We start from the raw sequence: 55,091 nt of genomic DNA, 5'->3' as shown, positions 1-55,091 counted from the left end.
CCTTCAAAACCTCTGCGCTGTACGCGCAGAACCAGATCACGCTGGCGCCGCAATGGAAGGCGCTGGTCGGCGGGCGCTACGACGTGTTCGACCAGGAGACCTCGTTCGAGCGCAGTCTCCCGCCCCTGACGCGCACCGACAAGAAGTTCAGCCCGCGCGCCGGCCTGGTGTGGCAGCCCGGCGAGGCGCAGTCCTACTACCTGTCGTACAGCCGCTCCTTCCAGCCCTCGGCGGAAACCTTCGCGCTCTCGGCCAGCAACGCGGACAACGCACCCGAGATCACGGTCAACAAGGAGATCGGCGCCAAGCTGGACTTCCTGGACGGTGCGCTCAGCTTCACGGCCGCGGCCTTCAACCTGGAGCGCTCGGGCATCAAGAACAGCGATCCGGCCAATCCGGCGCGGCAGATCAACGTGGGCACGCAGCGCACCAACGGACTGGAACTCACGCTCGCCGGCAAGCTGCCGGGGCGCTGGGACGTGAGCGCGGGCTATGCCTACCTGGACGGGCGGATGGTCAAGTCGGTGGCCACCGTCAGTTCACTGCAACTGCCGGTCGGTGCACCCATCCCGGTCCAGGGCAAGGTCGCACCGCTCACGCCGCGGCACTCGGCCTTCGTCTGGCTCATGAAGGACCTGGGCCATGGCTTCAGCGCGGGCGGCGGCCTGAACTACGTGGCCGCGCGCTACGCCTCCCTGACCAACCTGGTGACCCTGCCAGGCTACATGACGGCCGACCTGGCGGGCAGCTACAAGACGGATCGCTACGAGTTGGCGCTGAACCTGAAGAACATCTTCGACAAGAAGCACTACATCTCGGCCCACGGCAGCGTCGACAACCTGATCATTCCGGGTCCGCCGCGCGAACTGCAGCTGACCCTGCGCGCCAAGTTCTGATCGGGGCGGATCAGTCCTCGAGCAGCGAACGCAGCATCCAGGCCGTCTGGTCGTGCACCGTGCAGCGCGCGGTGAGCATGTCGGCGGTCGGGTCGTCGCCGGCCTCCTCGGCCACCGGGATGAACTCGCGCGCGATGCGCGAAACGGTCTCGTGGCCCTTGACCAGGATGCGCACCATCTCCATCGCCTTCGGCGGATCTTTCGGCACGTCGGGCACGGTCGCGATCTTGCTGAACTCGGCATACGAGCCCGGCGCGTAATGACCCAGGGCGCGGATGCGCTCGGCAATGACGTCGGTCGAACCCCAGAGCTCCGTGTACTGCGCCATGAACATCGCATGCAGCGAGTTGAAGTGCGGGCCGGTCACGTTCCAGTGGAAATTGTGCGTGGTGAGGTAGAGCGTGTAGGTGTCGGCCAGCACGCGGCTCAGGCCTTCGGCGATGGCGGCGCGGTCCTGACGCTCGATGCCGATGTTGATGATCGGCGCATTGCGGCTGCCCGACTCCAGGGCCACCACGGCGCCGCCCTTCTTGGGCACTTTGCCAGTGGAGGCCGAGGGTGCAGCGGAGATCGGGGACTTGGATTTCTTCACGACTTTGGCCATTGCGCGAGTTCTTTCTTCAAGGTTGGATTGGCGGTCAGAAACTTTAGAAGCCAAGGGCGGGCTTCACAACAGCCAAACTCTATCGCAGCGATTGCCCTCGGCCGGGGTCGAACGCGCAGGCCGATGACAGCAAGTCCTACGAGAGTCGTTTGACGCCCGGCAGCTCGCAGGCGTAGATCGCGTTGCGCAGCGCCGCGATGGCCTCGTAGCGCGTGAAGCTGCGGCGCCAGGCCAGCACCACGCGGCGCGTCGGCTCGCCGCCCTGCTCGTCGCGCACGGGGAGGTAACGCACGATCTGCTCGGGCTCCTTGCCGCGGCCTTTGGCCTTGGACTTGAGCGCACCGTTCGGCACCGACAGGCGCGGCACCAGCGTCACGCCCATGCCGGCCGCCACCATGTGCTTGATGGTTTCGAGCGACGAGCCCTCGAAGCTCTTGCGGATGCCCTCGGCATTGCTTGAGAAGCGCGCGAACTCGGGGCAGACCTCGAGCACGTGGTCGCGAAAACAGTGGCCGGTGCCGAGCAGCAGCATGGTCTCCTTCTTGAGCTCGTCGGAGCTCACGGATTCGCGCTCCGCCAGCGGATGATGGACGGGCACGGCCGCCATGAAGGGCTCGTCGTAGAGCGCTGCCATCGCCAGGCCGGTGTCGGGAAAGGGCTCGGCCATGATCGCGCAGTCGATCTCGCCGGCGCGCAGCATCTCGAGCAGCTTGACGGTGAAGTTCTCCTGCAGCACCAGCGGCATCTGGGGGGTGCGCGCGATGTTCTGGCGCACCAGGTCGGGCAGCAGGTACGGGCCGATGGTGTAGATCACGCCCAGGTTGAGCGGCCCCGACAGCGGGTCCTTGCCGCGCTTGGCAATCTCCTTGATGCTCGCGGCCTGGTCGAGCACGCTCTGGGCCTGCTGCACGATCTGCTCGCCCAGCGGCGTGACCGTGACCTCGCCCGCGCTGCGCTCGAAAAGCTTGACCTCGAGTTCGTCTTCCAGCTTCTTGATCGCGACCGACAAGGTGGGCTGCGACACGTAGCAGGCCTCGGCCGCCTTGCCGAAATGCCGCTCACGCGCGACTGCAACGATGTATTTGAGTTCGGTGAGAGTCATAGCCTGCGTCAATTATGCGCAGACGCTGCGACCTCTGCCGAATTCAGGCTTTGAGGTACTCCGCCTTGCTGCCGAGCCAGCGGTCGACGTGCTTGATTGCGAGTTCCGGATGGCGGTCGAGCATGCGCGGCGCCAGCGCCCGCGCCCAATCGAGCAGCAACACATCGGTGCTCAGGTCGGCAAAGCGCAGGAGCGGCGCGCCCGACTGCCGCGCGCCGAGGAATTCGCCGGGCCCGCGGATCTCGAGGTCGCGCCGTGCGATCTCGAAGCCGTCGCTGGTTTCGGCCATCGCCTTGAGCCGCGCGCGCGCCGCCTCGCCGACCCGGCCGCCTTCGTTCGGCGCATAGAGCAGCACGCAGGCCGAAGCGGCCGCGCCACGTCCGACACGCCCGCGCAGCTGATGCAGCTGCGAAAGCCCGAAGCGCTCGGCATGCTCGATCACCATCAGCGAGGCATTGGGTACGTCGACGCCGACCTCGATCACCGTGGTGCTGACCAGCACCTGGAGCCGGTTGGCCGTGAAGCTCTCCATCACCGCCTGCTTCTCGGCTGTCGGCATGCGCGAGTGCAGCAGCCCCACGCTGACCCGCGCGCCGAGTGCGGCGGCCAGCTCGTCACGCGTTTCAGTCGCGTTGCGCAAATCGACCGCCTCGCTTTCTTCGATCAGCGGGCAGACCCAGTAGACCTGCCGCCCTTGCGCAAGCTGGGCGCGGATGCGATCGATGACCTCGTCGCGGCGGTGATCGGCCACCAGCTTGGTCACGATCGGCGTGCGGCCCGGCGGCAGCTCGTCGAGCGTGGAGACGTCGAGGTCGGCGTAGTAGCTCATCGCGAGCGTGCGCGGGATTGGGGTGGCACTCATCATCAGCAGGTGTGGTTCGAGGTCGCCGACGGCCTTGCCGCGCAGGGCCAGGCGCTGCGCAACGCCGAAGCGGTGCTGCTCGTCGATGATCGCCAGCGCGAGCTTGTCGAAGCGCACCTTCTCCGAGATCACCGCATGCGTGCCGATCACGAGCGCGGCCTCGCCGTTCTCGACCGCGGCCGACATCGCGTCGCGCTCCTTCTTCTTCTGGCTGCCGGTGAGCCAGGCGACACGCAGGCCGCGCTCGGCCAGCAAGGGGTCGAGCCAGCCGACCAGCTTGCCGAAGTGCTGCGCCGCGAGGATCTCGGTGGGCGCCATCAGTGCGCACTGGTAGCCGGCATCGATGCAGCGCGCGGCGGCCAGCGCCGCCACCACGGTCTTGCCGGAGCCCACGTCGCCCTGCAGCAGGCGGTGCATCGGGACGTCGCGAGCGAGGTCGTGCGTGATCTCCTCGCCGACCCGATGCTGTGCGCCGGTCAATGCAAAGGGCAGCGTGGCCAGCAGTTCCTTGTACAGCGAGTCACCGGAAGCCGCCGCCGAAAGCACCGGCGCGCGCTGCGCCGCGCGGGCCCGGCGCGCCTGCAGTTGCGAGAGCTGCTGCGCCAGCAGTTCGTCGGCCTTGAGCCGCTGCCAGGCGGGGTGGCTGTGGTCTTCCAGCGTGGCCATCGCCACGTCGGGCGCCGGGTAGTGGAGAAAGCTCAACGCCCGGCGCAGTTCCCATGCGCCCGACGGCGCGAGCGCCGGCGGAACGGTCTCGTCGAGCACTGCCCGCGCCAAGCCGGAGCGCACTTCGCGCCGCAGCACCGGCTGGGCCAGCCCCGCAATCGTCGAGTACACCGGCGTCAACGCCTGCGGCAGCTCCGTGCCCGCGGCCTTGACCGTCGGATGCATCATCTGCCGCCCGACGAAACCGCCGCGCACCTCACCGCGCACCCGCACCCGCGCGCCGACCGCGAGCTGCTTCTGCTGCGAGGGATAGAAGTTGAAGAAGCGCAGCTGGCAGGTGTCGCTGCCGTCGTCCACCGTCACGATCAGCTGACGGCGCGGCCTGAACACGACTTCGCAATCCTTCACCACGGCCTCGATCTGGGCCGTGTCGCCGTCGCGCGTGTCGGCCAGCCGCACGATGCGCGTCTCGTCCTCGTAGCGCATCGGCAGGTACAGCGCGAAATCGATGTCGCGCAGGAGCCCGAGCTTGCGCAGCGCGCGCTGCACCGGGCTCAGGCCCGCGCCGGGCGCTGGCGCCGGTGCTGCTGCGGGCTTTTCCGGTGGAGACGACTTGGCGGCGGCGGGCATGGGACAATTCTGCCCGGCTCTTCGCCGCCTCTTCCTCCGCCTCCTTGGCACGGGCCCGTCCGGCCCTCAAGCACCATGCGCGCCTTCACGCTTTCCGATTTCGATTTCGACCTGCCGCCCGAACTGGTGGCCCAGCATCCCGCCGCCGAGCGCAGCGCCTCGAGACTGCTCGACGGCACGGTCGATCCACCCATCGGCCGCATCTTCAAGGACCTGCCCTCGCAGTTGCGCGCCGGCGATCTGCTGGTCTTCAACGACACGCGCGTCGTCAAGGCGCGCCTCTTCGGCGAAAAACCCACCGGCGGCAAGCTCGAGCTGCTGGTGGAGCGCGTGCTGCAAGGCAACGAAGTCGTCGCGCACATGAAGGTCAGCAAGAAGCCGCCGGCCGGCACCGCGCTGGCGATGGCCGGCGAGTTCCGGGCGACGCTGCTCGGCCGCTGGCCCGACGAGAACGGCGCGCTGTTCCGCTTCCGCTTCGACAGCGCCGCCGGTGAAGACCCCTATGCGCTGATGGCCCGCTGCGGCCACGTGCCCTTGCCGCCGTACATCGAACACGCCGACTCGCAGGACGACGAGCGCCGCTACCAGACCGTGTTCGCACGCGTGCCGGGTGCGGTCGCCGCGCCGACCGCGGCGCTGCACTTCGACGAGGCGCTGCTGGCCGAGCTCGAGGCGCGCGGCGTGCAGCGCGTCAACGTCACGCTGCACGTCGGCGCCGGCACCTTTCAGCCGGTGAAGACCGAGAACATCGCCGATCACGCGATGCATGCAGAGCGCTACGAGGTGCCCGAGACGACGCAACGCGCCGTCGCCGAAACCAGGGCGCGCGGCGGCCGCATCGTCGCGGTCGGAACCACCACCGTGCGCACGCTCGAATCGTGGGCCAAGAGCGGCGAAGCGGCGGGCGACACGCGCATCTTCATCACGCCGGGCTTCGCCTTCGAACACGTCGACCTGCTGGTCACCAACTTCCACCTGCCAAAGAGCACGCTCATGATGCTGGTGAGCGCCTTCGCGGGCTACGAGCGCGTGATGGCGCTCTATGCCCACGCGATCCGCGAGCGCTACCGCTTCTTCAGCTACGGCGACGCGATGCTTCTTTCGAGACAACCATGCTGAACTTCGAACTCCTCGCCACCGACCCCGCGAGCCATGCGCGCCGCGGCACGCTCTCGCTGAACCACGGCGTGGTGCAGACGCCGATCTTCATGCCCGTGGGCACCTACGGCACCGTCAAGGGCGTGATGCCGCGCAGCCTCGAGGAGATGGGCGCCCAAATCATCCTCGGCAACACCTTCCATCTCTGGATGCGTCCCGGCCTGGACGTGATGGCGAGCTTCGGCGGCCTCCACCAGTTCGAGAAATGGGACAAGCCCATCCTCACCGACTCGGGCGGCTTCCAGGTCTGGTCGCTGGGTGCGATGCGCAAGATCAGCGAGGAGGGCGTGAAGTTCGCGTCGCCGGTCAACGGCGACAAACTCTTCCTCACGCCGGAGGTCTCGATGCAGATCCAGACCATTCTCAACAGCGACATCGTCATGCAGTTCGACGAGTGCACGCCCTACGACACCCAAGGCCACCTCACGACCGAGGCCGAGGCGCGCAGTTCTATGGAGCTCAGCCTGCGCTGGGCGCGCCGCTGCCAGGCGGAGTTCGCGCGGCTCGAGAACCCCAACGTGCTCTTCGGCATCGTGCAGGGCGGCATGTACGAGAACCTGCGCGAAGAGTCGCTGGCCCAGCTCGTCGAGATGGACTTTCCCGGCTACGCGATCGGCGGCGTGAGCGTCGGCGAACCCAAGGACGAGATGCTGCGCATCATGGCGCACACGCCGCACCGGCTGCCGGAGCACAAGCCGCGCTACCTGATGGGCGTGGGCACGCCGGAGGACCTGGTCGAGGGCGTGGCACAGGGCGTCGACATGTTCGACTGCGTGATGCCGACGCGCAATGCGCGCAACGGCACGCTGTTCACGCGCTTCGGCGACCTCAAGATGCGCAATGCGCGCCACAAGAGCGACCCGCAGCCGATCGATGCGAGCTGCAGCTGCCATGCCTGCGCCGGCGCTTCAGGCGTGTCGTGGAACGAAGGCGGCCGCGACGGCTTCAGCCGCGCCTACCTGCACCATCTCGACCGCTGCGGCGAGATGCTGGGCCCGATGCTCACGACCATCCACAACCTGCACTACTACCTAAACCTGATGCGCGAGATCCGCGCGGCGCTCGATGCCGGCGCCTACACGCAGTTCCGCGCGCAGTTCAAGGCCGACCGGGCCCGCGGCGTCTAGGAAGCGCCTACTTGGCGCCAGGCACCTTGATGGGCAGCGGCGTCGTGTAGGGCTCGATGCGCAGCAGCTCGTTCTTGAACAGCGCGACCTGCCGCAGCGGCGCCTGCACCAGCGCGCCGCCCGCATCCTTTTGCGACGCGTACTGCCACACCGTCAAGGGACTCTTGTCCGCCAGCAGCGCCGCGAAGCGCTGCACTTCCGGCGTGCTGCTGGCGCCGAGCTGAGCCGCCTCGATGCCGACCACGATGTCGTCGCGCGGCGAAACCACCTTGAAGAGACGGACGGTCGCCGGCTCCTGCGCATGGGTCACGAGGCTCGCCGCAGACAGCAAGGCCGCAGCGACCGACGCGACGTAAAGACCTGCGGCGGCATGGCGGCGAATGAGGTTCCTGAACATGATCGTGCTCTGAATCAAAGGCGTCGAGCGTAGCCAGAACCCGCTCGCGCGAGAACACGCCGGAAGCCATACGCCGCACGCGGGAGTGCCCGCGTCAGCGCTGCGGCAGCAGAGACCAGCGCCCTGAAAGCGAGGCCCCGGGCGCGAGGACAGTGCCGCCCACTTCGCCGAGCCCATGGCGGTCCCACAGGTTGAAAGCATCGGTGCACTGGCTCACCGGCTCGGCGCAGAAATGATCCGCGCCGCTCGGGCAGTACAGGACGAAGAAGTCGAGCGGCGCCTCGGCCGCCATCGCCAGCGCGCACGAAGCCGTCGGCCATTCGATGCGGGCCTCACGCAGCCATCCTGTGAAGTTGTTGTCCAGATCGAGCTCGGCCAGCTCCACGCCTTCGCGCAGCCGGGCCACCTCTTGCGTCGGCTCGAGCGCGACCGGCATCACCTCCGCATCGCCACGCCACATGGCGCCGGTGTTCGCCGACAGGCGTGTGCCCGCGTGATGGATGAAGTAGGGGTGATGGCCGATGCCGGCCGGCATCGGGGCGCTGTCGCGGTTGATCAGCGTGATGGTGCAACGCAGCCCCGTCGCATCGAGTTCGAACAGCTGCGAGGCTTCGAAGCGCCAGGGCCACTGGGCATCGGCCTCGACGCTCAGCACGAGCTCCGCGCGGATTGGCGAGGCCTCTGCCACCTGCCATGGCCGTTGCCAACCGATGCCGTGAAGCGGATGCCGGCCCGAGGGCCCCGCAGGATGGCCCGGCGCAATGGCGATGTCGCGCCCGCCGACATGCGCGCGGCCGTCGCGAAGGCGATTGCACCAGGGCAGGAGCGGAAAACTCGCCATGGCCAGGAGATGACGTGCGGCCAGCGCATCGGCCGTGGCCGGCCGCAACCAGTCGAAGCGCCGGCCGTCGCGCTCATCGTAGAGGGCTGCGATCGCGCCGCCGACCTCCGGCGCCAGCACCAGATGCAATGCGCCCGCCGCAAGATGCACCAGTTCGTCGTTGTCGTTCATGGGAGTGCGTGCCTTCGATCGTTGATGCGAACGCGGCATTCTCGGCCACCCGGGTGACACGCACCATCGTTGGCGTGGAGAATCGCAACTGGCACTTCGTTCCTGCACGGATCCTCCTCATGACGGCATCGCCCCCCTCCGCCCGCTATCCATCGCTCGCCGGCCGCAGCGTGTTCATCTCCGGCGGCGCCACCGGCATCGGCGAAAGCCTGGTGCGCGCCTTCCATGCGCAGGGCGCGCATGTGGGCTTCTGCGACATCGATGCGGCTGCGGGCTGCGCGCTTGCCGCCCGGTTGCAGGGCGAAAACGAGGTGCTGTTCCACGAGTGCGACGTGACCGACGTCGCAGCGCTTGGCGCAGCCATCGCCGCGGTGCGCGCGCGCTTCGGGCCGATCCGCGTGCTGCTCAACAATGCGGCCAACGACCGCCGCCACGAGATGGCCGACGTCACGAGCGAAGACTTCGATCGGCTGGTGGCGATCAACTTCAAGCACCAGTTCTTCGCCGCGCAGGCCGTGGCCGAGGACATGCGCGCGCAGGGCGGCGGGTCGATCATCAACTTCGGCTCGATCAGCTGGATGATCAAGGGCGCCGGCTACCCGGTCTACCAGGCCTGCAAGGCGGCCGCGCGCGGCCTCACGCGTTCGCTGGCGCGCGACCTCGGCAAGGCCAACATCCGCGTGAACTCGATCGTGCCGGGCTGGGTGATGACCGAGCGCCAGTTGAAGCTCTGGGTCAAGCCCGAATCCGAGGCCCAGATCGATGCCGCCCAGTGCCTGCCGGGCCGCGTGATGGCCGAGGACATCGCCAGCATGGCGCTCTTTCTCGCGGCCGACGATTCGAAGATGTGCACCGCGCAGGACTACGTGGTGGACGCAGGCTGGACCTGAGGCGGAATACCCGGCGCCGCCGCGGCAGCCGCACCGGTCCCGCAGGCGTGGCAGAAGCGCGAGAACGCGCTCTTGCGCGCTTCGCAGACGCCGCAGTGATCGAACAGGCCGATGCCGCAATGCGGGCAGAAATCGATCTCGGTGTTCTTCAGGTCCACCGGCCGTTCGCAGCCCGGGCACACACTCTTGGCGAGCCGCGCCAGCGCGGTGTCGTAGCTCAGCTCGTTGCGGCGCACCGTGTCGGGCTGCGCCTCGGCCAGCTTCTGGCGCGCGAGATAGCGGTTGAGCGCGATGATGGCGTAGCGCCCCACGAGCACGGTCACCACGATGCCGACCACGTAGCGCACATAGCCGCCATAGCTCGGCAGATAGGGCACGAGCTCGACGAAGAAGGCGAAGAGCGCGAAGTAGATGAAGCCCCACACGAAAGGCCAGTAGGTGCTCTTGCGCTTCTTCACGAAGAGCCAGCCGGCGATCAAGAGCAGCGGCAAGGTGAGCGCGAGCCGGTAGCCGAACACGCGCAGTTCGACGCGACGGTTTTCCGCCTCGAGCTTCTTGCGCGCTTCGTCTTCCAGCGGCGCGAGTTTCTGCTGCGCGCTCTGGCGCGCCTGCCGCGCATCGAGCGCGATCTGGCGCTGCGCGCCCACGGCCCTCTGGGCGTCGTCTTCCCTGGCCTTCAGCGTATCGAGCGCCTTGGTGCGCGCGATCAACTCGGTGTCCTGGTCGGGCTGCGCAGTGGCGCGCCGCGTCGCGAGCCAGTTGCCGAAGGTCTCGCGCGCCGCCCGGCTGGTCTGCTGGGCGGTCAGGAGCGCGAGCTCCGCCTGCTCGCGCTCGCGTGTCGACTCCTGCTCGGTGCGCTGCGCGTTGCGGATCGTGGCGCGAAGCGGCTCGGCCGCCGCCTTGTCGATGAAATCGTCGAGGGTCAGCGTGCGCTCGACCTGCGGCAGATCGCCGACGATCGTGCTGCCCAGCCCGACCAGAAAGCTCGCGAACACCAGCGCCACCACCCAGAGGCCGCGGCGAAACCACTTTTCGGACAAACGCAAGGACTTGCTCATCTCAATAGCTCCTGTTTCGATTCAAAGGTATCGCTGCCACAGCGCATTGCTCAGCCGTCCTTGAGGGTCTACCGCGCGCTTCACGGCCCGGAACGCATCAGCCTGAGGATAGGCGGCAGCAAATTGCGCCCGGGTCGCATGCAGCTGATAGGGCAGGTAATAGGTTCCGCCGCACTTCAGCGCAGCGTCGATCATGTCGCGGGTCCAGCGGCCGGCATCTTCCAAGGCTTGGGAGTCGGTGCGCTGCTTGTAGTACACGACGAATGAAAACACTTCCTCGCGTGCCCAAGCCAACATCGACACCTCGTCGGTCGGCGAATGCCGGATCGACACATTGAGCACTTTCGCCTGGTGCTTTCGGATGATCCGTGCCATCTCGGTTGCAAAGACGAGAAAGTGCTGCGTCGGAATGAAGTACTCCTGAAGCACGTAGGTGGTTGCTCGCCGGCTGGCTGGCTCCAGCGAACGAAGGTCCAGGCTCGCCTCGTAGTTCAGCCAGACCACCTCCGGTCTATCGAGCAACGCAGGGCGGATGTATTTGCGCTGCAGCGCATCGCCGTTCGGCAGCTCGGTCACTGCCCAGACCATGCCCTGTTCCAGCCGATAGCTCCGATCGCGCGGAACCAGTCGTGCGGCCACCGTCAGTGGCTTGTCCGAGCGACGCCAGCTCACGGCCGATGCCTCGTCGAAAAAGGGCGGGACCAAGTCAGCGTTGTGCAGGAGGAATCCGTTTGCGGCCCGCACTTCCCGCTCGAACCAGGCCGGATAGTCCCGCAGCGCCAGTGCCTCGACCGTGCGTTCGATCCGCACGTTGTCGTCCAGTGCAAGCTCGACCTCCGTGATCACGCCGACGGCGCCGTAGCCGCCGATGGCCGCGCGAAAAAGCTCCGGGTGCTTCTGACGATCGACCTCGACGATCTCGCCATCGGCCAGCACCAGCTGCAGCGCTCGCACAGAGTGCCCGATCGGCCCATGGCCCACATACCGGCCATGAGCGTTCACCGACACGGAGCCGCCGACGGTGAAGTTGGCATAGCTCTGCATGGTCTGCACCGAGAGTTGATGTGCGTCGATGTGATCCTGCAGGTCGCGCCAGCGCATGCCGGCCTCCACACGCACCGTCTTCGTGTCGGGGCGCAGCCAGACCAGCCGATTCATTTCACGCATGTCGATGTGCAGGCCACCTGCGACTGCAACCTGGCCGCCCATGGAATAGCGTCCGCCGCCTACAGCGATCAGGCCGGGCCACTCGAGAAGCGCGTTGCGAACTGCTTCGCGCGAGCGCGGAGTCACCACACGTTCGACTTTCACCGTGTAGAGCCGCGTCACGTTCTCGACGGGGTGCAGCGTTCCGCTATGGACCTCCGTGGGCGAGACCAGCAGCAGGCCGGCCCCCATCAGTGCGGCGGCGAGCAGGGTGCGGCGCGATACTAGGATGCCGCTTGCCGGGCTCATAGGCGCAGCACCACCGGCGCGGCGCCGAGCCCCGCCCGCGGCAGCCAGGCGAACACCGAATCGACCGTCACCGTTTCGATCCGATCGGAGAAGCGCTTCTCGTTGGGATGGTCGTCGAAGGCCACGTTGGCCGAACCCACGCGTCCGCCGAGTCGCGTGAGCGGCCCGAGCTTCAGCACGCCGGGCTCGTAGCCCTTGAACTGCAGCCAGGCCTGCGCCTGCTCGCGGGTGCGGATGGTGCCGGGCTCCATCGCCGCAGCCAGCGTCTCGATCGCCCATTGGTTCGACTGCTGGTACTTGTGACCCCAGACGTAGCTCACGATGCTGTAGGGCGCGGCGTGCAGCCGCGTGATGCGAGCGGGCGATTCGTTGAGCGCCGCCAGCACCTGCGCCTGCACGGCCGGCGCCGGGATCACCCAGGCGGCTTCATGGCGCCAGAGGTCATCGAGGAAGAATTCGCCCAGCCCTTGGCGATAGATGGCTGCCACCGCCGTGCCGCACTGGTTGAGCTTGTGGACCACGCGCCACGTTCCCGCCTCTGTCTTGTAGGCCAGGCCCAGATGCGAGTAGCGCAGGCCGTACTTGCTCAGGTCTTGCCCCGCACGCGCCAGCAGCACGACCCGCGCACCGCTTGCATCGAGCCCTTGTGCCGTGCGCTCGGCGAGCTGCATACCCTTCATGACCGCCGCCGCGCCGGGCTTCTGCTGCTCACAGGAACGACCGGCGTGCGCGTTGAGCGGAAACAGGAAGAGCCCCGCCAGCACCACGGCCGCCGCCGCCGCAAACACCTGAAGAATGGCCCGGAGCATTCGGCGCGGGCGGGAAACCTGGGCCCGGTACTCGATCTCGTAGGGGCCGAAGTTGGTGGGCGCGCGCCTCATGACAGCCTCTCGTTGTAGAGCAGCGCGCGGCCGACCGCGTTGGGCACGAAGGCCAGCACCTCGCCGGCCGCCGACAGCACGATGCCCGAGCCGATCACGCTGACCGTGACCATCGTGCCGACAATGACCGAGGCACCGTGGGCCGCGCGGCCCAGTACCTTGACGCTGGCCCGGGCGCCATCGGAGGCACGTTCGAGCAGGTAGACGGTACCGTCGACCGATGCCTCTACCGCCACCACCGTAAGCACCGAGCCGCCCACCGACAGCGCCGCGGGCAAGGCCACCGAGGCACTCGCCGCGCTGCCGGCCACCGAGGCGACGCCGACGACCGAGGCCAGCGGCAGCATCGAGAGCGCTGCCGAGGCTTCGCTCTGTGCATGAGCGTGAAGCGGGGCGGCAACACCCGCCATCGCGGCGCAAGCCGCCATCAGTACCGTGACGAAGGACTTCTTCATGATGTGCTTTCGAAAGATGAGGTGTATGGAGTGCTTCATTCGCCCTGGCCGGCTTCGGCGCGGGCTTCGCGGCGGCCTTGGAGGCGCGCCTCGGCGAGATCGGTTTCATGGCGGTCGCGCAGGGTCTTGGCGAGCGTGAAGGCCGAGCTGATCAGGAACAGCCAGCTCACGCCGAGAAAGGCCTTGTAGGTCTCGCTGATCTCCATCCGCAGCAGGCCCCAGCCGGTCAGGCCCATCGCGGTGAAGAAGCCGCCCCAGACGACCAGCTTCCACATCGGCGTGTCGCCGGCACCGGGCGTCGTGCCGCGCTGGTTGTCACGCACGAACTTCGCCAGCACGAAGGCGGCCGAGAGGCAGAACACGTAGCCCATCACCATGAACGCGCGGTCCAGCGCCTGCCCCGGCAGCCAGCCGAGCCCGGTCGCGCAGAGGAACACGGCCATCCCGAAGGAGATCCAGACCTGGACTTGCCAGGCACGGGTGTCGCGTTGGATGGAAACGGTGGAAGAGAAGGGTTGCATGAATGCCTCGCGGCGTAGTGAAGGTGCGCGAATGATGGTTCGCACTTCCTCAGCGAGGCGCAAATTACTGCACCAGTGGCACCTTGCGGCGCCTCCGGTATCTCTAGTCGATACCTTGGCGCACCCGACGGCGCAGCAGGTCGTCGCGCGTGAAGGGCCGCTCGGTACCGGCCAGCCGCACCGCGATCACCCCGAGCGCGTCGTGCGTGGGCGCTGTAGTGCCGGGGCGCAGGAAGAGCATCGGCGAGACCATGCTGATCAGCAGCAGGATCCAATGAAGCCGCGGCGGCGGCCGGTGCTGTTGCTGCCACAGGAAGAACGCGCTGACGGCCGCGCCCAGCGCGAATCCGGCGGCCACCTCCGACTTGGAATGGGCATAGATCGCCAGCCTCGACAGCCCGATGAGCGCAGCGAAGACCCAGCCGAGCGTGGCGGCGGAGACGCGCACGCGCGGTTCCCAATGCGCTGCGGTCAGCCAGAAGGCGACCGGCCAGACGCTGGCCGAGAGCATGGTGTGCCCGCTGATGCCGGTGAAGTTGAGCATGGCGCTGCCGATGCCCCAGCCCATGAAGGCGATCTTCGAAGCGGCCACCATGGCGCCGGCGGAGCCGAACAGCGCGAGCCAGCGCCATGCGATCGGCCGTGTGACCGTCCGCACGCCCAGCCACACGGCAATCCAGGCCGCGACAGGCAGCAGGAAGCCGCTGTCACCGAACCAGGTGATCGAATACCAGAAGCCGTCAGGCAGGAACAGCATCAGCTCGGCTGGCTTTCCAGCAGCCCGCTCACGCGCCGCTGCAAAGCCTCGGGCTGCACCTCGGCGTGGCGCATCGCACTGCCGACATGGAGCCCCACCCGGCTGAAAAAGCCGCGTCGGAACGGACGCACCATGGCCACGTTCTCGCCGTCGCGCACCTCGACGCGGCTGAAGTAGGAGCCCCAGAGATTGGTCAGCGCCATCGGGATCACCGGCGGATCGATGCCCTCGGCACGCGCGGCCTCGAGGATCTTCATCACGCCGCCCTTGAAGGGCTGCAGGCTGCCGTCGCGCGTGATCGCGCCCTCGGGGAAGATGGCGAGCAGATCGCCCTCGCGCAGCACCTGTATCGCGCGCGCGAAGGCTTCTTCATAGGCTGCCGGGTCTTCCTTCTGCGGCGCGATCGGAATGGCCTTGGCCAACCGGAACAGCCAGCCGAGCACCGGCACGCGGAAGATGCGGTGGTCCATGATGAAGCGGATCGGCCGCGGGCTCGCGGCCATCAGCAGCACCGCATCGATGAAGCTCACGTGGTTGCAGACCAGCACGGCAGCGCCCTCGGCCGGAATGTGCTCCTCGCCCTTGACGTCGAAGCGGTAGACGATGCGCGACAGCACCCAGGCCACGAAGCGCAGCAGGTACTCCGGCACCAGCATGAAGATGTAGAAGGCCACCACCGCATTGGCGATGCCGGTAAACAAGAAGATCTGCGGGATCGTGAAGCCGGCCTTGAGCAGCGCGCCGGCGATGACCGCGCTGCCGATCATGAACAGGGCATTGAGGATGTTGTTGGCCGCGATGATCCGAGCCCGGTGCGTGGGCTGGCTGCGCAGCTGGATCAGCGCGTACATCGGCACGCTGTAGAGCCCCGCGAAGAGCGACAGCAGGCCGAGGTCGGCCATCACGCGCCAATGGACGGGCTGGGCCATGAAGGCACCGAGCCCCATCTCCGCCGCGGGCGGCAGCGCGCGCGAGGCGAAGTAGAGATCGATGGCGAACACGCTCATGCCGATCGCGCCCAGCGGCACCAGGCCGATCTCCACCTGGCGGCGGCTCAGGGTTTCGCACAGCAGCGAGCCGATGCCGATGCCGACCGAGAACACCACCAGCAGCAGGGAGGCGACCTGCTCGTTGCCGTGCAGTACCTCCTTCGCAAAGCTCGGGAACTGGCTCAGGAACACGGCGCCGAAGAACCACATCCACGAGATGCCCAGGAGCGAACGGAACACGACCAGGTTGCCGTGCGCCAGCTTGAGATTGCGCCAGGTTTCGCTGAACGGATTCCAGTTGATCACGAGGCCCGGATCGGTGGCCGGCGCGGGTGGAATCGCCTGCGCCACCGCGCGCCCCGTGAGCGCCAACAGCACGCAAGCCACCGCCACCGTGGTGTGGCCGACCTGCGGCAATGCCACGAGAAGGCCCCCGGCCACCTGTCCCAGCAGGATGGCGACGAAGGTCCCCATCTCGACCATGCCGTTGCCGCCGGTGAGCTCCCGCGCATCAAGCACCTGCGGCAGGTAGGCGAACTTGACCGGACCGAACAGCGTGGAATGCAGCCCCATCAGGAACACGCAGCCCAGCAGGACCACGGCGTCCGCACGCATGAAGCCCCACGCCGCCACCGCCATGATCGCGATCTCGAGATTCTTGACGAAGCGGATCATCTTCGTCTTGTCGTACTTGTCGGTGAGCTGCCCCGCGGTCGCCGAGAACAGCAGGAAGGGCAGGATGAAGAGTGCGCCGATGGCCAATCCCGCCATGGCCGGCGGCATCCAGCCCAGCTGCAGCTGGTAGGTCACCATCACGGTGAATGCGAACTTGAAGAGGTTGTCGTTCGCCGCGCCAGCGAACTGGGTCCAGAAGAACGGGCCGAACCTCCGCTGCCCGAGCAAGGCGAATTGATTGGCGTGCGCATGCGCTTCGGGCGCGATGGCAATGGAGGCGTCGACCGGTGCTGTCATGCGAATTCCCTGGCGGGTTCCTCAGGCCGTCACCGCGGCCGCGCCCGGATTGTGCCGCAGCGTCTGCCGCCCCATGGACTGCAACGCATGCAGCACCGGCAGCGCCGCCAGCGCCGCGACCAGGTGCTTGAGGCTGTGGCCCGACATCAGATGATGCGTCGCTTCGTAAATGGCATGGTCCGACAGCTCGAGCAACTTGGCCAGCGCGTAGAAGAAGATCACCCAGCCGAGCCTGAGGCCGATGGCGCCGTCCAGGGGCTTGGCAAGTGCCAGCGCGAGCACCAGCGCCATGCCGCCGAACTGGACCAGCGCCCACGGCAGCACGTTGCCGCTCACCTGGTGGACGGCCACCGCCAGCAGCCCGCCGGTCAGCGTGAACCAGGCGGCCGGCCAGCCGGCGCGGGCGCTGACTCGCTCGCAGACGGCACAGCCGATCAGGCCGGCGAAGGCCACCGCCATGCCGGCGCGGTCCGCCGCCAGCCGCAGGCCGTCGGGCTGCAGGTGGTAAAAGGCCGAGCCGGCGGCGATGAGGATCAGGCCCGCGAAGAACATCCAGGCGCAGTCGAGCGTGTTGACCGGCGGCTGGGCCATGGCCTGGGGCAGCGGCGCGGCGTCCTGCGCCTCCTCGTGCGCCCGTTCCAGCCAGCGCAGCCAGCGCAGCCCCCAGACGCCGATCACCGCGAAAGGCAGGTTGCTCAGCACGTCCATCGCATAGGGCACGCCGTGCCAACCGCGGTCGTCGGCGAAAGGCGCGCCGCCCAGGCCGGGCGCCGGCAGGGCCGGGCCGGCGATCGCAAGCAGCAGGAGCAGGACGAAGAGGGACAAGAGGCCAAGTTCGCGGCGGGTCAGAGAAGGCAGAGGCATGGCGGGCTCCGGGTGATGTGTGTGCGGCGGAATGTAGGTTGTCAACCGCTCCGGGAGCATCGAGAATCGATACGGAGTACTTTTTCACGACCTCAGGTATCAAATCCCAATACTCCCGCCATGAGCACCACCGTCGACCTTGTGCAGGCTCTCAAGAACGAGCTCAAAACCGCCCGCATGACCTATGCGGATCTCGCCAAGTCGCTCGACATGGCCGAATCCAGCGTCAAGCGCATGCTCGCCAAGGGCGACATGCCGCTCACGCGGGTCGATGCGATCTGCCGTGCACTCAAGATCGACTTCGCCGAACTCGCCCGCCGCGTGGCCGATGCGCAGCCGCTGCTCAAGGAATTGACGCTCGAGCAGGAAAAGGCCGTGGTCAAGGACAAGAAGCTGCTGCTCCTGGCCATCTGCGTCCTGAGCCAGTGGACGCTGGAGCAGATCGTGACCGCCTACCGGATCAGCGAGGCCGAATGCATCGGCTACCTCGCGCAACTCGACCGCATCGGCATCATCGAGCTCCGGCCGCTGAACCGCTACCGCCTGAAACTCGCCAAGACCTTCCGCTGGCGCCCGCACGGGCCGGTGATGGACTTCTTCCGCGAGAACGTGGTGCTCGACTACTACCGAGGCGGCTTCGACGGGCCGGCCGAAGGCTTGCTGCTGGTTCACGGCTCGATCAGCCGCTCGCTGGCGCCGGCCTTTCTGGACCGGCTGCAGCGCGTGGCCCAGGATTTCGCCCAGCAACACCAGACCGACCAGAAGCTCTCGCCCAAGGAGCGCGAGGGCTACACGCTGCTGCTGGGCATGCGCAATTGGGAGTTCGAGCTGTTCACCCGCCTGCGCCGCGCGTGACGGCCAGGAAACCGGTTTCTAAGCTAAGATTCTTACCGCAGAAAAGCGGATGCATCGACATCCCACCGTTGGCGCAAACTCCCATGAACGCTCAGGTGAACCTCGCATCGGTTCGAATCACTGCTCATCTAGTCAATTGCCGTCTGGAGAGTCATCACGCCAGGTGATGCGCCGAAGGAGCAAGTCCGTTGCAGGTCGCAGCGGATGAATCTCTCAGGTACCAAGGACAGGGGGAGCGGCATCTGAACCCCGGGTTACGGCAGCTCCGCACAGTGAGCGCCCAGACCCGCCGTTCATGCCATCCCAAAAGGATCTGGACATGCGCGTGGTTGTACTCGGCGCCGGCTTGCTCGGCGTGACATCGGCCTATTACCTTCAACAGCTGGGCCACGAAGTGACGGTGGTCGACAGGCATGCCACGCCGGCCGCCAAGGCGCGCGGGCGCGTCGACACGGTCGTCACGGCCGCGGCCGACCAGCTTCTTCGGCAATCCGCCGCTCGCCGTGCCGCCCGCGCGAAATGGGTGGGGCTGTACGTGCGCCTGCGGCGACGCTTCGCGAAGCTGCTCGATCGCGCCATCGGCGAGGCGCCGAAATCCAAGCCGATCGAACACCTCGTCCGGCTGGGCGCCTACAGCCGCGACATCGTGCGTTCGTTGCGCGACGAAGCCGGCGTGCCCCCGGGCCAGCGCAACCCGGGCCTGCTGAGCATCTACACCGATGCCGACGCCTTCAACGCCCGGCTGGCGCGCGCCTCTCATTGGAAAGATCTGGGATGCGAGGAGCGCCTGGTCTCGGCCGAAGAGGCGCTGCGCATCGAGCCGGCCCTGCAGGCCCTGCGCGGCGAGCTCGCCGGCGCAGCCTATTCGCTCGACGATCCGGCGGCGCGCGACCCGGCTCAGTTCGCGGCCAGCATGGTGTTCCTGTGCCGCGCGGCCGGCGTGCGCTTCCTGACCCAGCACACGGTGATCTCCCTGGAGGAGCGCGCAGGCCGCATCGACCATGTCGAGCTGCTCGATGCCGACGGCCAGCCCGTCGTCCTGCGCGGCCAGGCCTATGTGCTGGCGCTCGGCATCTCCAGCGCGATACACGCCGAAAAGCTGAAGATCGCCATGCCTTTTCGCTTCCTGCGCGAATACATCGTCACGATCCCTCTCAAGGACGCGACCCGCGCACCGCGCGTCGCGCTGCGCGACCGGCAGGGCAAGCTGGGCATCCGGCGCATCGAAACGCCGGGCAGCGACTGCCTGCGGGTCTCCGCCACGGTACGCGCCAGCTTCGACGAAGAGAGCGAGCCCGATTCGGACCGCGTCGACGCCATCCTGCGCCGCATCGAAACGCTGCTGCCCGGCGCGGCCGACACGGCGCATGCCTCCCTCGAGACGGTCGTGCATGCCGTCAGCCGGGACGGGCTGCCGATGATCGGCAAGACCCGCCTGTTCAACCTGTTCCTCAATGTCGCGCCGGGCGCGCGCGGCTGGATCAACGCCTGCGGCGCCGGCAAGTCGATTGCCCGGATCGTGAGCGGCCTCAGGCCCGAGCTCGAGTTCGCCTTCAGAAATCCGTAGCCGCGCGCCTCCTCGCCGCCTTACAATTGCTGCACTGCAGGAGAGCGGGCCGCGGGAAGCGGCTCCACCGAAGGCGCAAACTCCCATAAACGCTCAGGTCGGCTCACGCGATGAGCCTGTACTGCATCAACTGTCAAAGCCGTCTGGAGAGCCATCACGCCATGTGATGCACCGAAGGAGCAAACCTGCTGCGGGCGCAGCGGGTGAATCTCTCAGGTACCGAGGACAGGGGGAGCGGCAACTTGGACGCATGGTCCGGTTGCTTTCTTTTTCGAGCTTCCGTTTCCGTTGCGTTCAAGCGCTGCAACCTCAAAGGTTCTCGAAATGCGCGTGATCGTTCTCGGCGCCGGCCTGCTCGGCGTGACCTCGGCTTACTACCTCCAGCAACTCGGCCACGAAGTGACCGTGATCGACCGGCAGGCCACACCGGCTGCCGAAACCAGCTTCGCCAACGGCGGCCAGATCTCGGTCAGCCATGCCGAACCCTGGGCCAACCCGAGCGCGCCGCTCAAGGTGCTGCAATGGCTCGGCAAGGAAGATGCACCGCTCCTCTTTCGCATCCGCGCCGACATGCGCCAGTGGCTCTGGGGCCTGCAGTTCCTGCGCGAATGCACGCCGGCGCGCACGCGCCACAACATCGAGCAGATCGTGCGCCTGGGCACCTACAGCCGCGACACGCTGCAGCAGCTGCGCCGCGACACCGGTCTCAGCTACGACCAGCGCACCCAGGGCATCCTGCACTTCTATACGACACAGAAGGAATTCGACGGCGCACTGAAGCCGGCCGAGCAGATGCGCGCACTGGGCTGCGAGCGCCAGGTGATCTCGGCCGACGAGGCGGTGAAGATCGAGCCCGCGCTAGCTCACATCCGGCCCCAGTTGGCCGGCGCCACCTACACGGCCGAAGACGAATCTGGCGATGCCAACCGCTTCGCGCGCGAACTGGTCGCACTGGCCTCTGCGGCCGGCGTGAACTTCCTCATGAGCCACACCGTGACCGCGCTGCGCGAAGCAGGCGGCAGCATCGACCACGTGGAAGCGACAGACAACGAAGGCCGCTTCCAGCGCATCCGCGGCGACGCCTTCGTGCTGGCGATGGGCTCGCTGAGCCCGCTCTACGCGACGCCGCTGGGCATCCGGCTGCCGATCTACCCGGCCAAGGGCTACTCGGTCACGCTGCCGGTGAAGGATGCCTCGAAGGCGCACCAGGTCTCTTTGACCGACGACGAGTACAAGCTGGTGTTCTCGCGCTACACCTCGGCCACCGGCGACCGCCTGCGCATCGCCGGCACGGCCGAACTCAACGGCTACGACCGCGACCTGAACCGCGTGCGCTGCGAGGCCATCGTGCGGCGCGTCGAAGAGCTGTTCCCTGGCGCCGGCGACAGCACGCAAGCCCAGTTCTGGACCGGACTGCGGCCGGCGACGCCCAGCAACGTGCCGCTGATCGGCAAAACGAAGCTGCCGAACCTGTTCCTCAACACCGGCCACGGCACGCTGGGCTGGACCCACGCCTGCGGCTCGGGCAAATCGATCGCGCGCATCGTGAGCGGCCTCAAGCCCGAGGTCGACTTCGCTTTCGCCACCTCCTAGGTCTCAGTCTCAGTCGCGCAGCAACTCCTGCATCAGCTCGCGCAGGATCGGCAGCGCCGGCGCCTCGGTGCGCCGGCGCAAGGTCACGAGGCCGAAACGCGCGACGCCATTCAGCTCGGGTTTCATCTTCAGCTCGACCAGGTCTGGCGCCGCCGCGCGAATGGCCAGCAGCACGGCGTCGCTCCGGCGCACCACCTCCACCAGGCTCGGGACTTCCTCGCACTGCAGCGTCACGCAGAGTGCCGGGTGCGCCTCGGGTCCATAGGCTTCGACCAAGGTGCGCGCCACCTCGTCGCTCAGCGGCGTGGAGGCTACGGGATAGCGCTGAACCGCCTCGAAGCTCACCGCGCTGCGAAGCCGCGCGAGCGGATGGCCGCGGCGGCACATGAAGACGCCGCGCATTTCGTGCAGCGCGCTCAGCTCCAGGTCGGCCGCGGGCTTCAGCGAACGCGCATCGACAACCAGCGCATCGAGCGTGCGCGCGCGCAGCGCCTGCGCCAGCAGATCGGTGCCGCCGCGCGACACGACCACGCGCATCTTCGGATGGCGGGTCGCCATGCGCATCAGAAAAGGCGTCATCAGCATCGCGCCGGGACCCGAGCCCATGCCGATGCGGATCACGCCGCCCTGCCCCTCGCGCATTAGCCGGCCGCTGTCGCGCAACTCGTCGGCCTCGAACACCAGCTGGCGCGCGCGGCTCAGCACTTCGCGCCCGAAAGCGGTGAGTTCGTTGCGGCGTCCGACCCGGTCGAACAGCGGCATACCCAGTTCGTCCTCGAGCGCGCGGATGCTGCGGCTCAACGCCGGCTGGGTCAGGTGCTGGGCCTGTGCGGCCTTGCTGAAGGAGCCGCTCTTTGCGAGCGAGATCAGATGCCTTAGTTGAACCAGCGTCATCGTGGGTGCCCGACAAAGTAGTGCATCGAAGTCATGCTAATGCAGACAACAATGCATTGGACGTTCGGATTGACGACTCCTACGATTCGCTGGCATCCACCGGAGCCCCGATGAAACCGTTGTCCCGACCTTCGCGCACCCTACTTCTTGCCGGCCTCATGCTCGCCGCAAGCACGGCCTTCGCGCAGACCTATCCAACGAAGCCCGTCAGCCTGATGGTTCCCTACCCGGCCGGCGGACCCTCCGACGCGGCCGCGCGCATCTTCACCGTGCCGCTGGGCAAGGAACTGGGCCAACAGGTCGTGGTGGAGAACCTCGGTGGCGTCAGCGGCGCGATGGCTGCGCAGAAGGTGCTGGCGGCGCCCGCCGACGGCTACTACATCTTCCAGGGCTCGCCGAACGAGGTGATCCTCTCGCCGCTGGCCAATGCGGCCGTCAAGCTCAAGGCCGAGGACTTCCGCCTCGTGCATCCGGTGACCGACGCCGTGATGGTCTTCGTCGCGCGCAAGGACCTGCCGGCCAACACCGTCGACGAGCTGATCGCGCTGGCGCGCAAGTCCGGCGACGCGCCGCTGAGCTACGGCAGCGTGGGCGTCGGATCGCTCTATCACCTGATCCTCGAGAACGTGCAGCAGCAGGCCGGCATCAAGCTCATGCATGCGCCGTACAAGGGCAACGCACCGCTCCTGCAGGACATCGGCGGCGGCCAGGTGGACTTCGCGGTGCTGGTCTACAGCGCGGCCATGGGCGCGCTGGCCGAGCAGGGCCGGCTCAAGGTGATCGGCCAGCTTGGCGCGCAGCGCTCCGAGCTGCTCAAGAACGTGCCGGCCGTGAGCGAAGGCAAGGAGCAGAAGAACTTCTCCTACAAGATCTGGAGCGGCTTCATGGTGCCGAAGAACACGCCGGAAGAAGTGGTGCAGCGCCTGCACAAGGCGATCGGCGCGACCCTGAAGGACCCGGCCGTGCGCGCCCAGCTCGCGGCCCAGACGCAGGTGGCTTCGGCGCCGATGTCGCTGGCCGAATCGGCGAAGTTCTTCGAGGCCGAAACGGCGCGCTACCGCAGCATCGCCAAGTCGATCAACCTGCAGCCGCAGTAAGCTGGCCTCATGAGCACACTCCTCGAACAATTGCATGCGCAGGCCGGCGAATTCATCGGCCTCAGGCGCGACATCCACCACCATCCCGAACTGGCCTTCGACGAGCACCGCACCTCGGCGCTGGTCGCCGCGAAGCTGGAGAGCTGGGGCTACGCGGTCGAGCGCGGCCTCGGCGGCACCGGCGTGGTGGGCCGGCTGGTGCGCGGCAAGGGCAAGCGCCGGCTCGGCCTTCGCGCCGACATGGATGCGCTGCCGATCGACGAAGCCACCGGCCTCGCCTACGCGAGCAGCCACGCCGGCGTGATGCATGCCTGCGGCCACGACGGCCACACGGCCATGCTGCTGGCCGCCGCACACCATCTCGCCGAACGCGGCCGCTTCGACGGCACGCTGAACCTGATCTTCCAGCCGGCCGAGGAAGGCGGCGGCGGCGCGTTGCGGATGATGGAGGACGGCCTGTTCGACAAGTACCCGTGCGACGCGATCTTCGCGATGCACAACATGCCGGGCCTGCCGCAAGGCCGGCTGGCGCTGCGCGAAGGCCCGGCGATGGCCTCGTCGGACTACGCCACCGTCACGCTCGCCGGCATCGGCGGCCATGGCGCGATGCCGCACCGCACCGCCGACCCTATCGTCGCCGCGGCCAGCATCGTGATGGCGTTGCAGACCGTGGTGTCGCGCAACATCGACCCGCTGCAGATGGCCGTGGTCACGGTGGGCGCCATCCATGCCGGAAAGGCCAACAACGTGATCCCGCAGAGCGCCGTGCTGGAGATCAGCGTGCGCGCGCTCGACCGCGAGGTGCGCGGCAGGCTCGAAGAGCGCATCAAGGCGCTCGTCGCGGCACAGGCAGAGAGCTTCGGCATCAAGGCGCAGATCGACTGGCGGCCCGGCTATGCGGTGCTGGTCAACGCGCCCGAGGAAACCGCCTTCGCGCGCGAAGTGGCGCTCGAACTGCTCGGCCCGGAGCGCGTCACGCTGCAGGCGCCGGCGCTGCCCGGCAGCGAGGACTTCGCCTTCATGCTCGAGCGCGTGCCCGGCAGTTATCTGCTGATCGGCAATGGAGAGGGCGACAGCCACGGCGCCTGCATGGTGCACAACCCCGGCTACGACTTCAACGACGACAACGTCGCCATCGGCTCCGCGTACTGGGTGCTTCTGACCGAACGCTTCCTGCGGGATTGAACTCACCCCCAGGCTCCCCCACTTCGTGTGGTCCGCCAACCCCCTCTCCGGGGGCAACACCAGCGGCCCGGCAAAGCCGGTTCCGCGGTGTTCCCCGCCGGACTCTCGCGCTTTCGCGCACGCAGGGCAGTGAGTTTTCAGTCGTCCGCGGTGAACACGGTCAGCACGCCGGTGTAGCCGTAGAGGTGATGGCGTGCGATCTCGCCGGCGGCGAAGAAGCCGACCAGCGGCACGTCGCCGAGCGCATGGCGCACGATCTGCAGCTCGGCCCCGGGCGCACCGAAATGCGGGCCGCCGCGGCCCGAGCAGCTCACGTACACGGCGCCGGCGATGCGGCGCGCCGGATGGGGCGCGGCCTCGGCTTCGCCGGCTGCGACGGCGCGTGCGGTCGCGAGCGTCTGCTCCTGGGGTTCGAGTTCTTCGCGGACCTCGGCGCACACGCGCATCAGGTCGGCGCGCGCGGCCTGCGCATTGCGGCGGCAGAAGGTCATGCGCATGCCGGCTTCGGCCGTGTCGGCGATCGCGACGCCGCGACGCGTGGGGTCGAGGCCGATGATGTGGCGCACCAGCACGTCGGCGCCGAGGTCGCCGGTGCGACGGATGCTGTCGCTGCCGGCATCGACCAGGCCGACCAGCGTGGCGCGCACGGCATCGATCGCCTCCTGCGGCGCCTCCAGCGAAACGCCGAGCTCGGCCAGCAGCACGTCGAGCGCCGGCTCGCCGTCGAGCCGCAGCAGCAGGTTGCCGTCGGCTTCGGTGATCACGCGCTCGCGCGACACAGGCTGGCAGCCCTGGGTAACCCTGGACACCACACGCACGCCCTCGCCGAACACCACGCCCGAAAGCCCGCCCGAGAACACGCCGCCCGCGGCGCCGTGGCCGCGGATATTGCCGTTGCCGCCGATGGCGAACTGCAGCGATCCGGCGCGGCCCGAGGAGAGGCCGCCGAACAGGTAGCCGGTGTCGGTGCGGCCCGCCATCTCGGCGATCAGCTCGGCGAGTTCGGGCGTGGCCGGGTCGGCATGCACGAGCGCCGTGTGCGCCGCGAAGCCGCTCATCTCGGTGCTGGCGAGCGGCGCCACGCCCGAGAACACGCGGTATTGGTCGCTCGGGAGCTGGCACAGCATCACGCTGAGTGCCGGCTCGTCGAAGTACTCGGCGTTGTTGGCCGAGACGCCGATGCCCACGGTGCCCGACCAGTCGGTGATCTCGGGCAACTCGGCGCCGAGGTGGTCGAGGATCTCCTGCGCATCCTCGGCGTAGTGGTCGGTGATGTAGAGCAGGCCCAGCGTGGGCGAACGTGCGTAGTCGGGCAACGCCATCTGCGCCCGCAATTGGGCCAGCACGAGCCCGGCCGCCATGCGCCATTGCGGATGGGTGGCGTGACCGGAGGGAAACAGCTTCATGGACTCGGCTCTCTGGCGTGGTTCGGTGTGGGGATCAGCGTCCGCGCGCTCGCTTGCGCGCCGGCGCCGTGGATTTCTTGGCCGCGCCGGGCGCAGCCGGCGCCTTCTTCGTGGCGGCCGCGGCCGTCTTGCGTGCCGGCTTCTTGCCCGATGCGGTGCCCATCGCATTGCCGACCGCATCGGCCAGCGGCTTGGCCATGTCCGGCATTTTCAGCTGGGACGCGTCCTGCAGGGCCGAACTGGCGATCTGCTGGAACTGCTGCGTGAGCGCGCCCCACCATTGCAGCGGGTCGACCACGCCGGCGGATGCGTCCGACGATGCGACGGCAGTCGCCGAGGTCTTGCCGCGCCCGTTGCCCCGGGCTGCCGCGACCGGCGTCTCGATGTCTTCGGGTTCGTTCTCCGGCTCGTCCTCCGGTTCCGGCACAGGCGGCGGAGCCGGCGGTGCAGCGCGCGGCGCCGGCGCCGCGACAGGTGCCGTCGCTTGCCGCGTGAACGCGTTGGCCAGATCCTCCATGCGCACATTCATGCCGCGCAGCGTCGAGAGCGTCATCTTCTGCACCTCGAGCGCCTGGATGGTGGCCTTGAGCGCGTGACCGTTCTGCTCCAGCCAGTACTGCACGGTCTTGAGTTCCTGGATGCGCTTGTCGACCTCTTCGACGCTCAAGGTCGGCGCCACCCAGCTCGACAGGCTCGGCATGCCGGGCACCGTGCTCGCGCTCCCCGCAGCACCGCTCGCAAGGCTCTGGAGGAAGTCGAAGCCCGGGACGAACTGGCTGAAGGCGAAAGGCTTGCTCGCGTCGCTCATGGGGAGGTCTCCTGGAGAGTGATTCTTGTCCGGGCAGCTTACTCCAAGGGGATGCGCTTTTGTCGCCGCGGCAGGCGCTAAAGCTAGTGCTTGTGGTTGTGCGCCGGCGCCGCCGCGCCATCGGCCGGCGCGCCCACCTGCAGCTTGAGTTCCAACGTGCTCGTTTTGCCCTTCGCGTCCTCGAAGTGCAGCGTGACCGGCACGCTGGCACCCTTGGCCAGCGGCTGCTTGAGGTCCATCAGCATCAGGTGGTAGCCACCAGGCTTGAGCTCGACGGTCTTGCCGGCCGGCAGATCGAGGCCCGGCACGGCGCGCATGCGCATCGTGTCGCCCTCCATCTTCATTTCGTGTACTTCCGCTACACCGGCCGCGGGCGTCGAGACGCCGACCAGCCGCGCGCCGGCCGGCGCGGTGAGCTTCATGAAAGCGCCGGTCCCGCTCTGGCCGGGCACCGACTGGCGCACCCAGGCGTCGCGCACCTGGACGGCGGCGGGTGTTTGCGAAAAAGCACCGGCGGCACCCGTCAAGGCGGCGCAGAGCGCGAGGGTTCTGATGGCGATCGAGAGGTTCATGGGGACGGTCCTTGGGAGTGTGAGTCAAAGTCAAAGGTCGAACTTGAGTTCGGCCACGAAGGTGCGTTGCGGGTAGGGGTGGAAAGCCCAGTACTTGTTGTTGTTGAGGTTGTCGATGCCGAAGGCTGCGCTCCACTGCCTGTCGATCCGATAGCGCACGCGCACGTCGGCGACGAAGTACTTGCTGAAGCCCATGTAGGCGGAACCGTTCGGATCGCTGTTGTCGAGCGAACCGTACTGCCTGCCGCTGTAGCGCGCGCCGATGGAGTATGACCAGCGGGCGTCGGGCCGGTAGGTGGCGAGCAGCGTGGCGCGGGTGCGCGGCACGCGCGGCTGCGCTTTGCCCACGCTGGCGGGAAAGCCGCGGTTGGCGGTGATCTCGGAATCGGCCAGCGTCAGGCTGGCGGAGAGGTCCAGCCCCTGGATGCCGACGTCGACGCCCTGGAAGGCGAGCTCCAGTCCGCGGGTGCGGATCGCATCGACGTTCTGCACCGTGGTGACGCCCGGGCGCAGCTGCTGGCTGTAGAGCGCGTCCTTCGTCCGTTCGAAAAACAGCGTGGTGCGCAGCAGGCCGTCGATGCCCCAGCGCTTGAGATCGCGTTCCGCGCTCAGCTCGGTCGTGACCGAACGCTCGGGCCGCAGCGTCGGGTCGCTGTTGCGGATGGTGTTGCCCTCGATCGAGCCCTGATAGAGCTCGCTCACCGTGGGCATGCGCACCGCGCGGCCGGTCGATGCCTTGAAGAGCCACTCGGGCGAGGCCTGCCAGGCGATCGCGGCCTTGGGCGAGTTGTAGCTGTCGGTACGGGTCGGAAAGGCTCGCACGGCCGTCGCGTTGGCGAGCGTGCCGCCGTCGGCTTGCCAGCGCTCGTGGCGCAGGCCGAGCGTGGACTTCCAGTTCCGGGCGAAGCGCCACGTGTCCTGCGCGTAGAGCGACTGCAGCTCGGTGTTGCCGGTGAAGGCCGAGAAGCGGCTCGTGGCCCCGCCCTCGATCCAGTCGGGCGTATTGCTCACCAGCGTGCGCAGCTTGTAGCGCTCCTGCTGGAATCCGAAGTCGAGCACATGGGCGCCGATGCCCTCTGCGGACCCGCTCGGACGCCAGGTGCCGGCGGCCTTGAGGGTGTTCCAGCCGGTGCCGTCCATGTCGGTGATACGCCCCGCGCCGCCGTAGAAGGCAGCGGGCAGCGCCGCAGTCGGCGTGCGCGCGATGTCGCTCGCGTAGTCGAACAGGCTGGCCGCGACCTCCCAGTCGAACTGCCCCAGCGTGTTGCTCTTGACCGAGAGGCCATGCATGGTGTGCCGCAGATCGGTCTGGGTCGGGGCGAAGGCGGCGCTGGGCGTGTCGAGGTTGTAGACGCGGCCGGCGATGTTGACGCGGCCCGAATAGACCGGCTGGCCGAAGCGGTCGCGCAACCAACTGTCGACCGTGCCGCTCGTGCTGTTGTTCCAGGTGCCCAGCGTGTAGGTGGCGCGCAGCGTGGGCGAGAAATCGTAAGCCAGCTTGATCTTGGCCTGCTCCTGGGTCGTGTCGTAGATCGTCGTGCCGCCGAGCAGCCACCAGGGCTGGTTCGAAGAGTTGAGCCCCGGTACCGCGCCGGTGACCGGCGTGCCGGCACTGCCCACCGTGCCCGCGCTCAGCAGACGGTTGGCGAACACCAGCGCCTGGCCCTTGCTTTGCGTGCGGCTCAGGCCGAGCCACCACGACCAGTCGCCGCTGCGGCTGCCGAGCGAGAGATCGACCTGGTTGCCGGCGGGCGAGGAATGGCTGCCGTAGAGATCGAAGTTCGAGCGGAAACCCGTGAGCTTGGCATGCGCCTCGAACTGCGTCGGCATGCGCGTCACGTAATCGACCACAGCGCCGGCCGAGTTGCCCGAGTAGGCGGCCGAGAACGGGCCGTAGAGCACATCGACGCGCTCGATCTCCTCCGGCGAGACCATGCCCCAGCGCGGCGCGAAGGTGGCGCCGTTGCCCAGCAGGTTCGACAAGGGGATGCCGTCGGCAAACACCAGCGAGCGGGCGCTGTTGCCGGTGCCCGAGGCACGCGTCGCGAGCACCGCGTGGTTGAAGTCGCCGATGTAGCGCTTGCGCACCACCAGGCTCGGCAGGTACTTGAGCGCGTCCTCGCTGTCGGTGGCGTTCACCGTCTCGCCGATCTGCTCGCGCGTCACGCCTTCGATGGTGGTGGGAATCTGCGTCGGCAGCGAACTCGGCCGGCCACCGGTCACGGTGACGGTGCCGAGGGAACGAATCAGGCCTTCAGGCGGCGATGCCGCGTCTTGCGCCATTGCCGGCGCGGCCCAGGGAACGGCCACGGCGAACGCCAGGGCCAGGGATTTCTCTCTCACGGATTCTCTCCAGAACTTCAGGCCAGGTCGGCCGGCAGCCGGCACCCCGCGGGTGCTGCGCTGCGACGAATGAAAAGTTCAGGAGAAGGAAGGCGGCCCGCGCGCGGGCAGCGGCGCGGCGGTGGCCGCGGCGATGCGTGCGGCCGGAATGGGCTGGACCGCATGGGCCAGCGGGAGAGGACTCGGCAGCGCAACCGCTGCTGCGGGTGGCGGCGCGCCGGTCAACACGCACAGCGGGCAGTCCATGTGGCTCATGCCCAGCTCCTGCGCGCCGTCGTCGGTCTGCACGACCATCTTGACGGCGCCGGCACTGGAACAGACCAGCTCCACCGCCTGCGGATTCACGATCGGCGAGGCGACCGCCACGCCCAGCGACAGCGCGAACCACAGCAGCACGAAGCGGCCGAGGTGGCGGGCGTGGCGCAGGCAGGACATGAGGCGGCGATTATCGGCCAGTCCTGCGCTCAAGGGCCGGGCACTACCGCCGTCACGCGAAAGCCGCGCGCCGCCAGCAGCGCCGGCAGGCCCGTCGGTCCGACCATGTGCAATGCGCCGACCGCGCCGAACACGCGCTGGCCCCGCGCATGCAGGCGCGCGATGCCATCGGCCAAGCCGGGGTTGCGATCGTCGAGCAGGCGCTTGAGCGCGCGCCGATCGGCGGGCGTGCGCATGCAATCGCACCATTGCGTGTAGCTGTCGAGCCGCGCCCAGTCGTTGCGCGCCCAGGCCTGCGCCAGCTCGCCCGCCAGCGCGCCGGTCCGGCCCGATTCGAGTTCGTCGAGGGCCTGGTCGATCTGCTCGCCCTCCTCCGCCTCGGAATCGCCGCCGAGCATCTTCAACTGGTCCGCTGCGGTCTCGAGCGCGACGATGGGCTTGCCGCGGGCGCGCGCCAGGCCGGCGAGAAAGGCCTCGCTGCCGTAGTCGCCATACAGCCCCTCGGAGCGCGCCGCGAGCATCGACAGCGTCGTGACCTGCAGGATCGGCCGCAGCCGGGCCAGCGCGCCCTGGGGCAGGCAGGCGGCGGCAGCTTGCCGGTCCAGGCGGCGCTGCCGTTCCGGCGTGAGCACGCGCGCGCTGACCGCCTGGTCAGCTGGCGCGCTGAACACGGCCAGCGTCGCCGGATCGAGCAAATCGAGTTCGAGTGCCAGCGTGTCGCTCTGCATCAGCGCGCGCAGCACGCGCGGCCCCGGCACCATCCACTCGGCCTTGCCCAGGTGCATGGTGCCGTAGAGCCAGGAGCTGCGGCCGTCCTTCTCGATGCGCCACAAGAGGCCGCGGTCGATCGCCTGCTGCATCGCGCGCCGCATGGCCTCGGCCGACAGGTCGGGCATGGCGGCCGGCGGCGGGCAGAAGGGCTTGGCGCTGCCTTCGCCGGCCGCAAAGGCGGGCGCGGCGCCGGCGCACAGGAACGCGAAGCCGAGGGCACACAGCGGACGATGCCAGCGCAGGCGGGAAAGCCAGCCGGTCATCAGGCAACCTCCGCGCTGCGCGCTGCGGTATTCGCCTGGGGAGCGGCCCGGCGGCTCATGCCAGCGCCGCCGCGAAATCGGCGACCAGATCGCTCTCGCGCTCGAGCCCGACCGAGACGCGGATCAGCCCCTCCGCAATGCCCATCTCGGCCCGCCTCGCGAGACCGGCCTCCCAGAAGATGGTCGGCGCCACCGGAATGATCAGCGTGCGCGTATCGCCCATGCCGGTCGCCTTGATCGGGATCTGGAGCCGGTTGATGACGGGTATGCAGGCCTGCGGATCCTGCAGCTCGAAGGACAGCAGCCAGGCGCCCGAAGCGAAATGTGCGCGCGCCAATGCATGCTGCGGATGCGATTCGAGCATCGGGTAGTGCACGCGCGCCACCGCCGGATGGCTCTCCAGGAAGCGGGCCAGCGACAGGGCCGTCGCGCTGCTCTGCGCGACGCGCAGGGCCAGGGTTTCGGCGCCGACGGCGATGCGATGGGCATGGTCCGAGCTCAACGAGCCGCCCAGGTCGCGCAGCCCCTTCTTGCGCAATTGCACCAAGCCCCACTGCTTCGCATCACCCTGGCGATAGCCGGCAAAGATGTTGGGGAAGCCGCTCCAGTCGAAGAGGCCGGTGTCGGTCACCGCACCGCCAAGCGCATTGCCGTGGCCGGCGATGGTCTTGGTCAGCGAGTTGAGCGACAGGCTCGCGCCCACCGTCTTCGGCCGGAACAGGGCCGGCGAGGTGATGGTGTTGTCCACCACGTAGACGAGGCCGCGTTCGGCGCAGAGCCGGCCGATGCCCGCCAGGTCGGGCACCTGCGTGCCGGGGTTGGCGATGGTCTCGACGAACACCATGCGGGTCGCGGGCGTGAGCGCATCGGCCACCGCTGCCGCCGACGACGCGTCGACCAGGCCCACTTGAATGCCCAGCCCCTGGAGCGTGCCCAGCACGCTGTGGGTGTTGCCGAACAGATGACGACTCGCGACCAGGTGGTCGCCTGCGCGCAGCAGCGTCAGGAACACGGCCGAGACCGCGGCCATGCCGGTCGCGAAACAGACGGTGCCCACGCCCTCCTCGAGCGCCGTGAGCTTGGCCTCCAGCGCCGCGGTGGTCGGCGTGCCCTGGCGCGCGTAGTTGAAGCGGTTCTTCAGCGTGCCCTGGAACACGCCAATCAGGTCTTCGACGCGCTCGTAGCCGTACTGCACCGACGGGTGCACCGCCATGTGCACGCCGCCCTGCTCGACGCCGAAATGACGGTCGGCGTGCAGCAGCCGAGTGGTGGGATCAGGGGCGGGAGAGGCGGCGGGCGAGGTCATCGGAGTTGTATCCATGGGTGTCAAAGCGAAGCAGCGCGGCTATGCTTGTTACATGCGCAGCATATTTCACCTTGCCTTCCATGTCCGCGATCTCGATGAGGCGCGGCGCTTCTACGGCGGCCTGCTCGGCTGTACCGAAGGCCGCAGCACCGACACCTGGGTCGACTTCGACTTCTTCGGCCACCAGATCTCGCTGCACCTCGGCGAGCCCTTCGCCACCTCGCGCACCGGCCACGTCGGCGAGGTAATGGTGCCGATGCCGCACTTCGGCATCGTGCTCGAGCTGCCCGCGTGGCGCGCGCTGGCCGAGCGCCTGCAGGCGGCCGGCACCGACTTCGTGCTGAAACCGCAGGTCCGCTTCGAAGGCCAGCCGGGCGAGCAATGGACGATGTTCTTCTGCGACCCCTTCGGCAACCCGATCGAGGCAAAGGGATTCCGATCGCTGGACACCGTCTACGACGCATGACCTGAACTTCATCCGCTTCGCCATGGTCACTTCTCTGCGCATTGCCGGACTCGTTGCCGTATTCGCCGCCCTCTTCCATCCCGCTGCGCACGCGGTGCAGGACTGCGAGCTCAACGGCCAGAGCGTGAATCCGGCCAACGGCAACACCACCGCAGGCAAGACCGGCCTCATGCGCTGCAAGGACCGCGACAGCGGCGAGCTGATGCGCGAGCAGCAGATCCAGAACGGCGTCTTCATGGGCCTGGTGCGCTACTACGACAAGGGCAAGCTCGTGAAGGAGCACAGCGTCAACGCCAACGGCAACATGCAGGGCCGCGCACGCGAGTTCTCGCCCACAGGCCGCGTGCTGCGCGAGGCGATCTACGAGAACGGCCATGAAACCGGCCTGACGCGCAGCTTCCATCCCGGCGGCCAGGTGCGCCGCATCGCTTTCTATGCCGAGCCGGGCGAACGTGCCTCGGCCGAGTTCACCGAGCGCGGCCAGTTGTCGGCACTGCGCTGCGGCGACAAGCCGATGTTGGCGCCGGCGGTCGACGATGCACGGCTGTGCGGCTTCGTGAACGGGCCCTCGCAGGTGGAGCTGTTCGACAGCAAGGGCACGCTGCGTTCGCGGCTGGCCTATGCGGCCGGCAAGCGGGTGCGCAGCGAGGAGCTCTACGACAACGGCAAGCCTTCGGTGCAGGACGAGATCAGCGGCAACCAGCGCACCGAACGGCGCTGGTCTTCGGATGGCATCAAGCGCCGCGAAGTGGTCTTCCTGCTGGTCGAACGCGGCGCGATCAGGCAGCGCGAGCAGGAGTTCTCGGAAAAGGGCACGCTGGTGCGTGACCAGCGCTGGAACGCAGCCGGCGAGCCGCAAAGCGACGAGAGCTACTACCTCAACGGACAGCCGCGCAGCAAGGCCCGCTACGGCACGGCCGGCGATGCGCGCCAGCTGGAGATCACCGAGTTCCACGACAACGGCCAGCGCGCCGCGCTCGGGCGCTACCTGCTCATCGACCGGTTCCGCCGCATCGCCGTCGGCACGCACCAGCGCTTCAGCGACAAGGGCACGTTGATGGCCGAATCGATCTACGACGACAAGGGCCGCGTCACGCGCGAACGGACCTGGGATGCCGACGGCAAGCCGGAGCGCGACGACGAGGTGTTCGAGGACGGGTCGCGCAAGGCCTTCGCGAAGTAGCGCTCACCCCCCAGGCTCCCCCACTTCGTGTGGTCCGCCAACCCCCTCGCCGGGGGCAACACCAGCGGCCCGGCAAAGCCGGTTCCGCGGTGTTGCCCGAACAGGCCTGGCTTCGCCGGCCGCGAGGGGGTCATCGCTGCAGACCTAGCCACCGAGCTGCTGATGAAGTCTTCAATCCAGCTTGATCCCCGCCGACTTGATGATCGGCCCCCAGCGCTTCGACTCGGCGCGCGACAGCGCAGCGAATTGCTGAGGCGTCCCCGGCATCGCCTCCATCCCGAAATCGCTGAAGCGCTTCTGCACTGCCGGCACGCCGAAGGCGCGGTTCAAGTCGGCGTTGAGCTTGGCGACCACGGGCGCCGGCAAGCCGGCCGGGCCCAGAATCCCCTGGAACGCGAATACCTCGCTGTTGGGCACGCCCACTTCGGCCAGCGTCGGCACCTCCGGCAGCAGCTTCGAGCGCGCGCCCGAACCGATGGCCAGCACGCGCACCTTGTTGCCCTGCATGATCGGAAGGCCCGAGGCCAGGTCAAGGAACATGCACGGCACCTGGCCGCCCATCACGTCGGCCATCGCCGGCGCCGCGCCGCGGTAGGGAATGTGCGTGATGAAGGTCCCGGTGCGGTTCTTGAACATCTCCATCGCCAGGTGGTGCGGCGAGCCGTTGCCGGGCGAGGCGTAGTTGACCTTGCCGGGGTTGGCCTTCACGTAGGCCAGAAAGGCCTTGAAGTCCTTGGCCGGGAAGTCCGGATGGACCACCAGCGCGAGCGGGAACCTGCCGATGGCGCCGATGTAGCTGAAGTCCTTTTCGGGGCTGAAGGGCAGCTTGCTGAACAGGTATTCGTTGAAGGCCAGCACCGCGTTGTCGGCCGACATGATGGTGTAGCCGTCGGGCTTGGCCTTGGCGACCAGGTCGGCGCCGATGTTGGTCGAGGCGCCGGGGCGGTTGTCGATGACGATCTGCTGGCCCAGCGTCTGCCGCATGGCTTCGGCCAGGGTGCGCGCGATCACGTCGGTGCCGCCGCCGGCCGGATAGGGCACCACCCACTTGACGAGCTGCTCGGGGTAGTTCTGCGCGCGCGCCCACGGTGCGGCAGCGGCAGCCGCGCTGGCGGCAAGGGTGGTGAGCAGGGTTCTGCGATCCATTGGAAAAGTCTCCTGGGTTCTAGTGAGTTGGCGTGAAAGGGTCAGCTCGCGCGCTCGTCGGCCGGCGCGGCAGACAGCGAGGGTGTGGGCAGTCGGTCCAGCGCATGCGCCAGCGCGGCCCGGCAGCGCGCTTCGTCGCCGACCTGCTCGAACAGCAGCAGCGCGAGCCGGGCAAGGAACAGCGATTCTCGTTCCACGCCCGCCTCGCTGATGGCGCGCGCGCAGTCGGCGTAGAGACGGTCGCGCGCTTCGGGGCTCAGTGCAGCAGTCATGCGGCCTCCTTTGTTGCCAATGCGGACGCACGCGCCAGGGCCTGCGAGAGCGCGCCCGGCGGCACGCGGCGCCAGCGCGCGGCGACGTGGCCGTCGGGGCGCAGCAGATAGACGGCGCCGTCCTGCGCGCCCAGGGCCGCGAACACCGCGGCATCGGCGGCGCCCGGCGGCAGCTTGCGCAGCACCGCCTTCAGCGGGCCGGCCTGCGCGGCCGCGAGTTCGGCTTCGAGCGCGGCGTCTTTTTTGCGATCGATGTTGAGCACGAGCACGGTGAACATCGGACCCAGCCAGTCGGTGAGATGCAGCTCGGCCGACAGCTGCTGCTCGGGCATCGCTTCGCCCGGCTTGGGTCCGGCCGAGAGTTCGTCGCTCGCGCTGGACAGCGCCGAGGCCTCGTATTGCACCGCCTGCGTCTGCCGCGGATTGATCAGGTTCGCGATCTCGCGATGCGCGCCCGAGAGCGAAAGCGCGGCTTCGCGCAGCAGGTCGAAGCCGCGCGACGGCGGCGACATGAATTCGGTGCTGCGCATCGCGCTTTCGGCATTGATGTGGAAGGCCGCGATGCGCTCCTGCGAGTAGCTGTCGAGAAGCGCGGCATCGGACACGCCGCGCGCCACCAGCGCCAGCTTCCATGCGAGGTTGTCGGCATCGTCGAAGCCCGAATTGAGGCCACGCACGCCGAAGATCGGCATTGCGTGGGCGGCATTGCCGGCGAAGAGCACGCGCCCGTGGCGGTAGCTGTCGAGCGTCATCGCGCCGGCGCGGTAGACCGAGGTCCAGACCGTCTTCCAGGGCAGGTGGCCTTCGCCGATGGCTTCCAGATGGCGCTGCACGAATTCCTGCACCGCAGCGGGCTGCAGCGCCTCCTCGGTGCTCTGGCCGGCGCGCAGCTGGTAGTCGATGCGCCAGATGTCGTCGGGCTGGCGATGCATCAGCACGGTCGAACCCGGGTTCCAGGGCGGATCGAACCAGGCGCGGCGCTCGGTGGGGTGCGTGCTGTGCAGCTCGATGTCGATGATCACGTAGCGGCCCTCGTAGGCCGTGCCCTCGAGATTGAGGCCCAGCGACTTGCGCACGAAGCTCTGGCCGCCGTCGCAGCCGACCAGCCACCGGGCCTGCAGCGCGTAGCTGCCGAGCGCGTTGTGCGCCTGCAGCCGCAGACCTTCGTCATCCTGCGCGAAGCCGGCGAGCTCGGTGCCCCAGCGGATGTCGATCGTTCCGGGCGATGTTTCGTTGCGGCGATGGATCGCGTCCACCAGGTACTGCTCGATGTAGTACTGCTCGAGGTTGATCATCGGCGGCAGCTTCTGGCGCTCGTCGTGCGGCATCTCGAAGCGGAACACCTCGTCGGTCTTGTAGAAGCTACGCCCGCCGGTCCAGGGCAGGCCCTTGGCCAGGAAGGCCGGCAGCGCGCCGAGCCGTTCGATGATCTCCAGGCTGCGGCGCGAGACGCAGGCCGCGCGGCTGCCGACGCAGACCGTGTCGTCGGCTTCCAGGATCACGCTCTTCATGCCGTGGTTGGCCAGGCCCAGCGCGAGCGACATGCCGACCGGGCCGCCGCCGGCGATCACGACCGGATGGCGGCCCGGTTCGACGCCGTCCTCGAGCGCCGGCAACCGCGGATCGAAACGCGTGTAGTGGAAGTCGCCGACCGACGGCGGCAACTCGCCGGCCACCGGAGGCAGCGGCCCGGTGGCGGCATCGCCGGCGCGCGCGGCGGGCTTCGGGGCGACAGCGGTGTTCATGCGAAGGGATTGTCCCGATGCCTTCCTTCCGCCGATGTCGTAACTTCGTACGAAGTGTTAACCCTGAGATCCCCATGAGGCGCTGGCCTCTTCGCGCCGCCGAGCATGCGCTGGCGGCCCCCGTGGTCAGCGGCGTGCTCGCCGGCGTCGGCACGCCGCACCTGGCGGCCAGCTACCTCGGCGCCATGCACCGCGTGCTGCCGGTGACCTTCTGCACCGTGTTCGCGGTGAGTGCCACCGGCCGCATCGAAACGGTGTCCGCTGCGAGCACCTACGGCAACACGGCCGAGCGCACTTCGGAGCGCTACGTGGCGCAACGCTTCGACCTGCTCGATCCCAACATGGTCTGGTTGGCGAAGCGCAAGCTGCCCAAGCGCCCGCAGCTGTGGCTCGGCCACCAGCGTGCCGAGGAGGTGGCAGACCCGGCCTATCGCGCCGCCTGCTACGGCGACGTCGGCATCCGCGAGCGTGCCTCGATCCTGCTCTTGTTGCCGACCGGCCAGCGCACAGCGGTGAGCTTCTACCGCAGCCTCGCCCAGCCCGATTTCGGCGACGCCGATTTCGCGCTGCTCGAAACGCATGCCACGCTGCTGGCCGATGCCACGCTCGCGCACGGCCGCAGCGCCATGGCCGCGCGCGAGGCTGCCGAGCCCACGCTGGCCACGCGCCTGCTCGCTCTGAGCCTGCGCGAGCGGGAGGTGATCGGCCACCTGATGGCCGGCAAGACCGCCAAGGAAGCGGCGCGCGAGATCGGCATCGAGCTCACGACGGTGCGGACCCACCAGTACCGCGCGTTTCGGCGGCTGGGGATCGGAAGCCTGAAGGCCTTGCTGCGCGGTGCCTCTCAGCCGATCGTGTCGCCAAAAGCGTAAATTTGTGACACGTTCCAACTTCATGTCGCTGGCAGCGACGCGCAAGGGCCGACATGTTGTCAAAATCAAAAAATGACGACACGTTGAATTGACCTGTCGCCGCATGGCGGTGGGCCACTACCAGTTCGAAGCCATCCACCCCGTCACCGACGGAAACGGCCGCACCGGCCGGGTGATCAACATCCTGGTGCTGATCCAGGAACAATTGCTCGCGCTGCCGGTGCTCTACCGCTACATCATTGCTCACGAGGCCGACTACTACCGGCTGCTGCAGAAGGTCACGCGCGAACAGGCCTGGGAGGAATGGGTGCTCTATATGCTGCGGGCCGTCGAAGAAACCGCGCGCTGGACCACGAACAAGATTGCAGCCATGCCTGGTCTCGCCGAACACACCACCGATTACGTGCGCCAGAAGCTGCCCAAGATCTACAGTCGCGAGCTCGTCGAGACGATCTTCGAGCAGCCTTATTGCCGCATCGGCAACCTGGTCGACAGCAGATCGCGCAGCGCCAGGCGGCGTCACGCTACCTGAAGGATCTGGTCGGCGTGGGCGTGCTGGCAGAAGTCCAGGCGGGCAAGGAAAAGCTCTTTACCCATCCCAAGCTCATTCAGCTTCTGAAGCGAGATGGAAACGAATTCGCGCGTTATGGCTGACCGGTGCTGCCCGGCGCCGACACTTCCTGATCGATCGCCCCGAAGATCGACTGCCCGTCCTTGCCCTTCATCTCGATCCGGATCGTGTCGCCGTACGTCATGAACTCGGTCGCCGGCTGGCCGTCCTGGATGGTCTCGATGCAGCGCTTCTCGGCGATGCAGCTGTAGCCCTTCGGCCATTCGGTGCGGCCGTTCTTCTCGACACCCTTGTTGCTTACCGTGCCGCTGCCGACGATGCTGCCGGCGCGCACGTTGCGCGTCTTGGCGATGTGCGCGATCAGCTGGCCGAAGTGGAAGGTCATCTCCTCGCCCGCGTCGCACATGCCGACCTTGCGGCCGTTCCAGGTGCTCTGCAGCGTGAGGTGTACGCGGCCGCCCTGCCAGGCCTCGCCCAGCTCGTCCGGCGTAACGGCCACCGGGCTGAAGGCGGTCGCGGGCTTGCTCTGGAAGAAGCCGAAGCCCTTGGCGAGCTCGGCCGGGATCAGGTTGCGCAGGCTCACGTCGTTGGCGAGCATCACCAGGCGGATGCCGTCGAGCGCTTGCGCGGGGCTCGCGCCCATCTTCACGTCGCCGGTGACGACGGCGATCTCGGCCTCGAAATCGATGCCGAAGGCTTCGCTCGCGACCACGATGCGGTCGCAGGGGCCGATGAAATCGTCGCTGCCGCCCTGGTACATCAGCGGGTCGGTGTAGAAGCTTTCGGGCACCTCGGCGTTGCGCGCCTTGCGCACCAACTCGACGTGGTTGAGGTAGGCCGAGCCGTCGGCCCACTGGTAGGCGCGCGGCAGCGGCGCCATGCATTGCGTGGGATCGAAGGGGAAGGCGTGGCGCGCGCGGCCGGTGTTGAGCGAATCCGACAGGTCCTGCAGCTGCGGGCTCATGAAGCCCCAGTCGTCGAGCACCTGCTGCAGGCGGCTGGCGATGCCGGTGGCGTAGTGGGCGCTGGCCAGGTCGCGCGAAACGACGACCAGTTGGCCGTCGCGCGAGCCGTCTTTGAGGGTGGCGAGTTTCATGGGTGGCGGCGGATGCCGGCACGGCATCGCTACTAAACTGATTGAACGGGCGGCAGTGTACCGAGCGAACCTTGGCGCCGCGTTCCGATCCACATCCGATGCCCCCGCACGCCCTCCCCGCCCAGCCCCCTGTTCCGCGCCCGCCCTGGCGCGGGCTGGCGCTGCTGGCGGCTGCCGTGCTGCTCGCCCACCTGGCGCTGCTGGGCCTGGCACCCATGGCCGTGGGGCCGCATCCTTCGCCGCTGGCCAACAAGTTCAGCACGCGCACCATCGTCATCGCGCCGCCGGCTGCGGAGCCGGTGGCGCCGCAGCCTGCAGCCACCGCCAAGCCGCCCCCCCCCAAACCCGCGCGCCCGCGCCCTGTGGCCCGTCCGCAGGCGCCCGCCCCTGCGCCCGAGAGTCCAGCGGCGGCCGAGGCGGTCGGACCGGATCTGACGGCCCAGGCGCCGGTCGAAGCCGGCGTTCCCGCGGAGCCCGCGCCGGAGGGGGCGGCCCCGGCACCCACTGAGGGCGCATCCGCTGCGGCCGGCAGCAGCGCCGCAGGCCAGGCCGAAGCACCGGTACCGCAGCGCATCCCGGGCTCGGTGCGGCTCGCCTTCGCGGTCACCGGACAGCAGGGCATGGCGCCGATGCAGGGCGTGTTCGGCAACCTGACCTGGCTGCAGGATGGCCAGCAGTACGACGCCCAGCTGTCGCTCAACTTCCTCTTCCGGACCATCCGCAGCCAGCACAGCAACGGCGTGATCGGCGCCAACGGCATCGAACCGGCACGCTTCTCGGACAAGCGCAGGAACGAGGTGGCCTCGCACTTCATGCGCGATCAGGGCACGGTGGTGTTCAGCAACAATGCGCCGAGCGTGCCGCTGATGCCGGGCGCGCAGGATCGGCTGAGCGTGATCCTGCAACTCGGCGCCTTGATGGCCGGCGATCCGGGGCGCTATCCGCCCGGTGCGGCTTTCGCGATCCAGACGGTGGGCCCGCGGGACGCCGACATCTGGATCTTCAAGGTCGAAGACGATGAAAAACTGAGCCTGCAGGCCGGCGAATTCACTGCGCGCAAGCTCACCCGCAACCCGCGCAAGCCCTTCGACGACAAGGTCGAGCTCTGGCTGGCGCCTGAACTCGGCTATCTGCCGGTGCGCATCAAGCAGACCCAGAGCAACGGCGATTTCGCCGATCTGCAACTGCGCAGCGTGGAGTCGATGCGTCCCTGAAGCCGAATGAAGCACAAAAAATCACGGCCTGTACCTACAAAACAACAGCCCATATTGAAACTGGCGCGTTGATTGCTATCTAACCAACATGAATGCCATCGACATCCTCACTGGACCCGCCATGCAAATGCTTTACGACTCCGACTCCTTCGTCGTCGTGCACGTGCAGCCGACCGAAGGCGACTCGCCGGTAGCGCCCGACATTCCGGTGCTGGCGCGCCACGGCTTCGAGATTGTGGACAAGCGCTCCGGCAAGGAGGTCTACCTCGACGGTTCCTGGGCCGAACTGTTCCAGCAGCAGATTGCCGCCTGGCAACTCAACACGCCGACGCAGGAAGAAGTCGAAGACACGCTCGAGGGCTACGCCGAATTGGCGCACACGCCCGTCCTCGTTCACTGAGCGCCGCGGCGCTTTCCATAGAGCTGACCGTACATCGGTCCGACGATCAAGAGCACGGCCACCAGCCGGCACACCTGAAACGCCGTCACCACCGGCACCCCCAGCTGCAACACCTTCGCGGTGATCGCCATCTCGGCGATGCCACCGGGCGAGGTGCCCAGGATCATGGTGGCCGGATGCAGCCCCGTGCTCAAGGCCAAGAGCCACGCGAACGCGCCACAAAGCGCGATCATCGCCAGCGTGCCGAGCGCCACCGTGGCCAGCCAGCGCGGCGCGGTGTGCAGGAACTCGCGGCTGAAGCGCACGCCCAGGCTCACCGCGATCACCAGCTGGGCCGCATTCGACAGCCACACCGGCACGGCCGACAGCTGCTGGCCGGCCATGGTGAATCCCATCGACACCACCAGCGGCCCCATGAACCAGGGGTTGGTGCGCCCCGCGATCCGCATGACCAAGCCGCCGATGCCGGTGGCCGACGCGAGCAGCGCCAGCCCGCCCCAGCGCACCTCGCGCACGCTGGCCACATTGATTTCGAGCCCGTGCAGCGCGCTCCATTGCATCGCGAACGGAATCGCGATCGTGACCAGCACCAGCCGCAGGCTGTGCGCGGCAGCGACCAGATCGGTGCGCGCGCCAACGCGTTCGGCCAGCAGCGTCATTTCGGACGCGCCGCCGATCGCACCTGCGAAGTAAGTCGTGGCTCTCATGGAACGTGCAGGTACATGCGGCATCCGATCCGCATGCAAGCGCTGCAAGCTCCAACCGAAGGCCCAGCCCAGCGCCAGCGCCCAGACGATGGCGAGCACGATGGCCCACCACACGCCAGCCACCAGAGCGACCACCTGCGGCGTGAAGTAGAGGCCCAGCGCGACGCCGATCACCCACTGCCCCGCATTGCGCAAGGGCGTGTGGCTGGCGGTCGGCGCGCCGGCGATCGAGGCCAGGGACACCGCCAGCAGCGGCCCGATCATCCAGGGCAGCGGCGTGTGCAGGGCAAGGCAGAGGCCGGCCGCCACGAGTGCAAGCAAGAGCGTGGCGAGGACGCGAACCGAAAAGCGGAGGGACACGGACAGGAAAACGGGGAAATGGACGGCGGCGCGCTGCGGCCGCTGTCGCATAGTATGGCTCGATGCTGTTTCGACGCTCTTTCACGCCGTCCTTGATCGTGGCCGTGGCCATCCTCACCGGTTGCACGGTCTTCGCGCCGCGCGCGGATGCACCGGTCGCCCAACGCGCGATGGCGCTGCTGCCGGCCGACGCGCTGCTGCTGGGCGAACAGCACGACGTCGCCGAACACCAGGTGATCGAGCGCGAGACGGTCGAGACACTGGCCGCACGCGGCCGCCTGGCCGCCTTGGCGCTCGAGATGGCGGAAGAAGGCGCGACCACGGCTGGCCTCGCGACCACTGCGACCGAAGCGCAGGTGCAGGCCGCGCTGAACTGGAACGAGAAGGCCTGGCCCTGGAGCGCCTACGGCCCGGCCGTGATGGCCGCGGTGCGCGCGGGCGTGCCCGTCGTCGGCGCCAACCTTCCGCGCGAACGCATGAAGGATGCGATGGCCGACGTGTCGCTCGATGTGCAGCTCGGCAAGGAAGCGCACAAGACGCAGCAGGACGCGGTGCGCAACGGCCACTGCAACCTGCTGCCCGAATCGCAGATCGGCCCGATGACGCGCATCCAGATCGCGCGCGACCGCGCGATGGCGCAGGCGATCGTCAAGGCGCGGGTGCCGGGCAAGACCGTACTGCTGCTGAGCGGCGCCGGCCATACCGCCAAGGCGCTCGGCGTGCCGCAGCACCTGCCGAGCGACCTGGCGGTGAAGACGGTTCAACTGCAGGCCGGCGTACCGATGACAGCGCGCGAGCCCGGCGCCTTCGACGCCGTGTGGCTCACGCCTGCCTTGCCGGAAAAAGACTACTGCGCCGGGGTCAAGCGTTCTTCTTGATGGAGTCGGCCAGCGTGTTGACCAGCGTGTCGATATGCGACTTCTCGACGACGAAGGGCGGTGCGATCACGATCACGTCACCCGCCGGCCGCACCAGCGCCCCCTTGTGATAGCAGTCCAGGAAGATGTCGTAGGCCCGCTTGCCCGGTGAGCCCGCGATCGGCGCGAGTTCGACCGCAGCGGCCAGGCCCAGGCTGCGGATGCCGATCACGTTCGGCAGGCCCTTGAAGGTGCTGTGGAAGGCATCGCCCAGCACCTTGCCCATTTCGCCCGCGCGCGGGAACAGCTGCTCCTTCCGCAGCAGCTCGAGCGTCGCAATCGCTGCCGCGCAAGCCACCGGATGGCCCGAATAGGTGTAGCCGTGGAAGAACTCGACCACATGCTCGGGCGCCGAGGTGTTCATCATCGCGTCGTACAGCTTGTCGCGGCAGATCACGCCGCCCAGCGGGATCACGCCGTTGGTCACGCACTTGGCAAAGTTCAGCATGTCGGGCACCACGCCGTAGTAGTCGGAGGCGAAGTTGGTGCCCATGCGGCCGAAGCCGGTGATGACCTCGTCGAAGATCAGGAGGATGCCGTGCTTGTCGCAGATCTCGCGCAGCTTCTGCAGGTAGCCTTTGGGCGGCAGGTACCAGCCGGCGGAACCCGCCACCGGCTCGACGATGATCGCGGCCACGTTGCTCGGGTCGTGCAGCGGCAGGATGCGCTGCTCCAGGTCGGCCAGCGGATCCTCGGCCCACACCGGCTCCTGGTTGTGGATGTAGGCATGGTTCACCGGATCGTGGATGAAGCGCATGTGGTCCACGCGCGGCAAAAAGGCCGAGCCGAACACCTTGCGGTTGCCCGGAATGCCGCCCACCGACATGCCGCCGAAGCCGACGCCGTGGTAGCCCTTCTCGCGGCCGATGAAGAGATTGCGGTGCCCTTCCCCGCGCGCGCGGTGGTAGGCCAGCGCCACCTTCAGCGAGGTGTCGGCGGCTTCGCTGCCGGAGTTGCAGAACAGCACCTTGTTGAGGTCGCCCGGCGCCATCGCGGCGATCATCTCGGCGGCCTTGAAAGCACGGTCGTTGCTGACCTGGAAGGCGGTCGCGTAGTCGAGCGTGTCGAGCTGCTTCTTGATCGCCTCGTTGATGGGCTTGCGGTTGTGGCCCGCGCCCACGCACCAGAGCGAGGAGATGCCGTCGATCACCTTCTTGCCGTCATGGGTGGTGAACTCCATCCCGTCGGCGGCCACGAAGACCCGCGGGTCCTTCTTGAAGTGGCGGTTGGGGGTGAAGGGCAACCACTGGTTGTCCATGGTGAAGTCGTTGTAGGCCATGGGTCACTCCTGCCGGGGAGGCGCTGAAGGGGAGAAGGGCATTTTGGCACCGGCTGCGTTGCCCGGCAGCCCTGCGACAATCTCCGCCCTTATGACCCCCGCGTATATCCTCACCCTTTCCTGCCCCGACCGCACCGGCATCGTCCATGCCGTCTCAGGCTTTCTGCTCGAGCGCGGCGGCAACATCGAAGAAGCGGCGCAGTACAACGACCACGGCACGGGCCTGTTCTTCATGCGCGTGCGCTTTGCCTGCGACCAGAGCGAAGCCGCCTTGCGCGAGCAGATCGCCGGCCTGGCCCAAAGCTTCGACATGCGCTGGAAGCTGCACGCCGCGGCCGAGCCGATGAAGACCGTGATCCTGGTCAGCAAGGAAGGCCATTGCCTCAACGACCTGCTGTTCCGCTGGAAGAGCGGCCTGCTCGCGATCGACGTGCGCGCCATCATCTCGAACCACCGCGACTTCTACCAGCTGGCCGCCAGCTACAACGTGCCCTTCCACCACATCCCGGTGACGGCCGCGACCAAGGCCCAGGGCGAGGCGAAGCAGCTGGAGATCATCGAAGCCGAAGGCGCCGAGCTGGTGGTGCTGGCGCGCTACATGCAGATCCTCAGCAACGAGCTGTGCACCCAGCTGGCCGGCCGCGCCATCAACATCCACCATTCCTTCCTGCCCAGTTTCAAGGGCGCCAAGCCCTACTACCAGGCGCATGACCGCGGCGTGAAGCTGATCGGCGCCACCGCCCACTACGTGACCGCCGACCTCGACGAGGGTCCGATCATCGAGCAGGACGTGGAACGCGCCGACCACACCGACACCGTCGAAGACCTGACGGCGCGCGGCCGCGACACCGAGAGCCAGGTGCTGGCCCGCGCCGTGAAGTGGCACAGCGAGCACCGCGTGCTGCAGAACGGACACCGGACGGTGGTGTTCAAGTAGTAGAGTCTTTTCCATGAACGCGCTCCACGCCTCCGAACGCCAGTCGCAGGTGGTGCGCGCGCTGCAGGCCCACCTGCCGGCGCACGCGCTGATCTGGAACGCCGAGGACACCACGCCCTACGAGTGCGATGGCCTCACCGCCTACCGCCAGCGGCCGCTGGCCGTGGCCTTGCCGGAGACCGAGGCGCAGGTTGCGGCCGTGCTCAAGACCTGCCACGCGCTCGGCGTGCCCGTCGTGGCGCGCGGCGCGGGCACCGGGCTCTCGGGCGGCGCGATGCCCAACGCCGTCGGCGTCACGCTCTCGCTGGCCAAGTTCAACAACATCCTGAAGATCGACCCGGTCAGCCGCACCGCGGTCGTCCAGTGCGGGGTGCGCAACCTCGCGATCAGCGAGGCGGCCGCGCCTTTCAACCTCTACTACGCGCCCGACCCTTCGAGCCAGATCGCCTGCACCATCGGCGGCAACGTGGCAGAGAATTCGGGCGGGGTGCACTGCCTCAAGTACGGCCTCACGCTGCACAACGTGCTGCGCGTGCGCGGCTTCACCGCCGAAGGTGAGGCGATCGAGTTCGGCAGCGAGGCGCTCGATTGCGCGGGCCTGGACCTGCTCGCGCTCGTGATCGGCAGCGAAGGCATGCTGGCCGTGACCACCGAGGTCACCGTCAAGCTGGTGCCCAAGCCGCGGCTCGCGCGCTGCATCATGGCCAGCTTCGACGACGTGCGCAAAGCCGGCGATGCGGTGGCGGCCGTGATCGCGGCCGGCATCATCCCGGCGGGTCTCGAGATGATGGACAAGCCGATGACGGCCGCGGTCGAGGACTTCGTGCGCGCCGGCTACGATCTCGACGCCGAAGCCATCCTGCTGTGCGAATCCGACGGCACGCCCGAGGAGGTCGAAGAAGAGATCGGTCGCATGAGCGCCGTGCTGCGCGATTGCGGCGCCACCGCGCTCTCGGTGAGCCGCGACGAGGACGAGCGCCTGAAGTTCTGGAGCGGCCGCAAGAACGCCTTCCCGGCCTCGGGCCGCATCAGCCCCGACTACATGTGCCTCGACTCGACCATCCCGCGCAAGCGCCTGGCCGACATCCTGCTCGCGATCCAGCAGATGGAGAAGAAGTACAACCTGCGCTGCTGCAACGTGTTCCATGCCGGCGACGGCAACCTGCATCCGCTGGTGCTCTTCGATGCCAACGACCCCGACGAGCTGCACCGCTGCGAGCTCTTCGGCGCCGACATCCTGGAGACCAGCGTCGCGATGGGCGGCACGGTGTCGGGCGAGCACGGCGTGGGCGTAGAGAAGCTCAACAGCATGTGCGTGCAGTTCACGGCCGAGGAGAACGAGCAGATGTTCGGCGTCAAGCGCGCCTTCGATCCGGCAGGTCTGCTGAACCCCGGCAAGGCCATTCCCACACTGCAGCGCTGCGCCGAGTACGGCCGCGAAGTGGTGCGCGGCGGGCGCGTGGCGCATCCGGACCTCCCTCGCTTCTGAATGAGAAGGCACGCACGATGAACGGCTTGCGCGGCCTGGCCTGGCTGCTCGTGTTCCAGTCGATCGGCGAAGTGCTCTCTCGTGGCTTGTCGCTGCCGCTGCCCGGGCCGGTACTCGGCTTGATGTTGCTGCTCGGCGCGCTCTACTTCCCCGCGGTGCGCGAGCCGGTGGCCGAATGCGCGAGCTTCATGCTCGCGCACCTGTCGCTGCTGTTCATTCCGGTCGGCGTCGGTGTGATGACGCATCTCGCGCTCCTCGGCCAGTACGGTGGGCGCATGCTCTTCGTCGTCGTGCTGTCGACCTGGATCGGGCTGGCGGTGACCGTGCTGGTGCTCCATGGATTCAACCGCAAGAAGAACAAGACCTGAGCCGTGCCGCGCTTCGTCGAACTCTGGATCTATCTCTCGGCCACGCCGCTCTTCGGCCTCACGGCCACGCTGGTGGTCTACCTGCTGGCAAACGCGGCCTACGCGAAGCTGGGCAGCGCGCCCTGGGCCAACCCAGTGCTGTGGTCGGTGATCGCGCTCGCGGGCGGGCTGCTGGCCACGGGCGTGGACTACCCGAGCTACTTCGCGGGCGCGCAGTTCATCCACTTCCTGCTGGGTCCGGCGGTGGTGGCGCTGGCCTGGCCCTTGTGGCAGCGGCGCGCCGAACTGCGCGCGCGCTTTGGCCGCCTCTTGCTCGCGGCGCTGGCAGGCGGCGTGGCGGCGGGCGGATCGGCCGTCGCGCTGGGCTGGGCGGTGGGCCTGCCGCACGACGTGGTGCTCTCGCTCGCGCCCAAGTCGGTCACGGCGCCGGTGGCAATGGGCATCTCGGAAAAGATCGGCGGCATTCCGGCACTGTCTGCAGTGTTCGCGGTGCTCACCGGCATGATCGGCGCGCTCTCGGGGAAGTACCTCTTCGACGCGCTGCGCATCGGTACCGATGCCACCGGCTATGCGGCGCGCGGCTTTGCGCTCGGCACCACGGCCCATGGCATCGGCGCGGCGCGTGCGTTGCACGTGGATGCCGATGCGGGCGCGTATGCAGGCTTGGCGCTGGGCATGCAGGTGGTGCTGGCTGCGTTGCTGATGCCGATGGTGTTCCGGATGCTCTAGAAAGAAAAACGCCCGGCGAGACGGGCGTTCTTCCTGGCTACTCAATTTCTGTTCGGATTGTTAGGCCGGCTGTCGTAGCGATTGGGCACGCCGTCGTTGTCGCGGTCGCGGTCGTAGCGGTTCGGCACGCCGTCGCGGTCGCGGTCCCAGCGGCCGCGGTTGTATTCCCAGCGGCCATCGCGTTCACGCCATTCCGGCGCACGGTAGGCATAGCCGGATCGTGCGCGAACCCATCCGCCGCGAACCCAGACATGGCGCCCACCATGCCACTCGTAGTGGCCGGGCGCCCACACATAGCCGCGGCGCGGCGGCGGCATGCGTTCGGAGCGCGGCGGCGGTGGCGGCGTCTGGATGATGACCGCGGGCTGGGCCTGCGCGGTGGTCGGTATCGTCACGGCGGCGCCCACCGAAAGAAGGGACGCGGCGCCCACGGCCAAGGTGACAGCAAGTTTTTTCATGGGGGGGGCTCCTCATGAGTTGTTGGAGCCTTCATCGTCCCTGGCCGATGTGAAGCCCGTGTAAGCCTCACGCGAAATCTTGTGTAAAGCTGTGTCGCCTCTTGCTGCCTGCCGAAGGCGCTATTCCCGCAGTTCGCGCACGTCGATGGCATCCGCCATCGCGGCATAGCCGGCGTTGCCGGGATGCAAGTGATCACCCCCGTCGTGGAGCGGATCGAGCGCCGCCGGATCGGCCGGATTGCGCAAGGCCCGATCGAAATCCACCACCGCATCCACGTCCTGGCGGCCGCGGATCCAGCGGTTCACCGCCTGCCGGCGAATCTCCTTTTCCTCGCTCCAGGAGACCGCGCCCTTGAAGGGCGTGATGGTGCCCAGCAGCACCTTCACGCCCTTGGCATGCGCCTCCTCGATCAGCTGCTGCAAAGCGGCCGTGATCTGCTCGGCGCTGGGCGGATGGAACACCGGCGCGAGCCCCTGTACCGCGATGGGCAAGCTGAGGCCGATGTCGTTGATGCCGATCAGGATCACCGCATGCGTGACGCCGCTTTGCGCCAGCACGTCGCGCCGGAAGCGCTCGATGCCCCGCGGGCCGACGCCATCGGTGAGCAAGCGGTTGCCGGCGATGCCGGCATTGATCACCGCCACGGACCCGGCACTGCCGGGCTGCTCGCGCATGCGCGTCGCGAGCCGGTCCGGATAGCGCGAGGGCAGCGCCTGCCCCTCGCCGGCACCCAGGCCTTGGGTGATGGAGTCGCCGAATGCGACCACCACGCGCGGCGCGGCCGGGCTGGCGACGTCGAGGCCGGTCACGATGTGGTTCCATGACGACGGCGTTGCATTGCGCCACTTCGGCTGCATGAGCGCAGGCCCCGGCACCATCGATGTGCTTCCAAGATGATGCACGGTCGCGAAGGACGTGCGCGCCTCGACCTGAAAGCTCACCGCCACGGCCTGCCCGGGCTCGACACCGAGCCGTGCGCCATCGCTCCAGAGCTCCTCGCCCGGAGCGATCGTCGCGCTCGCCAGGCCACCGAAACGCAGATCTTGCAGCGTCGCCGGCGACACCGCATCGGGGCCGGTGCTGCGCGCCACGCTGGCGCCGACGATGCGCAAGGGCTCTTTGCCGAACAGGTTGGAAAAGCGAACACGTACACGCTCGCCGCCCAGCGTCGGCAACACGCGCAGGCGCAGGGTCTGGCCGTCGATGACAGGGGGCGGCGCACCCGCCGGCGAAGTCTGGATGCCGGGGAGCGCGGGCGCCTTCAGGTAGTCCTGCGGCGCGGCGGCCCAGCTGGCGACCCAGCGAATGGCGGGCACTGCCCGCGGCTGGGCCGGCAACGCGACGGGCAGAAGGCTCAGCAGCAGCGCGGTGCAGGCGGCGAATCGTGAAACAAGGTTCATGCGCAAAAGCACCCCAGTTTACGGAGCCTTCGCGGCCCCCGTGTAACTCAGGGCCTTGCGCGCCTCACCAGGTATCGACGTAGGGCGCGACCGAGTGCTGTGCAGCAGCGCACGATGCCAGCCCGCGCGCCAGCCAGGCGCGCGTGTCGGCGGGGTCGATCACCGCATCGATCTCCAGCGTCTGCGCCATGTGGATCGCTTCGCCGTTCGCATACTGCTGGGCCACCAGCTTCTTGAACAAGGCATCGCGTTCCACGCCCTCGGCCGCGGCCTCGAGTTCCTTGCGGAAACCAAGCCGCACCGCGCCCTCGAGCCCCATGGCGCCGAATTCGCCCGTGGGCCAGGCCACGGTGAAGACCGGCGCATCGAAGCCCCCGGCCGTCATCGCCTGCGCGCCCAATCCATAGCCCTTGCGCAGCACCACGGCGAAATAGGGCACGCGCAGGTGCGAGGCCACCATGAACATCCGGCACACGTGGCGCACTTGCGCCTCGGCTTCGATCTCGGGCCCGACCATGAAGCCCGGCGTGTCGCACAGCGCGACCAGCGGCAAGCCATGCGCGTTGCACAGCTGCATGAAGCGCGCGGCCTTGTCGGCCGCTTCGACGTCGATCGCGCCGCCGAGATGGTGCGGGTTGTTCGCGAGCAGGCCCACGGGCTTGCCCTCGATGCGCGCCAGCACCGTCACGATGCCGGCGCCGAAACCGGCGCGCAGCTCCAGCAGCGAGCCGCTGTCGGCCACGCCGCGCATCGCGGCGCGCACGTCGTACACGCGCAACCGATTCTCGGGCACCGCATGGCGCAGCGCACGCGGATCGGCGCACTGCCAGTCGCTCGTCGGACCCTGGAAGTAGGAGATGTATTGCTTCGCCGCGGCGACCGCATGCGCTTCGTCCTTCACCAGGATGTCGATCACGCCGTTGCGCGACTGCACGCTGCTGGGCCCGATCTGTTCGGGCGCGAAGGTGCCGAGGCCACCGCCTTCGATCATCGCGGGTCCGCTCATGCCGATGTTGCTGGCCTCGGTGGCGATGATCACGTCGGCGCAGCCGACCAGCGCCGCGTTGCCCGCGAAGCAGCGGCCGTGCACGATGCCCACCACCGGCACCTTGCCCGACAGCGCCGCGAACTGGCTGAACGTGTGGTTGTTGAGGCCGGCGACGATGGGCATGTCGGTATCGCCCGGCCGCCCGCCGCCGCCTTCGGCGAACAGCACCACCGGCAGCTTCAGCTGGTGCGCAATGCCCAGCATGCGGTCGGTCTTGTGGTGGTTGCGCATGCCCTGCGTGCCGGCCAGCACCGTGTAGTCGTAGGCCATGACCACGCAGCGCGACCTCTCGGGGCCGAACTGCTTCGCGTTGATGCTGCCGATGCCGGTCACCATGCCGTCGGCCGGCGTGTTGGCGACCAGGTCTTCGAGCGTGCGGCGGCGCGTCTGTGCGGCGATGGCGAGCGCGCCGTATTCGGTGAAATTGCCGGGGTCCTCGGCCAGCTCGCACAGGTCCGCGATGTTGGCGCGCGCGGTGCGGCCACCCTGCGCGTGGCGCTTCGCGACCGCGGCGGCGCGGTTGGCGTCGAGCGTGGGCGCATGGCGGTCGATCACCTTCTGCAGGTCGGGCCGGATGGCATCGAGATCGTGCTCGGCGCGCGCCTCGGCCTCCACGGCCTGCGCATCCACCGCTTCGAGCCGCACCAGCGACTGGCCCTCGACCAGGTAGTCGCCGGGCACGGCCAGCAGCGCAAGCACGCGGCCGGCCGCGGGCGCGTGCAGCAGATGCTCCATCTTCATCGCCTCGAGCACGCCGAGCTGTGCGCCGGCCGGCAGGACGTCGCCGACCTCGACCTCGAACTGCACCAGCCGCGCGGGCATCGGGGCCTTGATCACGAGGTCGTTTTCCTCGTCCTCCTGCGGCACGGCCACGTCGTTCGTGCCAGAAACGGGCCCTGCCGACTTCGCCGCATCGATGTGCACGGCCGCGGCGAGCAGATCCGCCAGATGCTCTTCGACGAAGCGCGTGTGCACCTTCTGCGTCGCGAACTCGGGCCGCGCTCCGATCGCGCGCAGCAGCGCCAGGTTGGTCGTCATGCCCTCGATGGCGCATTCTCCGAGCGCGCGCAGCGAGCGCCGCAGCGCGTCGGCGAAGCTCGGCGAGGACGAATGCACGATCAGCTTGGCGAGCAGCGTGTCGTAGTGGGGCGAAGGCGCGAGGCCCGCGTAGCCGTGCGTGTCGACACGCACGCCGGGACCGGCCGGCAGGTCGAAGCGCGACAGGATCCCGCCGGACGGCCTGGCGTTGCTCTCTACGTCGAGCGTTTCGGCATTGATGCGCCATTGCACCGCGAAGCCGCGCTGCGCCGCGCTTCGATTCGCATCGATGCCGAGCGCGGCCAACGGCTGCCCGGACGCGACCGCGATCTGCAACTGAACCAGGTCGAGCCCGGTGACGGCCTCGGTCACCGTGTGCTCGACCTGCAACCTCGGATTGGCTTCGATGAAGACGAAAGGAAGATTCTTCGACTGCTCGTCGACCAGGAATTCGAAGGTGCCCAGCCCCTCGTAGTCCACGGCCTGCGCCATGCGCAGCGCCGCCTGCGTGATGCGCTCGCGCAGCGCGGACGAGAGCGAAGGGCTCGGCGCGATCTCGACCAGCTTCTGGAAGCGCCGCTGCAAGGTGCACTCGCGTTCGCCCAGGCTGGCGACCGCGCTGCCGTCGCCCAATACCTGCACCTCGATGTGGCGCGCATTGCGCATCAGCCGCTCGACATAAACGCCCTCGACGCCGAAGGCCGCCTTCGCTTCGGACACGCAGCGTGCATGCGCTCCCGGCAGATCCGCCGCGTTCAGCACGGCCCGCATGCCGCGACCGCCACCACCGCCGATGGCCTTCACCATGACGCCGGCACCCTCTGCCTGCTGCGCGGCAAAGAAGGCCTGCGCTTCGGCCAGCGTCACCGCGCCGGCGCTGCCCGGCATCACAGGCACATCGCACTGCTCCGCCAAAGCACGCGCACGCGCCTTGTCGCCGAAGAGGGCAAGCTGCTCTGGCGTTGGGCCGATGAAGCGCAGCCCGGCCTCCGCGCAAGCCTGCGCGAAGTCCGAGCGCTCGCTGAGGAAGCCGTAGCCGGGATGGACCGCATCGCAGCCCTGCTCGCGCGCGATTGCGATCAGCGCCGCAATGTCCAGATAGGCCGAGGGGCCCGTGGCGCCGAGCGCGATGGCCGTGTCCGCCAGTTGAACATGCAGCGCATTCGCATCGTCTTTCGCATGGACGGCAACGCTTTCGATACCCAGGTCGCGCAGCGCGCGCACCAGGCGCACCGCGATCTCGCCGCGATTGGCAATCAGAATTCTTCGGAACATCAGGGCTGGTCTTTCAGCAGCCGGCGCAGCACCTTGCCGGCACCCGTGGTGGGCAAGGCATCGATGAAGCGCACGGCACGCGGCGCCTTGTAGCTGGCCATGTTCTCGCGCGACCAGGCGATCAGCGCATCGGCGTCGAGCTCCAAGCCCGGCTTCTTCACGACGAAGGCCTTGACCACCTCGCCCTTCTCCGCATCGGGTTGCGCGACGACCGCGGCCTGCGCCACCGCCGGATGCTTGATGAGAATGGTCTCGACCTCTTCCGGAAACACGCTGTAGCCCGAGACCTTGATCATCTCCTTGAAGCGGCCGATGAACGTGAGATAGCCGTCGGCATCGAGCTTGCCCATGTCGCCGGTGTGCACCCAACCCTTGCGCAAGGTTGCGGCCGTGGCCTCGGGCTTGTTCCAGTAGCCCTTGAAGGTGCCCGGGCTCGTGAGCACGATCTCGCCGACCTCGCCCACCGCCTTGTCTTCGCCGGTGTCGGCATCGACGATGCGGATCGTGACGCCTGGCACCGCGACGCCCTGCGTGCCCCAGCGCGGCGCGTGGTGCGGCGTGTAGGTGTCGCAGGTGTGGGTTTCGGAGAGGCCGTAGGCGGCTTCGAAGGAGGTGCAATTCTTCGCGAAGCCGCGCCATTGCGCAGCCAGCGGCTCGGTGAAGGTGATGCCGAAGCTCGTGACCGGGTTCATGCGCAGGCTAGCCAGATCGAAGCGCGTGATGCCTTCCACCTGCATGCAGGCCACGTTCATCGGCGCGATGCTGTACCACCAGTTGACCTTGTAGCGTTCGATGGCCTGCAGCACAGCGCGCGGCTCGAAGCGGTGCAGCAGCACCGAGGTGGCGCCGGTGAGCACCGGCACGTCGACCCCCATCAGCATGCCGGCGATGTGATAGAGCGGCGCGATCGACAGCAGCACGTCGCTCGCGGCAACGCCGTTGCAGTCGGCGGCGGCGCGCGTCTTGAAGAGCGCATTGCCGTAGCTCAGCATCGCGCCCTTGGGCAGGCCGGTGGTGCCGGAGGTGTAGGTCATGAGCGCAATGTCGTCCATCGACAGCGCGACCGGCGACGGGCGCGCGCCGCTTTGCATCACGGCGAGGAAATCTTCGCAGCCCGCCGGCACGTTGCGCGGCTCGCGCTGCGTCGCAGCGAGGTCACCCGGGAGGTCGAGCGTCGGGTCATCCGGCAGCAGATCGGCGTAGTGCACCACGAACACATGTTCCAGCGCACTCGCCGGCTTCACCTTGTCGACCACCGGCAAGAGCGACGAAGCCGCGACGATCACGCGCGCCTTCAGGTCATTGACCTGGTAGGCCAGCTCATGCTCCTTGTTGAGCGGCCCGCTCGGACACACGATGGCGCCGATCTTCTGGATGCCGAAGTGCGCCGCCAGGTACTGCGGGCAGTTGTTGAGGAAGAGCACCACCGGATCGCCCTTCTTCACGCCGATGGCCTGCAACCGCGCCGCGAAGGCATCGCTCGCGGCATCGAGCTCGGCGTAGCTCATCGTGCGCCCGTACCAGATGCAGGCTGCGTGATTCCCACGCTCGCGCGCATGGTTGCGCAGGTACTCGTGCAGGGGCTGCTGCGGGCGGTCGGGAAGCGCGGTTGTCTCCATGGCGTCAGTCTCACAGGGTTATCGATAGGGCTGGCCGCTTGCCATCGCCGCATGGTGCTCCAACAATCCTACTCATGGGTATAACTTCGGCGACACCGCACAAACCCCAC

General features: G+C 68.1%; 53 protein-coding genes and 3 riboswitches (2 of these 56 cut by a window edge). Of the genes, 22 read left to right on the top strand and 31 right to left on the bottom strand.

Annotated features, from left to right (window positions below):
• On the top strand, nt 1-896 hold the 3' end of the coding sequence (locus BLS74_RS10225; protein ID WP_093105266.1) for a TonB-dependent receptor. Its footprint begins 1,258 nt before the window's first position; the window shows 896 of its 2,154 coding nt (coding positions 1,259-2,154); the start codon falls outside the window, past its left edge; it ends in the stop codon at nt 894-896.
• 10 nt (nt 897-906) lie between these two features.
• On the opposite strand, the gene BLS74_RS10220 is transcribed toward BLS74_RS10225, so the two are convergent.
• The 3 genes from BLS74_RS10220 to recG form a co-directional block, all read right to left on the bottom strand.
• The gene (locus tag BLS74_RS10220; RefSeq protein WP_093105263.1) at nt 907-1,500 is read right to left on the bottom strand and encodes a Dps family protein; all 594 of its coding nucleotides are present in this window, start codon (nt 1,498-1,500) and stop codon (nt 907-909) included.
• A 136-nt stretch (nt 1,501-1,636) separates the two neighbouring features.
• Nucleotides 1,637-2,602: a LysR substrate-binding domain-containing protein gene (locus BLS74_RS10215; RefSeq protein WP_093105260.1), complete on the bottom strand. Its 966-nt coding sequence runs from the start codon at nt 2,600-2,602 to the stop codon at nt 1,637-1,639.
• 43 nt (nt 2,603-2,645) lie between these two features.
• On the bottom strand, nt 2,646-4,760 hold the full coding sequence (gene recG / locus BLS74_RS10210) for an ATP-dependent DNA helicase RecG (RefSeq protein WP_093105257.1): 2,115 nt from the start codon (nt 4,758-4,760) through the stop codon (nt 2,646-2,648).
• A gap of 75 nt (nt 4,761-4,835) precedes the next feature.
• On the opposite strand from recG, the gene queA reads away from it, so the two are divergent.
• Together queA and tgt are read left to right on the top strand one after the other, a co-directional pair.
• A complete protein-coding gene (gene queA, locus BLS74_RS10205; protein WP_093105254.1) occupies nt 4,836-5,879 on the top strand; it encodes a tRNA preQ1(34) S-adenosylmethionine ribosyltransferase-isomerase QueA in 1,044 nt (347 codons plus the stop codon).
• Nucleotides 5,873-7,045, top strand: a complete 1,173-nt coding sequence (tgt, locus tag BLS74_RS10200) for a tRNA guanosine(34) transglycosylase Tgt (protein ID WP_093105251.1) — start codon at nt 5,873-5,875, stop codon at nt 7,043-7,045. The genes queA and tgt overlap by 7 nt, the downstream gene beginning before the upstream one ends.
• Nucleotides 7,046-7,052: 7 nt before the next feature.
• Here the strand turns inward: tgt and BLS74_RS10195 are convergent, their stop codons facing one another.
• Together BLS74_RS10195 and BLS74_RS10190 are read right to left on the bottom strand one after the other, a co-directional pair.
• On the bottom strand, nt 7,053-7,442 hold the full coding sequence (locus tag BLS74_RS10195; protein WP_093105476.1) for a hypothetical protein: 390 nt from the start codon (nt 7,440-7,442) through the stop codon (nt 7,053-7,055).
• Nucleotides 7,443-7,536: 94 nt separating this feature from the next.
• Complete coding sequence (locus tag BLS74_RS10190; RefSeq protein ID WP_093105248.1) at nt 7,537-8,454, bottom strand: aldose 1-epimerase; 918 nt, start codon at nt 8,452-8,454, stop codon at nt 7,537-7,539.
• Between the two features lie 119 nt (nt 8,455-8,573).
• Between BLS74_RS10190 and BLS74_RS10185 the strand changes: the two genes are divergently transcribed.
• Nucleotides 8,574-9,344 carry an SDR family NAD(P)-dependent oxidoreductase gene (locus BLS74_RS10185; protein ID WP_093105473.1) on the top strand — a complete coding sequence of 257 codons (771 nt, stop codon included), beginning with the start codon at nt 8,574-8,576 and terminating at the stop codon, nt 9,342-9,344.
• Here the strand turns inward: BLS74_RS10185 and BLS74_RS10180 are convergent.
• The 8 genes from BLS74_RS10180 to BLS74_RS10145 all read right to left on the bottom strand — a co-directional run bounded on the left by BLS74_RS10180 (nt 9,317) and on the right by BLS74_RS10145 (nt 17,296).
• Nucleotides 9,317-10,402 (bottom strand): serine endopeptidase, encoded by a 1,086-nt coding sequence (locus BLS74_RS10180; protein ID WP_093105245.1) that lies wholly within the window; start codon nt 10,400-10,402, stop codon nt 9,317-9,319. The genes BLS74_RS10185 and BLS74_RS10180 overlap by 28 nt on opposite strands.
• A gap of 21 nt (nt 10,403-10,423) precedes the next feature.
• Nucleotides 10,424-11,857 carry an FAD-binding oxidoreductase gene (locus BLS74_RS10175; RefSeq protein ID WP_244503822.1) on the bottom strand — a complete coding sequence of 478 codons (1,434 nt, stop codon included), beginning with the start codon at nt 11,855-11,857 and terminating at the stop codon, nt 10,424-10,426.
• Nucleotides 11,854-12,666, bottom strand: a complete 813-nt coding sequence (locus BLS74_RS10170) for a DUF2145 domain-containing protein (protein WP_093105470.1) — start codon at nt 12,664-12,666, stop codon at nt 11,854-11,856. Before BLS74_RS10170 ends, BLS74_RS10175 begins: the two co-directional genes overlap by 4 nt.
• A gap of 68 nt (nt 12,667-12,734) precedes the next feature.
• Nucleotides 12,735-13,193 carry a hypothetical protein gene (locus BLS74_RS10165; RefSeq protein ID WP_139191664.1) on the bottom strand — a complete coding sequence of 153 codons (459 nt, stop codon included), beginning with the start codon at nt 13,191-13,193 and terminating at the stop codon, nt 12,735-12,737.
• A gap of 35 nt (nt 13,194-13,228) precedes the next feature.
• Complete coding sequence (locus BLS74_RS10160; protein ID WP_093105236.1) at nt 13,229-13,714, bottom strand: YiaA/YiaB family inner membrane protein; 486 nt, start codon at nt 13,712-13,714, stop codon at nt 13,229-13,231.
• A 103-nt stretch (nt 13,715-13,817) separates the two neighbouring features.
• The gene (locus tag BLS74_RS10155; RefSeq protein WP_093105233.1) at nt 13,818-14,471 is read right to left on the bottom strand and encodes a phosphatase PAP2 family protein; all 654 of its coding nucleotides are present in this window, start codon (nt 14,469-14,471) and stop codon (nt 13,818-13,820) included.
• On the bottom strand, nt 14,471-16,432 hold the full coding sequence (locus BLS74_RS10150) for an MFS transporter (protein ID WP_093105230.1): 1,962 nt from the start codon (nt 16,430-16,432) through the stop codon (nt 14,471-14,473). Before BLS74_RS10150 ends, BLS74_RS10155 begins: the two co-directional genes overlap by 1 nt.
• Before the next feature lie 21 nt (nt 16,433-16,453).
• The gene (locus BLS74_RS10145; protein WP_093105227.1) at nt 16,454-17,296 is read right to left on the bottom strand and encodes a hypothetical protein; all 843 of its coding nucleotides are present in this window, start codon (nt 17,294-17,296) and stop codon (nt 16,454-16,456) included.
• A gap of 120 nt (nt 17,297-17,416) precedes the next feature.
• On the opposite strand from BLS74_RS10145, the gene BLS74_RS10140 reads away from it, so the two are divergent.
• From BLS74_RS10140 to BLS74_RS10130, 3 genes are all read left to right on the top strand, one after another.
• Nucleotides 17,417-18,151 (top strand): helix-turn-helix domain-containing protein, encoded by a 735-nt coding sequence (locus BLS74_RS10140; RefSeq protein WP_093105224.1) that lies wholly within the window; start codon nt 17,417-17,419, stop codon nt 18,149-18,151.
• A gap of 133 nt (nt 18,152-18,284) precedes the next feature.
• Nucleotides 18,285-18,391: riboswitch (glycine riboswitch) on the top strand.
• Nucleotides 18,392-18,470: 79 nt separating this feature from the next.
• A complete protein-coding gene (locus BLS74_RS10135; protein WP_170855563.1) occupies nt 18,471-19,718 on the top strand; it encodes an FAD-dependent oxidoreductase in 1,248 nt (415 codons plus the stop codon).
• Nucleotides 19,719-19,745: 27 nt separating this feature from the next.
• Nucleotides 19,746-19,847: riboswitch (glycine riboswitch) on the top strand.
• A 4-nt stretch (nt 19,848-19,851) separates the two neighbouring features.
• Nucleotides 19,852-19,957, top strand: a riboswitch (glycine riboswitch).
• A gap of 85 nt (nt 19,958-20,042) precedes the next feature.
• On the top strand, nt 20,043-21,311 hold the full coding sequence (locus BLS74_RS10130) for a D-amino acid dehydrogenase (protein ID WP_093105219.1): 1,269 nt from the start codon (nt 20,043-20,045) through the stop codon (nt 21,309-21,311).
• 9 nt (nt 21,312-21,320) lie between these two features.
• Here the strand turns inward: BLS74_RS10130 and BLS74_RS10125 are convergent, their stop codons facing one another.
• Nucleotides 21,321-22,205, bottom strand: coding sequence for a LysR family transcriptional regulator (locus tag BLS74_RS10125; protein WP_093105216.1), 885 nt, complete (start codon nt 22,203-22,205; stop codon nt 21,321-21,323).
• Between the two features lie 110 nt (nt 22,206-22,315).
• Here BLS74_RS10125 and BLS74_RS10120 point away from each other — a divergent pair, with 110 nt between their 5' ends.
• Nucleotides 22,316-23,302: a tripartite tricarboxylate transporter substrate binding protein gene (locus tag BLS74_RS10120; protein ID WP_093105213.1), complete on the top strand. Its 987-nt coding sequence runs from the start codon at nt 22,316-22,318 to the stop codon at nt 23,300-23,302.
• Between the two features lie 9 nt (nt 23,303-23,311).
• Entirely contained in the window at nt 23,312-24,487 is a 1,176-nt protein-coding gene (locus BLS74_RS10115; RefSeq protein WP_093105210.1) for a M20 aminoacylase family protein, read from the top strand.
• Nucleotides 24,488-24,624: 137 nt separating this feature from the next.
• Here the strand turns inward: BLS74_RS10115 and BLS74_RS10110 are convergent, their stop codons facing one another.
• The 7 genes from BLS74_RS10110 to BLS74_RS10080 form a co-directional block, all read right to left on the bottom strand.
• Nucleotides 24,625-25,893, bottom strand: coding sequence for an FIST signal transduction protein (locus tag BLS74_RS10110; protein ID WP_093105207.1), 1,269 nt, complete (start codon nt 25,891-25,893; stop codon nt 24,625-24,627).
• Between the two features lie 34 nt (nt 25,894-25,927).
• On the bottom strand, nt 25,928-26,701 hold the full coding sequence (locus BLS74_RS10105; protein WP_093105204.1) for a PhaM family polyhydroxyalkanoate granule multifunctional regulatory protein: 774 nt from the start codon (nt 26,699-26,701) through the stop codon (nt 25,928-25,930).
• Nucleotides 26,702-26,784: 83 nt separating this feature from the next.
• Complete coding sequence (locus tag BLS74_RS10100; RefSeq protein WP_093105201.1) at nt 26,785-27,273, bottom strand: copper chaperone PCu(A)C; 489 nt, start codon at nt 27,271-27,273, stop codon at nt 26,785-26,787.
• 30 nt (nt 27,274-27,303) lie between these two features.
• Nucleotides 27,304-29,616 (bottom strand): TonB-dependent receptor, encoded by a 2,313-nt coding sequence (locus tag BLS74_RS10095; RefSeq protein ID WP_244503821.1) that lies wholly within the window; start codon nt 29,614-29,616, stop codon nt 27,304-27,306.
• A gap of 78 nt (nt 29,617-29,694) precedes the next feature.
• The gene (locus BLS74_RS10090) at nt 29,695-30,051 is read right to left on the bottom strand and encodes a DUF2946 family protein (protein WP_093105196.1); all 357 of its coding nucleotides are present in this window, start codon (nt 30,049-30,051) and stop codon (nt 29,695-29,697) included.
• A gap of 29 nt (nt 30,052-30,080) precedes the next feature.
• Complete coding sequence (locus BLS74_RS10085; RefSeq protein WP_093105193.1) at nt 30,081-31,085, bottom strand: TraB/GumN family protein; 1,005 nt, start codon at nt 31,083-31,085, stop codon at nt 30,081-30,083.
• A 55-nt stretch (nt 31,086-31,140) separates the two neighbouring features.
• Entirely contained in the window at nt 31,141-32,391 is a 1,251-nt protein-coding gene (locus BLS74_RS10080; RefSeq protein ID WP_093105191.1) for a cystathionine gamma-synthase family protein, read from the bottom strand.
• A 52-nt stretch (nt 32,392-32,443) separates the two neighbouring features.
• On the opposite strand from BLS74_RS10080, the gene BLS74_RS10075 reads away from it, so the two are divergent.
• Complete coding sequence (locus BLS74_RS10075; protein WP_093105467.1) at nt 32,444-32,857, top strand: VOC family protein; 414 nt, start codon at nt 32,444-32,446, stop codon at nt 32,855-32,857.
• 22 nt (nt 32,858-32,879) lie between these two features.
• Entirely contained in the window at nt 32,880-34,040 is a 1,161-nt protein-coding gene (locus BLS74_RS10070; protein ID WP_093105188.1) for a toxin-antitoxin system YwqK family antitoxin, read from the top strand.
• Nucleotides 34,041-34,211: 171 nt separating this feature from the next.
• On the opposite strand, the gene BLS74_RS10065 is transcribed toward BLS74_RS10070, so the two are convergent.
• From BLS74_RS10065 to BLS74_RS10055, 3 genes are read right to left on the bottom strand one after another with little or no spacing between them, the layout of a single operon-like run.
• Nucleotides 34,212-35,186, bottom strand: coding sequence for a Bug family tripartite tricarboxylate transporter substrate binding protein (locus BLS74_RS10065; protein WP_093105186.1), 975 nt, complete (start codon nt 35,184-35,186; stop codon nt 34,212-34,214).
• Nucleotides 35,187-35,227: 41 nt separating this feature from the next.
• Nucleotides 35,228-35,458 (bottom strand): hypothetical protein, encoded by a 231-nt coding sequence (locus BLS74_RS10060; RefSeq protein WP_093105183.1) that lies wholly within the window; start codon nt 35,456-35,458, stop codon nt 35,228-35,230.
• Nucleotides 35,455-37,203, bottom strand: a complete 1,749-nt coding sequence (locus BLS74_RS10055; protein WP_093105181.1) for an FAD-dependent monooxygenase — start codon at nt 37,201-37,203, stop codon at nt 35,455-35,457. Before BLS74_RS10055 ends, BLS74_RS10060 begins: the two co-directional genes overlap by 4 nt.
• 74 nt (nt 37,204-37,277) lie before the next feature.
• Here BLS74_RS10055 and BLS74_RS10050 point away from each other — a divergent pair, with 74 nt between their 5' ends.
• The 3 genes from BLS74_RS10050 to BLS74_RS35650 all read left to right on the top strand — a co-directional run bounded on the left by BLS74_RS10050 (nt 37,278) and on the right by BLS74_RS35650 (nt 38,729).
• The gene (locus tag BLS74_RS10050) at nt 37,278-38,075 is read left to right on the top strand and encodes a LuxR C-terminal-related transcriptional regulator (RefSeq protein WP_093105179.1); all 798 of its coding nucleotides are present in this window, start codon (nt 37,278-37,280) and stop codon (nt 38,073-38,075) included.
• 88 nt (nt 38,076-38,163) lie between these two features.
• Nucleotides 38,164-38,607 carry a Fic family protein gene (locus BLS74_RS10045; protein ID WP_280142628.1) on the top strand — a complete coding sequence of 148 codons (444 nt, stop codon included), beginning with the start codon at nt 38,164-38,166 and terminating at the stop codon, nt 38,605-38,607.
• A gap of 14 nt (nt 38,608-38,621) precedes the next feature.
• Complete coding sequence (locus BLS74_RS35650; protein ID WP_348272419.1) at nt 38,622-38,729, top strand: hypothetical protein; 108 nt, start codon at nt 38,622-38,624, stop codon at nt 38,727-38,729.
• Here the strand turns inward: BLS74_RS35650 and BLS74_RS10040 are convergent.
• The gene (locus BLS74_RS10040) at nt 38,720-39,742 is read right to left on the bottom strand and encodes a fumarylacetoacetate hydrolase family protein (RefSeq protein ID WP_093105177.1); all 1,023 of its coding nucleotides are present in this window, start codon (nt 39,740-39,742) and stop codon (nt 38,720-38,722) included. The two genes, BLS74_RS35650 and BLS74_RS10040, sit on opposite strands and share 10 nt — an antisense overlap.
• Nucleotides 39,743-39,840: 98 nt before the next feature.
• Between BLS74_RS10040 and BLS74_RS10035 the strand changes: the two genes are divergently transcribed.
• Nucleotides 39,841-40,956 carry a DUF3108 domain-containing protein gene (locus tag BLS74_RS10035; RefSeq protein ID WP_093105465.1) on the top strand — a complete coding sequence of 372 codons (1,116 nt, stop codon included), beginning with the start codon at nt 39,841-39,843 and terminating at the stop codon, nt 40,954-40,956.
• 121 nt (nt 40,957-41,077) lie between these two features.
• A complete protein-coding gene (locus BLS74_RS10030) occupies nt 41,078-41,356 on the top strand; it encodes a BTH_I0359 family protein (RefSeq protein ID WP_170855562.1) in 279 nt (92 codons plus the stop codon).
• Here the strand turns inward: BLS74_RS10030 and BLS74_RS10025 are convergent.
• The gene (locus BLS74_RS10025) at nt 41,350-42,423 is read right to left on the bottom strand and encodes an AbrB family transcriptional regulator (protein WP_244503820.1); all 1,074 of its coding nucleotides are present in this window, start codon (nt 42,421-42,423) and stop codon (nt 41,350-41,352) included. The two genes, BLS74_RS10030 and BLS74_RS10025, sit on opposite strands and share 7 nt — an antisense overlap.
• Nucleotides 42,424-42,485: 62 nt before the next feature.
• On the opposite strand from BLS74_RS10025, the gene BLS74_RS10020 reads away from it, so the two are divergent.
• Nucleotides 42,486-43,301: a ChaN family lipoprotein gene (locus BLS74_RS10020; RefSeq protein WP_093105169.1), complete on the top strand. Its 816-nt coding sequence runs from the start codon at nt 42,486-42,488 to the stop codon at nt 43,299-43,301.
• Here BLS74_RS10020 and BLS74_RS10015 read toward each other — a convergent pair.
• Nucleotides 43,285-44,619 carry an omega-aminotransferase AptA gene (locus BLS74_RS10015; protein ID WP_093105167.1) on the bottom strand — a complete coding sequence of 445 codons (1,335 nt, stop codon included), beginning with the start codon at nt 44,617-44,619 and terminating at the stop codon, nt 43,285-43,287. The genes BLS74_RS10020 and BLS74_RS10015 overlap by 17 nt on opposite strands.
• Before the next feature lie 91 nt (nt 44,620-44,710).
• Here BLS74_RS10015 and purU point away from each other — a divergent pair, with 91 nt between their 5' ends.
• From purU to BLS74_RS09995, 4 genes are read left to right on the top strand one after another with little or no spacing between them, the layout of a single operon-like run.
• Entirely contained in the window at nt 44,711-45,556 is an 846-nt protein-coding gene (gene purU, locus BLS74_RS10010; RefSeq protein ID WP_093105164.1) for a formyltetrahydrofolate deformylase, read from the top strand.
• A 13-nt stretch (nt 45,557-45,569) separates the two neighbouring features.
• Nucleotides 45,570-47,045 carry an FAD-linked oxidase C-terminal domain-containing protein gene (locus tag BLS74_RS10005; RefSeq protein ID WP_093105161.1) on the top strand — a complete coding sequence of 492 codons (1,476 nt, stop codon included), beginning with the start codon at nt 45,570-45,572 and terminating at the stop codon, nt 47,043-47,045.
• Nucleotides 47,046-47,062: 17 nt separating this feature from the next.
• A complete protein-coding gene (locus BLS74_RS10000; RefSeq protein ID WP_093105159.1) occupies nt 47,063-47,413 on the top strand; it encodes a CidA/LrgA family protein in 351 nt (116 codons plus the stop codon).
• Nucleotides 47,414-47,416: 3 nt separating this feature from the next.
• On the top strand, nt 47,417-48,142 hold the full coding sequence (locus tag BLS74_RS09995; protein WP_093105156.1) for an LrgB family protein: 726 nt from the start codon (nt 47,417-47,419) through the stop codon (nt 48,140-48,142).
• Nucleotides 48,143-48,183: 41 nt separating this feature from the next.
• Here the strand turns inward: BLS74_RS09995 and BLS74_RS09990 are convergent, their stop codons facing one another.
• From BLS74_RS09990 to BLS74_RS09975, 4 genes are all read right to left on the bottom strand, one after another.
• On the bottom strand, nt 48,184-48,600 hold the full coding sequence (locus BLS74_RS09990; RefSeq protein ID WP_093105154.1) for a YXWGXW repeat-containing protein: 417 nt from the start codon (nt 48,598-48,600) through the stop codon (nt 48,184-48,186).
• 120 nt (nt 48,601-48,720) lie between these two features.
• On the bottom strand, nt 48,721-50,001 hold the full coding sequence (locus BLS74_RS09985; RefSeq protein ID WP_093105151.1) for an SGNH/GDSL hydrolase family protein: 1,281 nt from the start codon (nt 49,999-50,001) through the stop codon (nt 48,721-48,723).
• Between the two features lie 64 nt (nt 50,002-50,065).
• Nucleotides 50,066-53,362 carry a carboxyl transferase domain-containing protein gene (locus BLS74_RS09980; RefSeq protein ID WP_093105149.1) on the bottom strand — a complete coding sequence of 1,099 codons (3,297 nt, stop codon included), beginning with the start codon at nt 53,360-53,362 and terminating at the stop codon, nt 50,066-50,068.
• Nucleotides 53,362-54,981, bottom strand: a complete 1,620-nt coding sequence (locus tag BLS74_RS09975) for an AMP-binding protein (protein WP_093105146.1) — start codon at nt 54,979-54,981, stop codon at nt 53,362-53,364. Before BLS74_RS09975 ends, BLS74_RS09980 begins: the two co-directional genes overlap by 1 nt.
• A gap of 74 nt (nt 54,982-55,055) precedes the next feature.
• Between BLS74_RS09975 and BLS74_RS09970 the strand changes: the two genes are divergently transcribed.
• A protein-coding gene (locus tag BLS74_RS09970) for a TetR/AcrR family transcriptional regulator (protein WP_093105144.1) crosses the window boundary here: on the top strand, nt 55,056-55,091 show its start. It continues 621 nt past the right edge of the window; only the first 36 of its 657 coding nucleotides appear in the window; the start codon lies at nt 55,056-55,058; its stop codon lies off the right edge, out of view.

This window comes from Variovorax sp. CF079 (genome assembly GCF_900101545.1).
Classification (GTDB): Bacteria; Pseudomonadota; Gammaproteobacteria; order Burkholderiales; family Burkholderiaceae_C; genus Variovorax.
Note: the sequence above shows the minus strand (reverse complement) of the source record. Positions and strands in the feature narration are given on the sequence as shown.

Bases quoted from the DNA above. Each gene is read 5' to 3' on its own strand.
- BLS74_RS10160 (WP_093105236.1), bottom strand. From the start codon at position 13,714: ATGCAACCCTTCTCTTCCACCGTTTCCATCCAACGCGACACCCGTGCC.
- BLS74_RS10215 (WP_093105260.1), bottom strand. From the start codon at position 2,602: ATGACTCTCACCGAACTCAAATACATCGTTGCAGTCGCGCGTGAGCGG.
- BLS74_RS09990 (WP_093105154.1), bottom strand. From the start codon at position 48,600: ATGAAAAAACTTGCTGTCACCTTGGCCGTGGGCGCCGCGTCCCTTCTT.
- BLS74_RS10165 (WP_139191664.1), bottom strand. From the start codon at position 13,193: ATGAAGAAGTCCTTCGTCACGGTACTGATGGCGGCTTGCGCCGCGATG.
- BLS74_RS10015 (WP_093105167.1), bottom strand. From the start codon at position 44,619: ATGGCCTACAACGACTTCACCATGGACAACCAGTGGTTGCCCTTCACC.
- BLS74_RS10220 (WP_093105263.1), bottom strand. From the start codon at position 1,500: ATGGCCAAAGTCGTGAAGAAATCCAAGTCCCCGATCTCCGCTGCACCC.
- BLS74_RS10075 (WP_093105467.1), top strand. From the start codon at position 32,444: ATGCGCAGCATATTTCACCTTGCCTTCCATGTCCGCGATCTCGATGAG.
- BLS74_RS10175 (WP_244503822.1), bottom strand. From the start codon at position 11,857: ATGAGCCCGGCAAGCGGCATCCTAGTATCGCGCCGCACCCTGCTCGCC.
- BLS74_RS10140 (WP_093105224.1), top strand. From the start codon at position 17,417: ATGAGCACCACCGTCGACCTTGTGCAGGCTCTCAAGAACGAGCTCAAA.
- BLS74_RS10085 (WP_093105193.1), bottom strand. From the start codon at position 31,085: ATGACCGGCTGGCTTTCCCGCCTGCGCTGGCATCGTCCGCTGTGTGCC.
- BLS74_RS10145 (WP_093105227.1), bottom strand. From the start codon at position 17,296: ATGCCTCTGCCTTCTCTGACCCGCCGCGAACTTGGCCTCTTGTCCCTC.
- BLS74_RS09975 (WP_093105146.1), bottom strand. From the start codon at position 54,981: ATGGAGACAACCGCGCTTCCCGACCGCCCGCAGCAGCCCCTGCACGAG.
- BLS74_RS10155 (WP_093105233.1), bottom strand. From the start codon at position 14,471: ATGCTGTTCCTGCCTGACGGCTTCTGGTATTCGATCACCTGGTTCGGT.
- BLS74_RS10115 (WP_093105210.1), top strand. From the start codon at position 23,312: ATGAGCACACTCCTCGAACAATTGCATGCGCAGGCCGGCGAATTCATC.
- BLS74_RS10120 (WP_093105213.1), top strand. From the start codon at position 22,316: ATGAAACCGTTGTCCCGACCTTCGCGCACCCTACTTCTTGCCGGCCTC.
- BLS74_RS10065 (WP_093105186.1), bottom strand. From the start codon at position 35,186: ATGGATCGCAGAACCCTGCTCACCACCCTTGCCGCCAGCGCGGCTGCC.
- BLS74_RS09985 (WP_093105151.1), bottom strand. From the start codon at position 50,001: ATGAACCTTGTTTCACGATTCGCCGCCTGCACCGCGCTGCTGCTGAGC.
- BLS74_RS10070 (WP_093105188.1), top strand. From the start codon at position 32,880: ATGGTCACTTCTCTGCGCATTGCCGGACTCGTTGCCGTATTCGCCGCC.
- BLS74_RS10040 (WP_093105177.1), bottom strand. From the start codon at position 39,742: ATGAAACTCGCCACCCTCAAAGACGGCTCGCGCGACGGCCAACTGGTC.
- BLS74_RS10195 (WP_093105476.1), bottom strand. From the start codon at position 7,442: ATGTTCAGGAACCTCATTCGCCGCCATGCCGCCGCAGGTCTTTACGTC.
- BLS74_RS10190 (WP_093105248.1), bottom strand. From the start codon at position 8,454: ATGAACGACAACGACGAACTGGTGCATCTTGCGGCGGGCGCATTGCAT.
- queA (WP_093105254.1), top strand. From the start codon at position 4,836: ATGCGCGCCTTCACGCTTTCCGATTTCGATTTCGACCTGCCGCCCGAA.
- BLS74_RS10135 (WP_170855563.1), top strand. From the start codon at position 18,471: ATGCGCGTGGTTGTACTCGGCGCCGGCTTGCTCGGCGTGACATCGGCC.
- BLS74_RS10125 (WP_093105216.1), bottom strand. From the start codon at position 22,205: ATGACGCTGGTTCAACTAAGGCATCTGATCTCGCTCGCAAAGAGCGGC.
- BLS74_RS10050 (WP_093105179.1), top strand. From the start codon at position 37,278: ATGAGGCGCTGGCCTCTTCGCGCCGCCGAGCATGCGCTGGCGGCCCCC.
- BLS74_RS10180 (WP_093105245.1), bottom strand. From the start codon at position 10,402: ATGAGCAAGTCCTTGCGTTTGTCCGAAAAGTGGTTTCGCCGCGGCCTC.
- BLS74_RS10080 (WP_093105191.1), bottom strand. From the start codon at position 32,391: ATGACCTCGCCCGCCGCCTCTCCCGCCCCTGATCCCACCACTCGGCTG.
- BLS74_RS10185 (WP_093105473.1), top strand. From the start codon at position 8,574: ATGACGGCATCGCCCCCCTCCGCCCGCTATCCATCGCTCGCCGGCCGC.
- BLS74_RS10020 (WP_093105169.1), top strand. From the start codon at position 42,486: ATGCTGTTTCGACGCTCTTTCACGCCGTCCTTGATCGTGGCCGTGGCC.
- BLS74_RS10130 (WP_093105219.1), top strand. From the start codon at position 20,043: ATGCGCGTGATCGTTCTCGGCGCCGGCCTGCTCGGCGTGACCTCGGCT.
- BLS74_RS10150 (WP_093105230.1), bottom strand. From the start codon at position 16,432: ATGACAGCACCGGTCGACGCCTCCATTGCCATCGCGCCCGAAGCGCAT.
- BLS74_RS10005 (WP_093105161.1), top strand. From the start codon at position 45,570: ATGAACGCGCTCCACGCCTCCGAACGCCAGTCGCAGGTGGTGCGCGCG.
- BLS74_RS10055 (WP_093105181.1), bottom strand. From the start codon at position 37,203: ATGAACACCGCTGTCGCCCCGAAGCCCGCCGCGCGCGCCGGCGATGCC.
- recG (WP_093105257.1), bottom strand. From the start codon at position 4,760: ATGCCCGCCGCCGCCAAGTCGTCTCCACCGGAAAAGCCCGCAGCAGCA.
- tgt (WP_093105251.1), top strand. From the start codon at position 5,873: ATGCTGAACTTCGAACTCCTCGCCACCGACCCCGCGAGCCATGCGCGC.
- BLS74_RS10100 (WP_093105201.1), bottom strand. From the start codon at position 27,273: ATGAACCTCTCGATCGCCATCAGAACCCTCGCGCTCTGCGCCGCCTTG.
- BLS74_RS10105 (WP_093105204.1), bottom strand. From the start codon at position 26,701: ATGAGCGACGCGAGCAAGCCTTTCGCCTTCAGCCAGTTCGTCCCGGGC.
- BLS74_RS10110 (WP_093105207.1), bottom strand. From the start codon at position 25,893: ATGAAGCTGTTTCCCTCCGGTCACGCCACCCATCCGCAATGGCGCATG.
- BLS74_RS10060 (WP_093105183.1), bottom strand. From the start codon at position 35,458: ATGACTGCTGCACTGAGCCCCGAAGCGCGCGACCGTCTCTACGCCGAC.
- BLS74_RS10090 (WP_093105196.1), bottom strand. From the start codon at position 30,051: ATGTCCTGCCTGCGCCACGCCCGCCACCTCGGCCGCTTCGTGCTGCTG.
- BLS74_RS10030 (WP_170855562.1), top strand. From the start codon at position 41,078: ATGCAAATGCTTTACGACTCCGACTCCTTCGTCGTCGTGCACGTGCAG.
- BLS74_RS10170 (WP_093105470.1), bottom strand. From the start codon at position 12,666: ATGCTCCGGGCCATTCTTCAGGTGTTTGCGGCGGCGGCGGCCGTGGTG.
- BLS74_RS10000 (WP_093105159.1), top strand. From the start codon at position 47,063: ATGAACGGCTTGCGCGGCCTGGCCTGGCTGCTCGTGTTCCAGTCGATC.
- BLS74_RS10035 (WP_093105465.1), top strand. From the start codon at position 39,841: ATGCCCCCGCACGCCCTCCCCGCCCAGCCCCCTGTTCCGCGCCCGCCC.
- purU (WP_093105164.1), top strand. From the start codon at position 44,711: ATGACCCCCGCGTATATCCTCACCCTTTCCTGCCCCGACCGCACCGGC.
- BLS74_RS09980 (WP_093105149.1), bottom strand. From the start codon at position 53,362: ATGTTCCGAAGAATTCTGATTGCCAATCGCGGCGAGATCGCGGTGCGC.